Below are 40599 nucleotides of genomic sequence, written 5' to 3'. Positions count from 1 at the left end.
GAAGAGATGGATGGTCTCTCACCCCCATCCGATACAGCAGCGCCTCGTGGCGCACTCACAGTCATAGCAAACGTCCAGGCCAGCCCCGATGGCGACTACCCGTCGGTTGGTACGGTCGGCCCAGTCGATGCCACGAACCTCGGCGTGTTTGCGTTCCCGATCCTTGGACACCACCTGGGCGCCGTAGATCTCCAGATGCGGCAGTACGGCTTCGGGGATGCTGCCGCCTCGGCCGCTGGCGGTCATAAGGCGTAGCTCGTTGCTGCCGTCCTGGTCGGTGACAACCAGCGCCGAGATGCACTGCTCCTGAATCCATAGCTTCTGCCGTTCCGACCACACCCAGGGGACATGCCGCTGGGCGTCGCTGGCGCAGCGTCTCGTCCAATCTTGGCGTTCAGGTGCCAGGAGTTGATCGCGACCTCGGTTGTAGACACGCTGGAGCCGGGCGAAGGACTCTTCGAGACTTTCGTCCGGCATAGCGGACAGTTTGCCACGAGGTGAATGCGTAGGGTGACGATCAGTCATACACACATCGCCAGCAGCAAGAAGCGCCCCGGACTGAGGCATACTCGATGCTGTCCGTATGACACGCCCCTCCGCTGATGAGTCTGATGGCAAATAACCGCTCGCGTAGCAGGGCAAGACAAGCTGCCAGAACGGCTGCCGATGACACGCCCAACCCCTATCTGGGGTCCGCGATCATAGACATCGAGCCGACGGTGACAGGTGCTATCCGCACTTTTCGTCGTCCAGGAGATGCTGACCTTGCTGACGTGCAGCGGTCGGTACTGCGTGAGTTGACCGATGCTCAGGAACGCCGTCCACGGCTGCTCGCTGAGATCTCGGCGTGCGCGAGTGATGCAGATCCATTACTGCTGTACAGCCGTTTGGTGACACTTGCTGGAATGCGGCGAATCATGCCTGGCCCAACCGTTTTTGGCTTGGATGCAGTGCTCGAGTTCTATGGTGGCTTGGTGACTGCAATGCAGCCAGATGAGGTCGTCGCGCGTCTTGGATCTGACGATTCACCTCAGTCTTTGTATGAAATGGATAATTTACTGCGCGAGTATGCGATTGCTGAAAGACGCGTGGGAGATGGCCAGGTGCTGCTGAAAGGCGCTTCGGACTCACAGGCCGGCACTCGTCATCTGTTGGACTTCGAGCAACGATTTGATCGGATGCTTGGCTATCCAGCACAATTGCGGCCAATCTTCACCTCCATCACGGATCCACTTGAGGATAAATCACGTGCGGCCTTGGGCTTCTCGCTTGGGGACGCGTTGATGGCTGCCGATGCTTACGGTTCGGTACTGACTGAACGGCGCCTACGAGCAGCACAAGAGTGTGAGAACGCGTTCGGTTCCATTCCTCGGGATGTCGATCGCAACACCTTGGTGTGGCACTTGGCTTGCCGTACAGGGGCGCTGGCGACGTTCGGTTCTGCGCCGGTCGAGGAGGATCTCGTTGGTGTCATCGTTGAACGCGCGGGCCTTGCGAGCGCCGAAGTCGCACGGTTGGTGGCGGCCTTGACCACTCATCTGGGTAGCCAGCAAGAGCTGACCGGAATGCACGACACCAACACGTTGCGTCGGCGGTCGATCATTGCACTTCCGGATGGCCGCTGTCTCTGGGCTGTGCCAGACGATTTTATCCACGTCGCACTGGACTGGGCTGCAGAGGTATGCCAACGAGAACCTTTAATGATCAAAAGCTTCGATCGTGAAAGGCAGACGGCGTGCGAGCGCCTTACACAGCAGGCATTGGCCGGAATCTTCGGTGAAGACGATGTCCACGCTGCCGTCACTTACCCTGGTGATGGACGACCTGATATTGACGTTCTCGTCGCGTCACGTGGATGCAGCCTAGTAGTGGAGGCGAAGGGGGGACGATTTACAGACCCAGCACGCCGAGGAGCGCCTGAACGTGTCAAGAAGAAGAGCCAAGAGTTCGTGGACAAAGCCCTGGACCAGAATGCTCGGTCTATAGCGCATCTCCGAGCGGGCGCCGTTGACTTGAAAGACAAGAACAAACGGCGCATCTCCATTCCAAACTCGCCACACATTGCCTCCATGATCGTCACACTTGACCGTGTGGACCCCTTCGCGACGCACATGCCCGACGGAGGAAAACGGGCGGGTGTTCCTGTGGAGGGGACATGGTTGGTGAACCTTGCCGATCTGACCTTAGTAACCGATATTTTGCGTAATAGTGCCGAATTCTACGCCTATGCTGAAACGCGTGCCCAGGTCAATAGGATCGGTTCGCCAAGGGTCTTCGTGGAGGCTGACGCACTCGGCCACTGGTGCGAACATCGCATCACGCCCATACAGAACGAGCCTGGCGAGCTCGCGCTGTTGAGCATGTCCTCTCAAACAGTGAACGACTATTACACGTTCGTTCACTCTGACGGGGATCGCGAGCCACCCGCTCGTCCCACGAGTGGTGTGCCTGTGGAGGTCCTTGCGGCGCTTGACGATGTTCTTCGCGACGAGCCAACACGTTGGCACGGCTTGATCACAGATGTCTTCGCTCTGCCGTCAACCAGGTGGGACCTGGTCCGGAAGGCGATAAAGCGTTGCGCGGAACCGCAGTCTACGCGGCGGGCCAAGAAGCGAACTCGTCGAGCTTCTTCAGGCATTCAGCTGTCCCGGAATCTTCGCGTGGTGGTCCGGAGTCGCGACCTAGCGGCCGCAGAATCGCCGTCCTGTGATCTCGTAGTCACCGTTAGGTAAGTCGGAGGAGATAGCCCACAACGCTACTCAGCTCGTCTGCGGTCGTTTTGGCATTCGTGCGGAGAGAGTCGATGCTGCACGCTGATCAACCTCCGATACCCAGGCCGTGTAGATGCGAAGGGTCGTCGTACCTCCCCCGGAGTGACCAAGGCGGCCGCCGACGGTGCTGGGATCCACACCAGAGGTGATCAGCTCGGTCGTGCTGTAGTGGCGCAGCTGATGCAGGTGGCTGTCGATACCGAGGCGCTTGGCGAGTCGGTCGAAGCGTTGCGTTGCGGTGTCAGGCAGCGGGGGAGCGGAGCCGTCTACCGCGAGAGAGAATACGTACGCGTCCGGCGGCAACGTCATGTCGAGGGCCTTGGCGCGTTTCTCGGACCGCGCGCGTAGTTCGCGGAGCACCTCGATTGTCTCGGTGTCGAGCGCGATTCGACGCCGCTGATGTGTCTTGTTCAGCTTCTCAAACCTGCCCCCTTTCCTATGCGCGATGCTCGTACGGATCACGAGTACGCCGTTGTCGAGGTCGAGGTAGCTCGGCACGCGCCTCTTGCGGCCCTCAGATTTGTCCTCGGTCCACACCTCCTTTGGTCCCCAATGGATTGCGCACAACTCGCCTCGACGGGCACCGGATGTCATTGCTGTCCATACGAAAGCACCCCAGTCGGGATCCTTGAAGGAGGCGGTCACGAGCGATGCGGCGTCGGCAGTTGAGGGTGCTTCTGGGTTTGGCGGCGGCGGGGGAGGAGGTTCGGCGGTGTCCATCGGGTTAACCGTCACCCATTTCCACCTGCGTGCCTTTTGAAAGGCGCCGCTCAGAATCCAGTGGATCTGACGTACAGCCGACGCTGACATCGGTGTGCATCGATGCGGCAGGCATTTCCGTCGGCATGCTTTGCACGTCTCCGGTTGCGGAGGTTTGCAAGGGCTTCCTATGTGCTCATCACACTTGTGCTCACCACGCGTACGGTGATCCTTCAGTGCGCGACCGTTGCAGTGGACCTTGCATTTTCGCAGCGAGGCGTAGAAGGAGTCGATGATCTCGGAGTCGTTCTCGATGGCGGCCAGCGGCCTCGCGCCGATCAGTGGAGAGATGTGGTTGTCGATCAAGCCGCGATTGGTACGCCTGGTGGTTTCCTCCCAGTCGGCGACCTCGACGTACTTCTCGATCAACTGGTTGATGGTTGCCTTTGTCTTCGGCGCTCGCCCCTCCAGCACCTGGTTGACGACTCGGTTCAGCATCTTCTCTGCGATCTTCTGCGCGTCCGGTCCGGCGGAAACCGTCTCCTGGAAGTAGTGCTCACTGCCTGTAACCGGGTCGACCCCAGCGTAAACGCGAACTCTCAAGGCACCGCTGGGAAGAGTTGTGATGTTCCCGCGGGGGCGCGTTCGACGTGGCATGCACCAAGCGTAGACGGTTTCATGTCACGTTCCATGTCACGCGGCGTTGCGTGTCGCGGTGTTTGGGCTGGTGGGGCGGGTGGGGCTCGAACCCACGACCGACAGATTATGAGTCTGCTGCTCTAACCATCTGAGCTACCGCCCCTGGCCGCCTCGGTGACATCTGATCAAGCCTGTGACATCGTACGCGGCGAAGTGACGGCGAGAGGAGCGGTGTGCCGAGGGTTTGTTTTCTGCTGCGGGTGCGACCGGATCGGATGGCGGAGTACCGGGAGCGGCACGAGCGGGTGTGGCCAGAGATGGTGGCTGCTTTGTCGCGGGCTGGCTGGCAAAACTACTCGCTGTTCATTGACGATGACGGGCTCGTGGTGGGGTACGTCGAGACCGATGACTTCGAGCAGGCGCTGGCCGCGATGGAGAAGACCGAGGTCAACGGGCGCTGGCAGGCCGAGATGGGGGAGTTCTTCATCGGGCTGGACGGCCGGCGGCCAGATGAGGGCATGCACGTCCTCTCCGAGTACTTCCACCTTGACTGAGGCAGAGGGCGAGTCATGACCGAAGACCTTGAGCGCTCCACCATGCAGGTGGTGGGCAGGCGCCTTATTCCTTTCCTGATGCTCTGCTATTTCCTGTCCTATTTGGACCGTACGAACATCAGCATCGCCTCGCTGACGATGAACAAGAGCCTCGGGCTGACCGCCGCCGAGTACGGCCTGGGTGCCGGCCTGTTCTTCATCGGCTACTTTCTGTTCGAAATCCCCAGCAACCTGATCCTGCACCGGGTCGGCGCGCGACTCTGGATCGCCCGCATCATGGTGAGCTGGGGCGTGGTGGCGGTCGTGATGGCCGCGATCCAGGGCCCTGTCAGCCTTTATGTCGTACGGATTGTGCTCGGCATCGCCGAGGCCGGCTTCTTCCCCGGCATCATTCTCTATTTGACGTACTGGTTCCCGGCCAGCTACCGGGGCCGCGCGGTGGCCTTTTTCATGTCCTCGATCGCGATTTCCACCGCCGTCGGGGCGCCGCTGGGCGGATTGCTGCTTGGCCTGGACAAAATCGCTGGACTCGACGGTTGGCGGTGGCTCTTCGTGCTGGAAGGAGTGCCGACGGTGATCGTCGGCATTCTGGTGGTTTTCCTGTTGCCCAGCACGCCCAGGCGCGCCAAATGGCTGACCGACGACCAGCGGAACTGGCTCGTCACGCGGCTGGACGCCGAGGACGCGAAGACACGTGCCCGGCATCACATGACCGTCCTGCAAGCCATCGTGAAGCCGCGGGTGCTGGCGCTTTCGTTGATTTACTTCGCCACTGTGTTCGGTTTGTACGGGATCGGGTTCTGGCTGCCGCAGATCATCAAGAAGAGCCTGGGAATTTCCAGCAACCTGCAGGTGTCGTTGCTGACGGCTGTTCCGTACGCGATAGGGATTGTGGCGATGATCTTGTGGGGGCGGTATTGCGACCGCACCGGCCGATACGCGGTCGGTACGGCGGTGCCGATGCTGGTTGGTGGCGTGGCGCTCACCGCGTCGGCGTTCCTGACTGGCCTGCCCTGGCTGGGATACGCGGGCCTGTGTGTCTGCACTTTGGGCGTACTCATGTCATTTCCGGGTTTCTGGGGCCTGCCCAGCGCCTTCCTGACCGGCGCCGCGGCGGCCGCGGGCATCGCGACCGTGAACACCATCGGCAACCTGTCCGGCTTCCTCGGCCCGTACTGGGTCGGTTGGATGACGGACCTCTTCGGCTCCGCGAAATGGGGCCTCGTGACGATTGGGCTGGTCATGGTGGTGGGTGCGCTGGGCGCCTTCGCGTTGGGTAATAGGCCCCGAACGGCGCGGGTGTGATGTCCAAAGCTGGTGATCTGACCTGGCTGGTGGCGCTGGGTGCGGCGCTGTGGGGCACGGACGCGCTGCTCCGGCTGCCGTTGACGCACTCGTTGCCGGCGACGGTCATCGTGGTGGCAGAGCACGCGATCGTGGTTCTCGTACTGATCCCGTGGCTGCCGCGAGCTTTCCGTGCCTTCAAAGCGATGTCGGCGGTCGAGCGGTGGTGCGCGCTCGCGGTCGGCGCCGGCTCGTCGGCGCTCGCGACCTGGCTGTTCACGCTGGCATTCGGCGGCGGAGACCCGCTGACTCCGCTGGTTCTGCAGAAACTTCAGCCGTTGATCGCGATTCTGGCGGCCCGACTGTTCCTCGGCGAGCGGATTCGCGGCCGGTTCTGGTTTTTCGCCGTGCCGGCGCTGATCGGTACGTGGCTGATCGCTTTCGCCGATCCGCTGCACATTCAACTCAAGGGAGCTGAGGCGGCGCTGTTGGCGATTGGCGCGGCCGTGCTGTGGGCCGCCGGCACGGTCCTGGGCCGGCGGCTGAGCGTCGCGTACGCACCGACGACCGTGACCACGCTGCGGTACGCCGTCGGGCTGCCGGCGAGCCTGGTCATCGCGGTGATCGTCGGCGGTCCGTTCACGGTCGCGCTCGCCGACGTGCCCGGCCTGGCCGGGTTGGCGCTGATCCCCGGACTGTTGGCGCTGAGTCTCTACTACAGAGGCTTGCAGCGGACTCCAGCAGCGCGCGCGACGCTCGCCGAGCTGGCGTTCCCGCTCACCGCGGCGGTTATTGGTGTGGTGTTTCTGCACGCCCAGTTCACCATCAGCCAGTGGATCGGTGTCGCGCTCGTGGTGGCCGCGGTGACGGCGCTGGGCTGGCATGAGCGTACGAGCGCGCAGCCAGCGGTGGTCGCCGCCGAGCCGGTTCGCGAGCCGGCTGCCACCGGTTGAACAGGCCAAACGGGCTGTTTGCGGCATCAATCGGCGGCCTGTATGTCGGTTGTATCTGCGGTAGCCATGCTGTCCCTGCGCTGCTCGACGAGCGGAGGACTGCCATGCACGGGCAACTCAGGTTCCGGGACGCCGTGAAAGTGTCCCTCTCAGCAAGGAAACTGCTGGTCAGGGGAGCGGCCGCGGTCGCGATGATCACCGCTTTGGTGCTGGTGGGGGCCAGCCCGGCGTTCGCCGCGAGCGGCACGGTGCACACCGACACCGGTGTCGCGGTGACGGTTCGGTCCGGGCCGCACACCACCTCCAGCGCGGTGGGCAGCGCCGCGGACGGCACCGCCGTCACGATCGACTGCCAGGCCAGCGGCGACACGGTGACCGGCAAATACGGCACCACCGACATCTGGGACCACGTGCCCGCGCTCGGCGGGTACCTCACCGACTCGTACGTCTACACCGGCTCTGACGACCGGGTCGCGCCGGACTGCTCCGGCACCACGGTGAGCTGTTCGACGAGCGGCACTGGCGACCCGAACTCCTGCAGTGCGGCGGTGGCCTGGGCGAAGGCGCACGTGCACACCAATGACAATCCGGACTACTACAACTACTGCGACCGCATCAACGCCTGGGCGTACGGCTGGAGCGCGAGCGGTTCGACCACCGCTTATGTGCACTGGACGCAGATCCCGGCGTCGTACAAGCACCCCGGTGACAGCTCGGTGCCGGCCGGCGGGCTCGCCTTCTTCAGCAACGGCGGCGCCGGCCATACGATGATCTCGATCGGCGGCGGCAACTTCCTGTCCAACGACATCCATGGCGCTGGTACGTACACGCAGACCACCATCGCCGAGATCCGCAGCACCTGGGGCCAGACCTACGTGGGCTGGGCGCAACCCTGGTTCAAGGTCAACCACTAATCGTCACCCGGTTCTGTCCGCATGGCCTCCATGCGTGCGTCCGCCGCACGTATGGGGGCCATGCGGACGTCTGTGGGGTGACGGAGGGTAGCTTGTGGTCGACCGACTGTGGGTCGGTTGATCAAGTTTGAGTAAGGCGTACCCCATGAGATTCTTTCGGCTAGTGAAAACTTGCGTGCCGTGCAATCATGGGTGTCGTGGTACGCGAGGGGATGTACGTGCCTGGGCTGCGTGAGCGAAAGAAGCAGGCCACCAGGCAGGCACTGAGGGAGACCGCTCTGCGGTTGGCCGAGCAGCATGGGCTGGACGGGCTGACCGTCGAGGCCGTCTGCGCGGAGGTAGGCGTCTCGACGCGTACCTTCTTCAACTATTTCCCCTCGAAGGAAGACGCTCTGGTCGGCGACGGCCCGGCACTGCCGCCGGACGCCGTGGTGGACCGCATCTTCGCCGAACACGCCGCCGACGGACCGATCGCCGGTGCCTCAGCGGTGTTGTTGCACATGGTGGACACCGGCACCCAGCCCGATGTACGCCACAAGGCGCAGATGTTCGAGCGTTTCCCGACCCTGGTGCCAGCGTTGCTGGCGAAGTTCGCCGCTTTCGAGCGGAGCCTGGCCGAGGCGGTGGCCCGCAACATGGGCCCGGCGCCGCGGCCGGACTTCTATCCGGAGCTGGTCGCCGCTTGCGCGGTGACCGCGATGCGGGTAGCGGCGAAGCGGTGGAGTACGGGCGACCGCGAGGAGTCGCTCGCCTCGTACACACACGGGGTTTTCGAGGTATTCCGTAAGGAGCTGGCATGATCCGCGGCTTCGACATCGCATTTGTGGGAGTAACAAGGTGAGTTCGACCATCGACGCCGGTGATGCGGCAACGGGGCAGCATCGCGACCAGGCGACCGCAGGACAACCACTGGGACAACGGCAGCTGTTAGCGGTCGTCGGCGCCTTGATGCTGGTCGTCCTGCTCGCCGCCCTCGACCAGACCATCGTTTCCACCGCACTGCCCAAAATCGTCGGCGACCTGCATGGCCTGACCGACCTGCAATGGGTGATCACGGCGTATTTGCTGGCCTCCACGATCGTGCTGCCCATCTACGGCAAGCTCGGCGACCTGATCGGCCGGAAATGGCTTTTCCAGCTGGCGATCGTGATCTTCCTGGTCGGCTCGGCATTGTCCGGAGCCTCCCAGAACATTACCCAGCTGATCATTTTCCGTGCGCTGCAAGGTGTTGGTGGCGGTGGTCTGATGATCGGTGCGCAGGCGATCATCGGCGACATGGTCTCGCCGCGCGAACGCGGTAAATACCAGGGCCTGATCGGTGGCGCTTTCGGTGTCGCCTCGGTGGCCGGCCCGCTGCTCGGTGGATTCCTGACCGACCTCGGGCAGGGCACCTGGCGCTACTGCTTCTACATCAACATCCCGCTCGGCGTGATCGCGATGATCGTCACTGCGGTCGTCCTCAAACTTCCGCGCCGCAAGGCCACTTTCAAGCTCGACTATTTCGGCGCCGCGCTGCTTGCCGGCTTCAGTACTTGCATTGTGCTGATCACCAGCTGGGGTGGCACGAAATACGCCTGGGACTCGGGCCAGATCATTGGCCTTGGGATCGGCTCGGTAGTGCTGCTGGCGCTGTTCATCGTTGCTGAGGCGCTCGTCAAAGAGCCCATGCTGCCGCTGAAACTCTTCAAGAACAGCATCTTCGCGCTGACCAGCGTGATGGGTGTCGCTCTCGGTGTCTGTATGTTCGGCGCGCTCAGCTATGTCCCGACCTTCCTGCAAATGGTCGACGGCAAGAGTGCGACGGTGTCCGGCCTGCTGATGCTGCCGATGATCGTCGGCCTGCTGATCGCCTCGCTCGGCTCCGGCCAGCTGATCAGCCGGCTGGGCCACTACAAGACTTTTCCCATTGTCGGTACGGCCATTCTCGGCGTCGGGCTTTTTCTGCTGTCGCGTCTGGACCAGAGCAACACGATCCTGGAGAACAGCGTCTTTTTCTTCGTGGTCGGCATCGGCCTGGGCATGGTGATGCCCACGCTGATCCTGATGGTGCAGAATTCGGTGCCATTCCACGAACTCGGCTCGGCCACCTCGTCTTCCAACTATTTCCGGCAGATCGGTGGCTCGCTCGGCGCCTCGCTGGTGGGCACCTTGCTGGCCAGCCAACTGGCGGACAAGATCCCGCAGTACGTGCCGGCCGCCGCACTGAACGCGCTCGCCCAGTCCGGGCATCCGCTGGACACCAACAGCCTGACACCGACGCTGGTCCACGACGCGCTGCCGGCGGTCATTGGAAATGGCATCGTCAAGGCGTACAACGACGTCCTGCCACCGATTTTCCTCTATCTCGTACCGATTATCGGGGTAGCATTCGTTCTTTCGTTCTTCCTCAAGCAGATCCCGCTGCGTACCGCATCGCCGGCCGCCGGGCAGCCGGCGGGCGGCTCGACGCCGGCCGCGGTCGGCCCGCTGGCCGCCGCCGCACCGGTCGGTGCCGCGGTCGGTGGGGTGCCGCCGAACGGGCGGCACAGCGGCCCGCTGCCGGCCGAACGGCCACTGGTGGCCGTGGCGGCCGCGAATGAGCCGACCACGGTGTTACCGGTATCGGCCATGGCCCAGAATGGCGTCGTGCAGAACGGCGGTTCACCCCAGAACGGACAGCCGGCGTTCGCGGTGGCGCCGGTCGCGGTGGCGGCCGAGGCGCTGCACGCGTACCCGACCAGCGCGCCCAACGGCGGCGTACCCGTGCGTGGCTATGTCCGTGGCGGCGGGGCGGGGCAGCCGCCGATTCCCGGCGCGGTGCTCACCCTGATCGACTCCGCGGGCCGGCAGTTGGGCCGCGGCCGCAGCGGTCCGGACGGCGCCTTCGACCTGCCCACTCCCGGTCGGGGCAGCTATGTGCTGATCGCTCGGGCCGCCTCGCACCAGCCGCAGGCCACCCTGGTCTCGGTCGGTGACGTGCCGGCGCACCTGGAAGTGGTGCTGATCGGCACCAGCGGGCTGACCGGTGTCGTACGGGTGACCGGCGGCGGCCCGCTCGCCGGCGCGACCGTCACCATCGCTGATGGCCGTGGCGAGGTGGTCGCATCGCAGCTGACCGACGCCGACGGCGCGTACACGTTCTCCGAGCTGGTCGCCGCGACGTACACGGTAGCCATCAGCGCGGACCGGTTTCGTCCGGTCGCGGCCCTGGTGGAGGTGGCCGAGGGCGGCATGACCCAGCACGACGTGTCGTTCGCCGGCGCGGCCCGGCTGCGCGGCCACGCCCACGGTGGCGTGGGCCGGCAGCCGCTGGCGGACGCTCGCGTCACGCTGGTCGACGAGGCCGGCAACGTGATCGCGGCGACGATGACTGGCCCAGACGGCGGTTATGAGTTCGGGGATCTTCCGGAGGGCAACTACACAGTGGTGGCGACTGGTTACCCGCCGTCGGTCAGCATGCTCACGCTGAACGGCGGGAAGGAAACCGAACACGACGTATTGCTGAGTCATGACGAGCACTGATGAGCCTTAGGGAGAGCCGATGACGACGGAGCCGGTCGAGATGCGCTCGCACAGCCAGGCCGGTGGCGTACGAGCGACCATCCAGACCAGCGACGGCTGGGCGGTCTCGACCGCGATCCTGACCGTCACCGATTCCGCCGGCCGCCAGGTCGGGCGGGCGATGGCTGACGGCGACGGCGTGGTGGCCACCGGCCGACTGGACCCCGGCACGTACACGGCGATCCTCACCGCGCCCGGCTTCACCCCGTCCGCGCACACCGCGATGGTGACCGCGAGCGGCTCCGCCGAGCTGGGCACCCTGCGGCTGTCCCGGCTGCCCGGCGCGGACCTGCCGGCCACCGGCATCTGGACCATCGACCCGGCCCACACCAGCATTCTGGTCAGCGCCAGGCACATGGGCCTGACCAGCGTGAGTGGCCGGTTCACCGCCTTCGCCGGGACGATCCAGATCGCCGAGCCGCTGGAGCGGTCCTCGGTCACCGCGGTGATCGAGGCGGACAGCATCGACACCGCCAACAAGATGCGCGACGACCACATGCGATCCGCCGATTTCCTCGCGGTGGACCGTTTCCCGACCATCACGTACAGCGGCCTGGGGCTCACCGCCCGGGGTCCGGAGAAGTGGGCGCTGTCCGGCGACCTGACGATCAAGGACGTGACGAAGATGGTCACGCTCGAGCTGACCTACCTCGGCCTGCGGGTCGACCCGTGGGGAAACACCCGGCTCGGCGTCAAAGCCCTTGGCGAACTCCGCCGCGGCGACTTCTCCATCACGTACAACCAGGTCCTCGCCGCCGGCATCGACGCGGTGGGCACGACGTTGCGAGTGGAAATGGACATCCAGGCGGTCCAGGGCGACACCGTACCGTCGCTGTAGCCGCTCGCCGATGACAGCTGCCACCGGCGCGGAGACCGACCAACGGCCAGGGTTGCCGAAGCGGTTCAGTGCGTCGGTGGCGCTGGGTACGCTTCTGCAGCCGCTGAACTCGTCGATGATCGCGGTCGCGCTGGTGCAGATCGGGGTCGCGTTCCACGCCGGCAGCCAGACCCAGTGGCTGGTCTCCGGGCTCTACCTCGCGACCGCGGTGTCGGCGCCGACGGCCGGGAAGTTGGCCGACCTTTTCGGCGCCCGCAAGGTGTTTCTGACCGGGCTCGCGCTGGTCGCGGTCGTCTCGCTGCTCGCGCCGTTCTCGCCGAGCCTGGGCTGGCTGATCGCGGCGCGAGTGCTGCTGGGCATCGGCACCGGCGCCCAGTTCCCGGCCGGGGTGGCGATGATCCGCCGGATCGCGGACCAGCGCAAAGCATCCGCGGTTGGTGCGCTCGGCATCCTGTCGATCTTCGCGCAGACCTCCGCGGCGCTCGGGCCGAGCCTCGGTGGGGTGCTGGTTGGCGGCTTCGGGTGGGAGTCGATCTTCTTCGTCAACATCCCGATGACGCTCGCCGCGGCCATCTGCGTACTCAGGATGGTGCCGCCGGACGTGCCGCGCGAGATCGGCGGCTGGCGCCAGGTCGTACGAGAGATCGACCTGCCCGGGCTGATCATCTTCAGTGTCGCGATGACGGCCTTGATGCTGACTCTGCTGTCGCTGGCCGACCAGCCACAGTGGGCGCTGTTGGCGGTCGCCGTGCCGGCCTTCGCGGTCTTCGGGTGGTGGGAGCGCCGGGCCGCCACGCCGTTCGTGGACGTGCGTCTGCTCGTACGAAGCAAAGCCCTGTCCCTCACTTATGTGCGCACGCTTCTCACGTACACGGCGTTCTACGCGATCTTCTACGGCTTGCCGGGCTGGCTGGAGCAGGCGCGGCACCTGAACCCGACCGCGGTCGGTCTGGTGGTGCTGCCGATCGCGACCCTGGGCGCGCTGACGATCGTGGTCGCGACCCGGATCGCCCACCGGAAAGGTCCACGGCCGCTGCTGGTGGTCGGGTCCGCGGGCCTGCTGGTGGGCGGCCTGGCGCTCGCGCTGGCGGTCCACTCGGCCACCCCGATCGTGGTGTTGGTGCTGATCAGCGCGGTGTTGGGGGTGCCGAACGGGTTCAACAGCCTGGGCAACCAGCTGTCTGTTTACCGGGCGGCGCCGGCGGAGGCGACTGGGTCGGCGTCCGGGCTGTTCCGTACGTCCCAGTACGTCGGTGCCAACTTCGCCGCGGTCGCCATCGCGCTGGTGTTTGCCGGACCGGCGAGCGATCCAGGGTTGCACCGGATGGGCGCGTTGGTCGCCATCATCGGCGCGATCCTGCTGATCGACGCTGTCCTTATGAGACGGCGGCCCTGACCTTCACATAACAGGCGGCACTGTCGTACCATCAGCATCACAGGTATCTGGTCTGCCAGCGGGTCGTAGATCGCAGGGGAAGGCGCATCTCGACCAACCGGGAGGTCACCGTGCCTGCTCGTGGCGTGTTGTACGTCCACTCGTCGCCGTCGGCTGTGTGCCCGCACGTCGAGTGGGCGATCTCGCGCGTCCTTGGCGTGCCCGTACGTCTGGAGTGGACGGCTCAGCCGGCTGACCCCAGTACGCAACGGGCCGAGTGCCAATGGAGCGCACGGACCGGCACTGCCGGCACTCTTGCTACTGCGCTGCGCCAGTGGCCGATGATCCGTTTCGAGGTCACCGAGGAACCGACGCCTGGCGTGGATGGCGAACGGATCGCGTACGTCCCGGGTCGGGGCATCTTCCGGGCGACGATGAGCGCGACCGGCGACATCTTGGTAGGCGAGGACCGTCTGCGCGCACTTATGGCCACCGCGACGACTCCCGACGCGTTATCGCACGGCCTGGAGAAGCTGCTCGGCACGTCGTGGGACATCGACTTGGAGCCTTATCGCCATGCCGGTGACGGCGCCCCCGTCACCTGGCTTACCCAGAGCGTCAGCTAAGCGCTCGCTCGTGGGCAACGCGCAGGGCATCGGAGGCGGGGACTTCCACGTCCGGGATCACGCCGATGCCCTCCCAGTTGGTGCCCGAAACGGGGCTCACCCCGCGAGCGGTCGGGACGGTCGCCTCCAGGTGCGGGTGCAGCCGGAAGCCGACCCGGGGATGGGCGCCGCCGCCGGTACGCTCGCCGATGAGCGTCGCCCGGCCGTGTTGCTGTAGGTCGTACGACAGCTCCTCGCCGCCGGAGAAGGTGGTCGAGCTGGTCAGGACGAAGATCGGCTTGGTCCCGCCGAAACGGGCGCCGGGCACGTAAGGCGCGCTCCAGAACTGCGTGGTCCGGTCACCCTCGCGCTCGTACATGGTGATCAGGTGCGTCGACTCGTCGAACAGGTAGCCGCAGATCAGCGCCACCGTCTCCGGGTCGCCGCCGCGCAGGTCGCGTACGTCCAGGATCAGCGCGTCCGCTGACGCGACCAGTTGCATCGCCGCGGTGATCGCCGGGCCGGCGATGGTCGGCGGGAACAGGACCGGGCGCAGGGCGAGGTGCGCGACATTGCCGTCCAGTAGCCCGACCCGGCCGATGCCGTTCATCGTCACCGCCGCCTCGCGGGCCATCAGGTTCATTCCCATCTCGTCCGATGGCAGATCGGGGATTTCGTCCTCGTGGAACTTGAGCCGCAGGTGGCGATCCTGGTTGATCGACTGCAGATCCTTGGTGACCGCCGTGGACAGCTCCAGCGGGGTGCTCACGTCGTACGTACGCGATGCCAGTAAGTCGTGGATTTTCTGGCCGATGTCCGGAAAGACGTAATACTCGGCGACCAGTCGGGCGGTTTCGGCGACGATGTCGGTGCTCTTCATGGGGCCCAGTGCAGCATGCCGGTTGACAAAGTGTCAAGAACTGCAGACACTTGATGAGTGGACGAAGTAATGGAGATCACCACGCCCGAGCAGTTCAAGGCGCTCGGGCACTCGTTCCGGCAGCGACTGCTGTTCGCGCTCGGACAGCAACCGGCGACCATCAGTCAGCTCGCGAAGATTTTGTCGGCCCGCAAGGGAAACGTCGATCATCATCTGAAGGTGCTGCGGGATGCCGGCCTGGTGCGGATCGCTGAGACGCGGACGGTCAGGGGCGGCACCGAGCACTACTACCAGCGCAGTTCGCGGCGAATCCGAGTGCTCAGCCCGGAAGCCACCTCAACCGCGGCGATGTTGGCCGCGTTCGCTCAGGAACTGAGCATCGCTCCGGTCGAACCGCTGCTCAACCTGCGACACCTTCGGCTGACGGCCGCGCAGGCGGAGCGTTTGCGGAACGCGCTTGAGGGGCTGGTGGACACGGCCGAAGACGCCGGGGACGGTGAGCCTCGGTATGGAGTGCTCGTGAGCCTTTACCAGCAGCCGTAACCGTCGATGGGTGGGTCGTCGCGACCGTACGCCTCGCCAGGATCCACTGAAGTACCTGCTACGGCGTGGATTGTCGTAGTCGTCCGCAGCCCCCAACACGCAGCGTCACCCAGTCGCGGGCTTGTAGCTACTGGTAGCGAGATTCGTTGTTGATCTTGTTTACTTTGCCTACCCAAAACGGACATTGGACTGAATTATCCTTTTTGGGTAGGCGAAGTGAACAAGATCAACAAAATGTAGCGATGCAACAGCCGCCGAGCGAACCCTCCAGCACCTTTAGTCCCAAAAACCTCAGGACTTGCCAAAATTTTCGTCTACGCGCGTCCTCAAACCCACCCCCACCCGATTTTGGTGGGGGCCAATTTCATCAAGGGGTACGACAGTTTCGAGCCGTAGCGGGTATTTCCGTGGTGTCCCTCTTTGCGAGGGGTGTTAGCTGTCGATGGCGCTCATCACGTGTTTGATGCGGGTGTAGTCCTCCAAGCCGTACATGGACAGGTCCTTGCCGTAGCCGGAGTGCCGGAAGCCGCCGTGTGGCATCTCGCTGACCAGCGGGATGTGCGTGTTGATCCAGACACAGCCAAAAGCGAGCCGTTTGGCCATCCGCATCGCCCGGCCGTGGTCGTGCGTCCAGACGCTGGACGCGAGGCCGTATTCGACGCCGTTGGCCCAGCGTACGGCTTCATCTTCGTCGTTGAAGCGCTGGACCGTAATAACCGGACCAAAAATCTCGGACTGGATCGCCTCGTCGTCCTGGCGCAGCCCGGAAAGCACGGTTGGTTCGTAGAAATACCCGGCGGTGCCGACGCGGTGGCCGCCGGCGGTCAGGGTCGCGTGGTCGGGGAGCCGGTCCACGAAACCGGATACTCGCGCCAATTGGTTGGCGTTGTTGAGCGGACCATAAAGCACGTCTTCGTCGCTGGGCGGGCCGGTACGGGTCGACCGCGCCTGCTCGGCGAGGGCCGCGACGAACTCGTCATGCACGCCTGGGGCAGCCAAAACTCGGGTGGCCGCGGTGCAGTCCTGGCCGGCGTTGAAATAGCCGGCGGTCGCGATGCCTTCGGCGGCGGCCGCGATGTCGGCGTCGTCGAAAATCACCACGGGCGCCTTGCCGCCCAACTCCAGATGTGCTCGCTTGAGGTCTTTCGCGGCGGAGACGGCGACTTCGATGCCGGCGCGTACGGACCCGGTGATCGCGACCAGTTGCGGAGTAGGGTGCGAAACCAGCGCGCGGCCGGTGTCCCGGTCGCCGGTGATGACATTCAGTACGCCGGCGGGGAAAAATTCGGAAGCCACCTCGGCCAGCAGCAGGGTGCTCGCCGGCGTGGTGTCGCTCGGCTTGAGGACGATCGTGTTGCCGGCGGCCAAAGCCGGCGCGATTTTCCAGATCGCCATCAAAAGCGGATAGTTCCATGGCGTCACCTGGGCGACTACCCCGATTGGTTCGCGCCGGATGAAAGACGTGTGGCCGGCCAGGTATTCGCCCGCGGCACGGCCTTCCAGTACGCGAGCCGCTCCGGCGAAAAAGCGCAGAGCGTCCACCGCCGGCGGGATTTCCTCCGACAGCGTCAAAGCGCGCGGCTTGCCGGTGTTCTGGACCTCGGTGTCCACGAAGTCAGAAGCTCGCTTTTCCAGTGCGTCGGCCAACTTCAGCAGCGCTAGCTGCCGTTCGGCGGGGGTGGTCTCGCCCCAGGTCTGGAAGGCGTTGTCGGCGGCCTTCATCGCGCGGTCGACGTCCTCGGTGTCGGACACCGGTGCCGACCCGTACGCCGCACCGGTGGACGGGTCGATCACCTCGGCCCGGTGACCGGCCGCACTGTCCACGTACTCGCCGTTGACGAAGTTCCGCAGCTGCATGGTGCTCCTTAGATTCGGCCGCCGGCGGACTCGCCGCCGACCCGGGTGGCCAGCCACACCGGCAGCACCGAGAGGATCACCAGCGCGGCGGCCACCACGTTGATCACCGGCGCCTGGTTGGGCCGGAAGAGGTTGGAGAAAATCCAGATCGGCAGCGTGGTCACGCCCGGTCCGGCGGTGAAGGTCGTGACGATGATCTCGTCGAAGGACAGCGCGAAAGCGAGCAGCCCACCGGAGAGCAAAGCCGTACGGATCAAGGGAAAAGTCACGAATCGGAAGGTTTGGAAGACATCCGCTCCGAGATCCATCGACGCCTCCTCCAGTGATCCGCCCAGCCGGCGCAACCGCGCCAGCACGTTGTTGTAGACGATGACAATGCAGAAGGTAGCGTGCCCGACGATGACCGTGAAAAGGCTCAGCGAGATCCCGAACGGCTGCAGTACGGCCCGAAAGGCGTTGTTGAGGGCTATTCCGGTCACCACGCCCGGCAGCGCCAGCGGCAGGATGACCAGCAGTGAGATGGTGTCCCGGCCGAAGAACTTGAAGCGCTGGACGGCGAAAGCGGCCATCGTGCCGAGCACCAACGCCACCGCGGTCGCGCCGATGCCGGCCTCGACGCTGGTGAGCAGCGCCTGCAGCATGCCGGCGTTGTCGATCGTACGAGCCCACCAGTCCAAGGTGAAACCGCTCGGCGGCCAGCCGAAAGTCCGCGACGAGTTGAACGAGTTCACCACGACCACCAGCAACGGCACGTAAATCACCGCGAGGCCGAGCATCATCGCGACGAACAAAAGGATGCGGGCGCGCCTGGACAGGATCATCTGCGGCTCCTACAGGTTGTCCAGCGCGCCGGACCGGCGGACGGCCGCGAGGTAGATGACCATCACGGCGACCGGAAACAGCCCGGCCGCCGCCGCGAAGGGCAGGTTGTCCGCGGTCACCACGTTGTCGTAAATGACGTTCGCGAACAGTTGCGACTTGCCGCCGACGATCTTCACCGTGATGTAGTCGCCCAGAGTCAACGAAAAGGTGAAAATCGAACCGGCCACCACGGCCGGGAACAGCAGCGGCAGAATGACGGAGCGAAAGGTTCGCCACGCGCTCGCGCCGAGGTCGCTGGATGCCTCGATGAGCGAGTTCGGAATGCGCTCCAGACCCGCATAGACCGGCAGGATCATGTACGGCAGCCACAAATACGCCAGGGTCACGGTGGTGGCGGTCAGGCCGTAATAGGACTGACTTCCACCACCGATCATCCAGTCCAGCACGCCGGAGCCGCCGAGCATCACCCGCCACGCGTACGCCTTCACCAGGTAACTGGCCCACAACGGGGTCAGCACCGCGGCCACCAGGAATCGCTGCGCCCGCGGCGAGGCCACCTTCGCCATGAAGAAGGCCAACGGCAGCGCGATGATCGCGTCGATCACGGTGACTCCGGCGGCCACCCCGAGACTGCGGGCGGCGACCGCCAGATACGTCGGGTCGGAGAACAACGAACCGAAGTTTCCCAGCGAAAATCCCGGAACCGGGTTGCCGGTGAAGGCGTCCACGGTCCAGAAGGCGGTCAGGAACATCGCCGCGAGCGAGCCGAGATAGGCGATCACCAGCCACAGCAACGGCAACGACAGCAGCGAGCCGAGCCGCAGCAGCGGTTTTCGGTAGAGGACCCGGGAAAGCGTGGCCGTCCTCACCCCTTGATGTCCGTCCAGGCCTGGGTCCACTTGGTGTAGTCGGCGCACTTGGTGTCCGTACGACCGTCCAGGCAGGCCACGGTCGGGGTCGTCCAGTACCAGATCTTGTCCGAGTACGGCTTGTCCGCCGCGTGGAAGGTGGCGCATTCGGCGGCCATGCCCGCCTCCGCGCAGGCCTTGGACTGTGCTGGCGCCTCACCGAAATACGTCGCGACCTGAGCGTTCACCGAGGGCGAGACGATCCAGTCCAGCCACTTGTACGCGCAGGTCGGGTGCGGTGCCTTGGCCGCCACCATCCAGGTGTCCGACCAGCCGGTGGAGCCCTCGGCCGGCAGGATCGCGTTCACCTTCACCTTCTTGTCGGACGTGATCAGGTTGTTGATGACCTGCCAGGTGGTGCCGAGCACCGAGCCGCCGGACTCGAACGACTGCACCGATTTCGTGTAGTCCGACCAGTATTCGCCGACGTTCGCCTTCTGCTGCTTGAGAAGCGCGACCGCGGCGGCGAACTGCTTGTCGTCCAGCGCGTACGGATTCTTGATCCCGAGGCTTTTGTTGGTGTTCATCAGGTAAAGCGCCGCGTCGGCGATATAGATGGGGGAGTCGTACGCGGTGACTTTGCCCTTGTACGGGGAATTCGCCGCGAACACCGAGCTCCACGAGGTCGGCGCCGGCTTCACCACGTCGGTGTTGTATTGCAGCAGGTTCGCGCCCCAGCCGTGCGGGACGCCGTACGCGGTGCCACCGACCGAGTTCCACGCGCGGTTCTTCAGGAACGGGAAGATGGTCGCGTAATTGGGCACCAGTGCGGTGTTCACCGGTGCGACCGTGCCGCTGTAGACGAGTCGTAGGCTCGCGTCGCCGGACGCCGACACCACGTCATATTGGTTGGTTTTCATCAACGTGACCATTTCGTCGGACGTGCCGGCGACCTTCACGTTGACCTTGCAGCCGGTCGCCTTGGTGAACGGGTGCACCCAGTCGACCTTCGGGTCGTTCGAGCCGTCCTCCGCATAGCCGGCCCAGGCGATCACATTGACGCTGCCCTCGGGCTTGCCCAGCTTGTCGAGGGCTGCGATTTTCGGTGGTGCGCCGGAGGTTCCCGAGGTGCCGGACGACCCGCAGCCGGCGCTGGCCAGGGCCAGCCCGAGACAGGTCACCAGGATGGCGAGCTTGCGGCGATTCATTTTTCTTCCCCCTCGGTGGAAACGGACTCTGTTGCTCCAACACGTAAGGCGTGCTCGGCTTTCCAGGCCAGCCGGATCTGGTCGCCGGTCGCGGCTGGCTGGCGGGCCGCGGTGTTCGGGGTGACCACGATCATGTCGATCCCGCTGTCCAGACGTACGACCAAGCGAATTTGTGAGCCGACGTAAGCGACATCCGTGACGACACCAGAGGCGCCGCGTTCGTCCGCAGCCACCGTCGAGGAGATCTGGATCCGTTCCGGTCGCAGGCTCACGGTGGCGTCAACGCCATGCACGGCAACGGAATCCGCGCCGGTGGTCAGGTTGGCGGTGCCGACGAAACCGGCCACGAAATCGGTGGCGGGTCGCTCGTACACCTGCACCGGGGTGCCGACCTGCTCGATCCGGCCGTCCGCCAGTACGGCGATCCGGTCGCTCATGGTCAGCGCCTCCTCCTGGTCGTGCGTCACGAAAACGAACGTGATTCCGACCTCGCGCTGGATCTTTTTCAGTTCGATCTGCATTTCCTGCCGCAGCTTGAGGTCCAGCGCGCCCAGCGGCTCGTCCAGCAGCAGGACTTTGGGGCGGTTGACCAAAGCGCGCGCGAGGGCGATCCGCTGTCGTTGCCCACCGGACAGCTGCGCCGGCTTACGGCTCGCCACCTGCGGCAGCCGTACGGTCTCCAAAGCCTGCTCGGCGCGCTGGATGCGTTCCGCTTTGCGAACGCCCTTGACCTTCAGTCCGTACTCGACGTTGGCGAGCACGCTCATATGCGGAAAGAGTGCGTAGTCCTGGAAAACCGTGTTCACGTCCCGGTCGAAGGGCGCCGTCCGGCTGACATCCTTGCCGTCCAACAGAATCTGCCCGGAGGTGGGCAGCTCGAAGCCGGCGATCAACCGCAACACGGTGGTTTTCCCGGAACCCGACGGCCCGAGCAACGAGAAGAACTCGCCGTCCGCGATGTCCAGGTCGACGCCCCGGACCGCCTCGGTGCGGTCGAAAGTCTTGCGTAGCCCTCGCAACGTGATGGACGGTTCTGGCATAGACCACTCCAGGGTCGGGACTGTCCACAATGGCCGGTGGCAGCGGTGGTACGAGCGAGTGCCATGCGGCTCTGGCGGCCGGGCCAGCGACGACCTGCCCGCCCACGACGGTGCCGCCGGATGAGCGCGCCGCGGCCAGTCGGGTCAGCACTCGCCGGTCATCCGGCGGGCGTCGGTGCTGGCGGCCCGGTCGAACGCGCCGGGCCGCAACTGCGCGGCCGCCCGACAGGCCACGCGTGCGGGGACCTGCCGCATTCCGCCTCCCACAGCCAGCCCATGTGCTGGGCACGCTAGAGAATCCCGACATACCGGGTAAATGTTCACCTGCACCATGATTGCCGAGTCGCGTTGTGCATCCGTACAGTTAGCGGCCATGGCGCTGACCGTTCGGGACGTGTTGGCCGAGCCGGACCTGGGCATCGGCCTGGTCAGCGGTGAGCCGGACGCGCTGACCAGGCCGGTCCGCTGGGTGGCCGTCACCGAGCTGGCCGACCCGCGGCCGTTCCTGACCGGCGGTGAGCTGGTGCTGACCACCGGCCTGCGACAACGCGGCGCGGCGAGCCAGCGGGAGTTCGTCCGGCGGCTGGCCGAGCGGGACATCGCCGCGCTCGGTTTCGGCGTCGGGCTGAGCCATCCGCAGGTCCCGGCCGGCACCCTGGAGGCGGCCCGCGCGGCCGGCATGGTGGTGTTGGCGGTGCCGTACGAAACACCGTTCATCGCCGTCGACCGGTTCGTCGCCGATCGGGTGCTGGGGGAGCATTTTGGCCGGGTGCAACGGCTTCTGGACAACCATGACGTGCTGGCCCGGGCGCTGCTGTCCGGGCAGGGGATGGGTGCGCTGGTCGCCGCGCTGCGGCAGATGATCGACGCGCCGGTGATGGTCGCCGACCAGCAGGGCACCGTGCTTGCGTCGGCGCCAGCCAAGGCCGCCTGGCCGGTCGAGCAGCTCGGCCGGCTGAGCCGTACGGCCGCGACGCAGGACCTCACCGTCTACCCGGTCGAGGTCGAGAACTTCGTGGTGGCCTATTTATGTACGCGGCGCTCCGCGGACGTACTGCCCTACGCGGTGTCGTTGGTCGGCCTGGAGGTGGCCCGCCGCCAGGCGGTGCTGTCCGGCCAGCGCCAGCTCGCCGGGCAGGTGCTCGCCGATGTGGTACGAGGGACCGTGACGGCCGCCGACGCCGACCGGCGGCTGGGCACTTATGGCATCCAGGCGGCGGGCAGTCACGCGATCGTGCTGGCGATCCCCGAGGAGCAGCCGCGCGGCTCCGAGCTGATCCGCCGGCTCACGTACAGTCCCCTGCCGCTGCCCGAGGTCGTCACCGCCGTGGTGGACGGCAGCCTGGTGGCGGTGCTGCCGGCCGGCCAGCCCGCGGACGAGGCCGCCCACCTGCTGCATGGCCAGGTTCGTCAGCTCGGCGGGCAGGCCCGGATCGGGATCGGCGGCTGGTACGCCGGCGTGAGCGGCCTGCGGTGGAGCTATTACGAGGCGCGGGAGGCCGCGAGCCGCGGGCTTGGCGTCAACGAACGGGCTCCGATGAGCCTCTCCGGCCTGATCCTGGCCAGCGAAGACGTGCCGCTGCGCGACCTGGCCGCGGATGTGTTGCGGCCGCTGGTCGACTTCGACGCGGCTCACGATGGCGCCCTGATCGTCACGTTGCGGGCGTTTCTGGACGCGAACGGCTCGGTGGGTACGGTCGCGCAGCGGCTGATCCTGCATCGCAACACGGTCCGCTATCGGATCGCCCAGATCGAGAAGCTGACCGACCGCTCGCTCGCCGACACCGCCGACCGGGTGCAGTTCTGGCTGGCCCTGACCGCGGCCCGCCTCACGGAGTAACCCCTTGTCGGGAGGGTGCCCTGTTTGTCGCCCCCAGAGCGTCACCTTCGCGAGGATCCCGCCCAACCGGCGGCGGCGGTCGTACGTCTTAAGACCCGATGACTAACCGACAATCTGGACCCCCGCGCGCCCCGGCTGGGTGGCTGTCCCACACTGGTCCGATGCGAAGAAGTGTGCTGGTCACAGCGGTGTTGTTGGTCGGCGCGCTGGTGGTCGCCGGCTGCGGGCAGAAACCGGGTGGCGCACCGGGCCCGTCCGTCAGTCCGTCCGTCGCGTTGCCCGCCGATCCGGACGCGCGTGCCGCCGCGATCGCGTCCCGGCTGTCCGATGTGGACGCGGTCGGGCAACTGCTGGTGCCGTTCGTCTACGGGCAGGACGCGACCAGTGTTTCGGCCAGCACGGCCAAGGAAAACAACGCGAAGTACGGGGTAGCCACCCCGGCCGCGGTGATCGCGAAATACCGGCTGGGCGGGTTGATGCTGGTCCGGCAGGCCAGCGACGACCCGACCGCGGACACCAACCCGACCTCCAACGTCACCTCGCCAGCACAGATCCTGCGGCTGACTACCGGCCTGCAGACGGCCGCCACGAAGCTGCCCGCCGGCGTACCGCTGCTGATCGGCACGGACCAGGAACACGGCTCGGTCACCAGGATCCGGGACGGCGTCACGCTGCTGCCGGCTCAGATGGCGTTCGGCGCGGCCGGCCAGCCGGCCCTGACCGAAGCGGCCGCTGCGGTGTCCGGTCAGGAGTTGCGCGCGCTCGGCCTGAACGCCGACTTCGCGCCGGACGCGGATGTGACCGAGGGCGCCGACAACACCGTCATCGGCTCGCGTTCTTTCGGCAGCGACCCCACCCTCGTCGGCGAACAGGTTGCCGCGGCCGTACGAGGTTATTCCGCTGCCGGGATCGCCTCGACTCTCAAACATTTCCCGGGCCACGGACACACCAATGTGGACAGTCACGAGGGTCTGCCGATTTTGCGGCAGAGCAAGGCTTCCCTGATGGCCAACGATGTCGCGCCCTTCCAGGCGGGCATCGCGGCGGGGGCGCCGATGATCATGTCGGGTCACCTGGACGCGGAGGCGATCGATCCGGGCACGCCAGCCACCCTCAGCCACAAGGTGCTGACAGATCTTCTGCGTAACCAGTTGGGTTTCAAGGGCGTCATCATCACCGACTCCATGACGATGCCACCGGTGACGAAGAAATACGGCGAGGGTGAGGCGGCCGTGCTGGCCATCCTGGCTGGCAATGACATGTTGTTGACCCCGGAAAACCTCGGGGTCGCGCAGCAGGCGCTGCTGGCCGCGATCAAGTCCGGCCGGCTGCCACGGGCCCAGGTGAACGCGTCGGTGACCCGGATCATCGCCCTGAAACTCAAGGAAGGCGCCACCGCGCAGCCAGCGCTGTCCACTGTGGACATCGCGGCTCACCAGGCGCCGGTGGACCGGGCAGCCGCCGCTGGCATCACCCTCTACAAGGGCAACTGCTCAGGTCCACTGGTATCCGGACCGGTCGCCATCTCCGGTGGATCGTCGCAGGCTCGCGACGCGCTGGGCAAGGCACTGGAAAGCGACGGCATCACCACGTCGGCCACCGGCACGAGCCGGATTTTCCTGACTGGGTACGGGGACACCAAGGCGGACCTGCAAGCCGCCGACGTCACGGTCGCGACGGATTCCCCGTACTTGCTGGGATCCGCTCGCTCCAAGACCTTGCTGGCCACCTACGGCACCGCGCCGGCCTCGATGCGGGCGCTCGCGGCCGTGCTGGCCGGCAAGGCGAAAGCCCCCGGCCAGTCCCCGGTCAAGGTCACCGGCCTGCCCGCCACCGCCTGCTGATCACCGTTGGGTGTCCTTTGTGGACGGTGTCGAGTCGATCAACCGGAACAGGCTGTCGCGGATGGACAGGCGTTCGGCGCGGTCCAGGGTCAGGGTGCCCAGTGCCTGGTTGAGCCAGAGGCCGTCGAGGGTGAGCTGGACGACCAGCGCGGTGCCGGCGTCCGCGCCCTGCGCGAGCGCGGCCCCTATCGTACGAGTGTTGGCGGCGCGGGCACCGTCGAGAATGGCCGGATTGTCGTCGGCGGCAAGTAACAGCACCCGCAGCAACGCGGACATCCGGTCCGCGTCCGCGCCCTCGGCCAGCACGCCCCACTCGACGTAGCGCCGGAGCCAGTCCCCGTCGCCGGCATGCTCGGCGATCGTGCGGCCCACCTCGTCGTGCAGGTATTCCACGACGGCGCCGAGCAGGCTGACCTTTGTCTTGAAATGGTAGAAAAAGCCGCCCTTGCTGATGCCGGCCTCGGCCGCCACCAAGTCGACACTCAGCCGACTGACGCCGTCGCGGGTGATGACTCGTACGGCGGCGTCCAGGATCTTCGCGCGGGCGTTCTCGTACTGACGGGGGGCCACGGTCGCATACTACACCGACTGGTCGGTATACTCTCGGTCGGCGTCCAGAACGGCGCTGAAGGCACGTTGCACGTGGCTGCGCCAACCGCCGTTCATGATCCGCCGGGACAGCTGGTGGGTAGCGTTGTCCGGGTCGAAGCCGCGGTGTTCCAGCAGCACCCGGGTGCCGCGGCCGTCCGGCGTCAGGTCCCAGGTCACCGTGCTGTCCAGCGTGTTGACGCCCTGCCCGCCCCGCCAGCTGATGCTCAGCCGTCGCAGCGGCACCAGCTCCAGGACCTCGCAGGCGATGTCGCCGGAGAACTCGACCTGGTCGACCGGGCGCGTCTTCATGGTGAACTTGTGCCCCACTCGGGGCTCGAAGTCGTTGGGCATCAGCCAGCGTGCCATCAGCTCCGGGACGGTGAGGACCCGCCAGACCCGTTCGACCGGGTGTGGAAAGAACTGGTCTACCTGGATCGTGGTCAGGTCCTCGCTCATGTGTCGTCCTCGTTTTCCGCTATCTCATCCAAAACCGAGCCCATCGCGGTCAGCCGGTCGCGCCAGAAGCGTTCGTACGGGCTGAGCCACTCCTGTAACTCGTGCAGCGGCCCCGCATCCACGCCGTAGTAGCGAAACCGGCCGTCCCGGCGCTCTTCGACCAGGCCGCAGTCCCGCAACACCTTCAGGTGCTCGGAAACGCTGGGACGTGCCATGTCGAACCGGGCCGCGATGTCGGCCACCGTCCGCGGACCCCGCAGGAGCAGATCCAGCACGTCTCGCCGAGTGGGGTTCGCCAGTGCCCCGAACACCCGGTCGGTGACCGAGTCCTTGGCCCGCTGCGGCATGCGAACCCCTTTCGCTTGAGGGGTCCGATATTAAGTAGGAAGTGTCCTACCTGTCAAGAAGAAGGTCGCCGTGACGGCTTCGACCGGAGGGAGTCGGCGAAGCCGTCACGGCGAGTGTGGAGTCGCTTAATCGCGAAGTCCCCGCGAAAAGAGTATCGGCGGCCCGCCGAGAACGGAATAATTTTGGACGTACTGGTGACATTTGTCAGCCAGGAAGCCAATCTCGACCGTCCTTTGTGGACAGTTGACGGGTCGGTTACAGCGGAATGTTCCCGTGCGCGCCGCGGCCGGCCGGCGCGGCGGCGAGCGCCTCGGCGAGCCGTCGGCGGGTGGCGGTCGGCTGTACGACCGCGTCCACGACACCGATCTCGATGGCTTGTTCGACGCCGCCGGCGGCCCGCTCCTGCTCGGCAATCAGCTTCGTACGCAACGCTTCCCGCTCTCGCATCGGTGTCGCGGCGAGCTTCTTGCGGTGCAGGATCCCGACCGCGGCCGGGGCGCCCATCACCGCGACTTCCACGTCAGGCCAGGCGAAAACGGCGGTCGCGCCGAGCGAACGCGAGTTCATCGCGATGTACGCGCCGCCGTAAGCCTTACGGGTCACCAAAGTCACCCGCGGCACGACGGCTTCGGAGAAGGCGTGCAGAAGTTTGGCGCCGCGGCGCACGACCCCGTCCCATTCCTGGCCGACGCCAGGCAGATAGCCGGGCACGTCCACGAGGACGACGAGCGGAATGCCGAGGGCGTCACACATGCGTACGAACCGGGCCGCCTTCTCCGCGGAGGTGGCGTCCAGGCAGCCGCCCAGCCGCAGCGGGTTGTTGGCGACTACCCCGACAGTACGTTTGGCGAGCCGGCCCAGACCTGTCACGATGTTCGGCGCCCACTTGCTGTGCAGCTCGATCATCGGCTCGTCCAGCACCGCGTTGGCCAGCGGTTTCACGTCGTACGCAAGATGGGACCGGGCCGGCAGCAGGGCCCGTAAATCGGCGCCGTCGACCGGCAGGTCGACCGGCGAGAAGCGGCCCGGACGGGCCAGCAGGGCGGTGAGCTCACGTGCCTTGTCGTTGGCCGCGGCCTCGGTTTCGGTGACGATGTGGACGACCCCGCTGCGCCGGCCGTGCGCCTCGGGGCCGCCGAGGTGCTCCATATCGACCTGCTCGCCGGTGACGCTCTTGACGACTTCGGGGCCGGTCACGAAAACCCGGCCCGCCGGGCCCATGATCACGATGTCGGTCAGCGCCGGCCCGTACGCGGCGCCGCCGGCCGCCGGGCCGAGCACTACGGAGATCTGCGGGACCCGGCCGGACGCGCGGATCATCGCGGCGAAGACCTCCCCGACCGCGTCGAGGGCATGGACCCCCTCGTGCAGCCGGGCGCCGCCGGAATGCCAGAGGCCGATGATCGGGACCCGCTCGCGGACCGCGAGGTCGATGGCGTCCACGATGTGCCGGCACCCCTCGGTGCCCATCGCGCCGCCCATTTTGGTGCCGTCGGTCGCGTACGCCACGACCGGGTTCCCGTCGATCAGGCCGCGCGCCGACGTGGCACCGGAAGCGTCCCGGCCGGACACCTCGACCATGGTGCCGGGATCGAACAGCGCGGCGAGCCGCACGTCCGGATCCCGGAAATCGACCTGGGCGGCCGACACCATGGTCATCGTTACGGCTCTCCTCTTACGGCTTGGTGAAAGCGAGCGCCACGTTGTGGCCGCCGAAGCCGAATGAGTTGTTGAGCGCCGCGTCGATGGTGAGCTTGCGCGGCTCGACCCGTACGACATCGAGCGAGAGCGCGTCGTCGGGGTCCTCGAGGTTCGCCGTCGCCGGGATCACCCCGTGGTGGATCGACAGGATGGTCGCGATCGACTCGACCGCGCCGGCACCGCCCAGCAGGTGGCCGAGCATTGACTTGGGCGCGGTGAGCACCACGTCGGCGCCAACCGCGGACCGGATCGACAACGTCTCGGGCATGTCGCCGACCGGCGTACTGGTCGCGTGCGCGTTCACATGCGAGATGTCCGAGCCCTTCAGCCCAGCGTCTTCGATGGCCTGCGCCATCGCGCGGGCCTGGCCTTCGCCGGACGGGTCAGGCTTGACGATGTCGTAGCCGTCGGCCGTCACACCGGCGCCAGCCAGCCGCGCGTAGATCCGCGCGCCGCGGGCGACCGCGAAGTCTTCACGTTCGAGTACGAGTGCGCCGGCGCCCTCACCGAGGACGAAGCCGTCGCGGCCCTTGTCGAACGGGCGGGACGCGCGTTCGGGCTCGTCGTTGCGGGTCGACATGGCCTGCATCTGGGCGAAGCCGGCCAGTGGCAGCGGGTGGATGACGGCCTCGGCGCCACCGGCGACGATCACGTCGTACCGGCCCGAGCGCAGCAGGTCGAGCGCGAGCGCGATCGACTCGGAGCTGGACGCGCAGGCGCTCACGGTGGAGGACACCCGGCCCTTGGCGCCGAGCTCCAGACCGACCCACGCGGCCGGACCGTTGGGCATCAGCATCGGGATGGTCCGCGGGGACACCGCCCGTACGCCCTTGGTCTCCAGGATGTCGTCCTGTTCGAGCATGCTCAGCGCGCCACCGATGCCGGTGCCGAACGCGACCGCGAGCCTGATCGGATCGACCTCGGGAGCGCCGGCGTCAGCCCACGCTTCCTGGGCGGCCACCACCGCTACCTGCTCGGAGCGATCCATCCGGCGCGCCTTCACCCTGGCCAGCTTCTCGATCGGCTCCTGCGCCAGCGAGGCGGCGATCCGGACCGGCAGCTGGGCGGCCCAGTCCTGGGTGAGCGGGCGTACGCCCGACCTCCCGGCGAGCAGGCCTTCCCAGGTGGTGGCGACGTCGCCACCGAGCGGGGTGGTGGCACCCAGCCCGGTGACGACGACTCCGATGGAGGGCACAGCCATCAGGCCTGAGCCTTGTCGATGTAGCTGACCGCGTCGCCGACCGTACGCAGGTTCTGCACGTCGTCGTCGGGGATCTTGATGTTGAACTTCTCCTCGGCGGCCACAACGACCTCGACCATGGAGAGCGAGTCGACGTCGAGGTCGTCGATGAACGCCTTGTCGTCCTGCACGTCGTCGGGGGCGACGTCGGCGATCTCCTCGAGGATCTCGGCGAGGCCGGTGCGGATCTCGTCACGCGATGCCACTTGGTGGTTCCTTTCGTGTGGTGCTGGATATTTGGGGTAGATGGCCCGGTCAAGGACTGAGAACGACCTGGCCGGCGTAGGTGAGCCCGCCGCCGAAGCCCAGCAGCAGAACCGGAGCGCCGGACGGTATCTCACCACGCTCGATCATTTTGGACAGGGCCATCGGGATCGACGCGGCGGAGGTGTTGCCCGATTCGACAATGTCCCGGGCGATCACCGCGTTGGCCGCCCCGAGCTTGCGGGCGACGGACTCGATGATCCGCAGGTTTGCCTGATGGGGCACGAAGGCGGCCAGTTCACTTGGCTGGACTCCGGCCCGCTCACAGATCTCCTTGGCGATCGGCGCGAGTCCCGTCGTCGCCCACCGAAAGACCGACTGGCCCTCCTGGTAGATGTGGTTGCGCTCGGTCATCCCGATCATCGTGCTGGGCTCGCTGCCCCAGGAAACCGGTCCGATCCCGGGCGTGTCGCTGGCGGTCACCACCGCCGCTCCAGCGCCGTCGGCGAAGATGATGCACGTCGACCGGTCCTCCCAGTCGATCACGTCGGAGAGCTTCTCCGAGCCGATCACCAGAACGTTGCGGGAGGCGCCGGCTCGGATGGCGTGGTCGGCGGCGGCCAGCGCGTACGAGAATCCCGAGCACGCCGTGTTGATATCGATCGCGGCCGGCTTGATGCCCAGCTCGATCGCGACCCGGGCGGAGGCGTTCGGGATGGGGATCAGGTCGGTGCAGCTGGCGACGATCAGCGTGTCGATGTCGGTCGGCGCGAGTCCGGCAGCGGCGAGCGCTTTCTGGGCGGCCGCCACCCCCATGCTGACCACGGTCTCTTCGGGGCCGGCGATCCGGCGGCTGACGATGCCGACCCGGTCCCGGATCCACGCGTCGTTGGTGTCCACTCGCTGCGACAGCTCGTCATTGGTCACCACCCGGGCCGGCTGGTAGTGGCCCAGGGCGACGATCCGCCCGTACGACTGCGTTTGCACAACCTGCATTCGTGTCACGCTCCTGCGGTGTTCGAGCTGGTGGAGCCGCGGTGCCGGGCCGCGAGGTCCACGGCGGCGGGCAGGTCGGCGGGGGTGTTGACGGTGACGATCTCGATGCCCTTGAGCACCCGCTTGGCGATGCCGGCGAGCGTGCCGGCCGGCGGCAGCTCGATCATCGCGGTGACGCCCAGCTCGGCGAGGGTGGCCATGCAGAGGTCCCAGCGCACCGGCGAGGTGACCTGTCGGACGAGCCGGGTCACCATCTCGGCGCCAGTCGCGACGGCTTTCCCGTCCGCGTTGGACAACAGCAGCCGGCTCGGGTCGGCGGGGGTGATGCCGCCGGCGAGCGCCTCCAGGGCCTCGCGGGCCGGCGCCATGTAGTGCGTGTGGAACGCGCCGGCGACGGCCAGCGAGCGTACGCGCGCACGCTCCGGCGGGGCCGCGGCGAGCTTCTCCAGGCCGTTCAGGGAGCCGGCGGCGACGATCTGACCGGCGCCGTTGCGGTTGGCGGCGGTCAGGCCGGCGGCCTCGATGGCGGCCAGCACGTCCGCCTCCTCGCCGCCCAGCAGCGCGGTCATCCCGGTCGGTTCGGCCTCGCAGGCGGCGGCCATCTGGCGACCTCGTACGCCGGCCAGGGCGACCGCCGTCTCGGTGGACAGGACGCCGGCCATCGCCGCCGCGCCCAGCTCACCGACGCTGTGGCCGGCGACTACCGCGGCATCGCCGACCGGCAGCGCGGCGGCGGCGACCAGCGCGGCCGCGGTGAGCAGCGGCTGGGTGGTCGCGGTGTCCTTGATCGCGTCGGCGTCCGCCTCGGTGCCCAGGTGGACGAGGTCGAGCCCGCTCAGCGCGGACATCCAGCGCAGCCGCGCGGTCGCGCGCTGGGCGCCGTCCCAACCGGACAGCCAGGGGAGCAGGAAACCGGGCTTCTGGGCCCCTTGTCCGGGCGCGACGATGGCAAGCACCCCTTAACACTGCGGGTCAACGCCCGTTCAGCTCCATGCTGAGCGGGACCAAAGGCTGGGACGCAGTTTGTAGGTGTCCTACAAGTCGGGCTCGTCGAGGCGGCCGAAAGCCAGCGCGAGTCGGAGACTGAATGCATCCCGAGGCACTGTGGGACTAAGACCACACACCTCGCCGATCCGGCGCAGCCGGTAACGAACCGTATTCGAGTGTACGAACAGGACGCGGCTCGCCGCCTCCAGCGCGCCGCCGGTGTCCAAGTACGCCGTGAGGGTGTCGATCAGCCCGCCACCGGCCGCTTCCAGTTCGGCGTACACGCTGGTCAGCTCGCGTCTGGCCGCCTCGTCGCCGGACAGCACCCGCTCGGGCAGCAGGTCCGCCGCGGCCACCGGTCGGGGCGCGGTCGGCCACGCCGGAATGGCCCGGATGCCCGCGAGCGCCGCTCTCGCCGAGGCCGGCGCGCCACCGAGGTCTTGTACGGGATGGCCAACCACGACCGGTCCGTCGCCGAATTCGCCGAGCAGCGCGCTGGCCGCCTTGAGGACGTTCTCGGAGACGCTCGAACCGCCGAACACCACAACCAGCCGTCCGCCGTGCACGCCGGCGAGGATCTCGATGCCGGCGTTGCGGCCGGCCCGCGTCACCGAGTCCAGGACCTCGTCGGCGTCGGCCTCGGGCGTACCGCCGATCGCGACCGCGACCGGCGCGATGTCCGTCCAGCCGAGCGCGGCGGCCCGGCTGTTGAGCAGGTCGGCGCTCTCGTCGCCGCCCCGCAGCAGGGTGTCGACCAGCAGGGCCTGCAACCGGGCGTCCCACGCGCCGCGCGTCTCGGCGACTCGCGCGTACACCTGCGCGGCGGCGAAGGCGACCTCGCGGCTGAAGACGAGCACGGCCTCTTTGAGCGCGCGTTCCTCGCCGGCCGCCGCGATCCACGGGACCTGCTCCTCGACGACCTCGACAGTGACCTTGACCATGGCCACCACCTGCTGCAACGTGACTGCGCGCGCGAGATAGCGGGGCGCCGCGCCAAAGACCAGCCCGGTCGCCTCCAGCGGGTCCTCGTCGGGCCGGCGGAGCCACTCGGTCAGCGCAGCTACTCCGGCCTGCGCGACCAGCGTGATCCAGGACCGCTGGTCGGCCGGCAGCGACCGGAACCACGGCAGCGTCTCGTCCATCCGGGCGACACTCTGGGTCGCGAGCGCGCCAGAGGACCGCTCGAGCTTGCGGATGGTCGCTTCCAGCGGGTGTGGCGGCGGGCGTTCGGGCACGACCCATACCCTGCCACCTATGGGACTGTGGTTCGAGGAACTAGAGGTAGGCAGGGTTGTTCATCACGCCATCAGGCGGACGGTGACCGAGACGGACAACGTGTTGTTCTCGACGCTGACGATGAACCCGCAGCCGTTGCACCTGGACGCCGAGTTCTCCGCCGGTACGGAGTTCGGCCAACGCCTGGTGAACAGCATGTTCACCGTCGGGCTGGTGGTCGGCATCGCGGTACCGGAGCTGACGCTGGGCACCACGGTGGCGAACCTAGGCTTCGGGAAGATCGACTTCCCGGCGCCGGTCTTCCACGGCGACACGCTGCGAGTCGAGACCGAGGTCGTCGAGGCCCGGGCGTCCCAGTCGCGGCCGGACGCCGGGATCGTCACTTTTGAACACCGCTCGTACAACCAGCGGGACGAGTTGGTCTGCCGGGCGCGGCGGGCCGCTCTGATGCACCGCAGGCCCGCCTCGTGAGAATGCGCAGCCTGTTCTTCGTACCTGGTGGCCGCGCCGACATGATCGCCAAGGTGCCGCGTTTCGCCCCGGACGTGGCCGTTGTCGATCTCGAGGACGCCGTACCGGTCGCGGACAAGGAGTCGGCGCGGGCGGTGGCGGTCCAGGCTTTGTCCACTTTGGACACTTCAGTGCCGATGCTGGTACGGGTCAACGCAACTGACACGCCGTGGTTTCTTGATGACGTGGCGGCTGTCGCTCCGCTTGGGCTGGCCGGTCTGGTGTTGCCGAAGCTGGAACGTCCTGCTGACTTGGAAATGCTCCGATCGGCGCTTTCGTCGGCTGGATGGGAGCCGTCGGTTGTGGTCGCTGGGTTGGAAACCGCTCTCGGTGTTGCCGATGCCCGGGTTTTGATTGCTCCGCCGGTTACTGCTGTGTTTTTTGGTGCCGAGGACTATTCGGTCGATATGGCTGGGCGGCGTACGGCTGGCGGGTTGGAGGTCTTGTACGCCCGCAGCCAGGTTGTGTTGGCCGCTCGGCTCGCCGGGGTGCCGGCTGTTGATCAGATTGTCGCGTCCGTACGTGACTCGGATGCCTTCCTGGCTGACGCTGCGGTGGGGCGGGATCTCGGGTATGCGGGGAAACTGTGTATCCATCCAAGCCAGGTTTCTCTCGCCCATTCTGTTTTTACGCCTTCTGAGGCGGATGTTGCGCATGCTCGCGCTGTCCTGGAGGCGCATCGGGCTGCTGCGGTTGGTGGCTCCGGTGCCGCTGTTGTTGACGGCCAGATGATCGATGAACCGCACGTACGCTTGGCGACGGCGACGCTTCAGGCCGCGGGGGAGTAGCGCGGGCTCGAAGGTCAAGACCTTGCCCTTCGGGCGGAGCCTCAAGGATGACTGGGTTTGGCGAGGCGTGTTGCGTAGGTGGGTAGTTGGCGTCTGGTTCGTTCTCCCTGTCGGCGCCTGAGGGCTAGCACGTTTCTGGGCCGGGCGGCGGAGCTTGGGTGCGTGGTGGCGTTGTGTTTGCCGCCACCCGGCCCAGAAACGTGCCAGGGCTGTGCCCGCCGACGGGGAGAACGAACCAGTCGCCACTTTTGTCAGAGCCTCGGTGTTCGCTCGATTTCGGGGGCGCTTTTTCGTGGGGCTGGAGTGACTCGTGTGACTTCGGGGCGAGATTGTCCAGATGGTGGGACGCGTCTCCCGGCCTGTGGCATTTTATCTGGTCAGGTACATTCCATGGTTACCAGAGTGGCTAATGTGACCAATTCCTACGGCCGGTCACCGGATTTGGGTACATGTCCGCCCACCTATGTCCGATTGTAACTTTGCTGCCCTCCTGAATTGATCCAGAAGGCCAACAGCGTCCCAATCGGACATACCCACGGCAGGTATCCGCGCTCAAACCAGTGACGGAGCGTAAGGTGCGGAAAGCCGCCGAGTTGGGGTGCCTGGGGTTGCTTTTGAACAAGCAGACCAGCCACCCACCTACGCACCAATAGACCGCAGATCCAGTTCTTCCTTGAGGCTCCGCCCGAAGGGCAGGTCTTGACCTTGACCTTTCGCGCACGCAAGCCAGTCTGCAAGAGGTGTCGAGTTTTTGCGTAGAGGACGGTAGGCTCGATGACGTGACGAGGCTTTCGGCGGTGGCGAAGTATGCGGGCGTGTCGGAGGCGACGGTTAGTCGGGTGCTGAACGGCAAGCCTGGGGTCGCCCAGGTGACGCGGGAGTCGGTGCTGACGGCGCTGGATGTGTTCGGGTTCGTACGGCCGCAGCCGTTGCGTCGGGAGGGCGGACGGCTGATCGGCTTGGTGTTGCCTGACCTGCAGAATCCGATTTTTCCGGCGTTTGCCGAGGTTGTCGGGGTGGCGCTGATCCAGCGAGGGCTCGTGCCGGTGCTGTGCACCCGTACGTCCGACAGTGTGTCCGAGGCGAACTACATCGAGATGCTGCTTGCCCAACGTGTTGGCGGCATCATTTTTGTCGGCAGCAGCTACGCCGACGCCGGTGCCGAGCAGGGCCGCCAGCTCACCGCACGAAAGTTGCCGATCGTGCTGGTCAACGCTGCAGACGAGAACCTGGACGTGCCGCGGGTGAGTGTCGACGACGCCGGTGCCGCGCGGCAGGCGTTTGAGCACTTGGCGGGTCTGGGGCACCGGAACATCGGGTTGATTCTCGGCCCGACCGGGCACCTTCCCTCGGTCCGCAAGCTGGCCGGTTTTGTCGAGTTCTGCCAGGCCAGCGGCGTGCCGGCGGACAACGGGCTGGTTGATCACACGGCGTTCACGGTGGAGGGCGGGCGTGGCGCGGCGAACCGGCTGATCGCGGCGGGCGCGACCGCGCTGGTGTGTGCCAGTGACGCGCTTGCGCTCGGGGCGATCCGGGCCGCGCGCCGGCGCGGCCACGACGTGCCTCGGGACATTTCGGTCATCGGGTTTGACGATTCGATGTTCATGGCGGTCACCGATCCGCCGCTGACGACCCTGCGCCAGCCCGTCCGGGCGATCGCGGCGGCCGCCGTGACGTCGCTGATGTCGCAGCTCAACGGGGACGTGGTCAACCGCAACGAGGTGTTGTTCGAGGCGGAGCTGGTGGTCCGCGGAACGATCGGACCTTGCCGGTTGCGTCCCGAAGTTGCATAGTTACGCAAGCTTCTGACGATCGATTCTCAAATTTTTGCGTTGGAACGATAGACGTAGCCTCGATTGCTGTCCTATCCTGCTCGCACACCGCGGTCGTAACCTCCCAGCGATCTGGACGCAATACGCAGTCAACAAACGCCGACACGTAGCGCCGGCGGACTCCCTGGTCACTTGTTGCCCTGGCGTGTGCGCATGAAGGGGACCGGAGTCCATGAAAAACGGCATACAACGCAAAATCGCGGTCGTACTGGCAGGTGCCGCGATCACCCTGACAGGGGCCTGCGACGCCGGCCAGCCGGCCGCGGACGGGATCGTGACGATCACCGTCAACGGCCTTCCGCCGAGCACCGACCCGCTCAACCGCGCGAACTTCCAGGCCGACCTCAAGACATTCCAGGCCCAGCACCGCGATATCAGGATCATCGCGCACGAAGGTTTCATGGATCCCCAGACGTTCGCTGCGAAGCTCGCTGGTGGGCAGCTGGAGGACGTCTTTTACGTCTATTTCACCGACACCCAGTCTGTGATCGCCAAGCACCAGGCCAGCGACATCACGTCGGAGTTGGCCGGCATACCGGCGGTCAAGGACATAAAACCGCAGCTGATGAAGGTCTTTTCGGACTCTGCCGGCAAAGTTTACGGCCTGCCTTCGGCCAATTACTCTCTCGGACTGATTTACAACCGTATGTTGTTCAGCAAGGCTGGTCTTGATCCGAACAAGCCGCCGACCAGTTGGGCGGACGTACGCGCCGACGCCAAGCGGATCTCGGCGCTCGGCGGCGGGGTGAACGGATATGGCGACTACAGTAAGTCAAACACCGGCGGCTGGCATTTCACCGCTGAGCTCTATTCAGTGGGCGGTGAGCTCGCGGTCCAACAGGGCGGAGTATGGAAAGCGGCGTTCAACAATGACAGAGGCCGTCAGGTTCTCCAACAACTGCACGACATGCGTTTTACCGACAACAGCATGGGGGAGCGCCAGCTGCTGCAGTATGCCGACCTCCTGCAGGCGATGGCGGCGGGAAAACTCGGGATGTACGTGGGATCGGCCGACAACATTCCCACCATTGTCGACCAATACAAGGGAACGTACACAAATTACGGGTTGGGTTCCATTCCCGGCGGTCAGGCCACCCTCGGCGGTGGTGATGGCTACATGTTCAAGGCGGGCCTCAGTCCTGCGCAGATCAAGGCTGGCCTCGCCTGGCTGAGTTTCAAGACGGTAAACCCGGACCGCATCGCTTCGGACAACCAGAAAGCGGCTGCGAAGGGGCGGCCGGTCGGGCTGCCTGAACCGAACATCTGGACCGGAGCGTCCGAACGTAAACTCCTGGACGCCACCAAAAAGTACGCCACTGTGCCAACCCAGAACTTCGCGCCCTTTGTGGCCGGCAACGCCACCGTGACCCTCCGGCTGGAACCGCCAGATGCGCAGCAGGTCTACGCCGTGCTCGACACCGCGATGCAGAAGGTGCTCACCGATCCGAATGCGGACATCACCCAACTTCTGAATACCGCCGAAACGCAGGTCAACCAGATTCTCGCCACCGTCAAGTGACCGGCGGCCGGCAGTGCAGAGGAGGTCGAAATGGTGTTACAGGCACCGGACATCGTTGAGAAACCGGTGACAGCTCGCATGACGACCGTTCCGCGCGGTTCCGTTCGCAACCGTACGCGGCTGCGTCGCAAGCTCGCCGACAACGCGCAGGCGTACGTCTTCCTCGCCGCCGGCCTGCTGTGCTTTGCTTTGTTCTCCTGGTATCCGCTGGTCAAAGGCATTGTTCTGAGCTTTCAGCAGGACAATTTCGTGACCGCTCCCAGCTGGGTCGGCCTGGACAACTATCGGGCCGTCCTGGCCGACCCGCTGTTCGCCACGGCGTGGATCAACACGCTGGAGTTCACCGGCCTCGCCTTGCTGTTCGGCTATGCGGTGCCTTTTGTGGTGGCCCTGGTCATCAACGAGTTCCGGCACGCCAAGGGGCTCTTCCGGATCGCCGTCTACCTGCCGGCGATGCTCCCGCCCATTGTCAGCGTGCTGCTCTGGAGATATTTCTACGACCCGGGATCGGGTCTGTTCAACGCGATTCTCTCGTTCGTGCACCTGCCGCCCGGGGGCTGGACCCAGTCGCCGCGAATGGCGATGATCTGCCTGGTCCTGGTCTCCACGTGGTCCAACATGGGTGGTGCCACGATCATGTACCTGGCGGGCTTGGCGAATATTCCCGCCGAGCTTTACGACGCCGTCGAGCTCGATGGTGCGTCGATCTGGCAGCGGATCAGGCACGTGACGATCCCGCAGATGCGGTTTGTGCTACTTGTCCTGCTGCTCCTGCAGATCGTTTCCACCATGCAGGTCTTCATCGAGCCGTACCAGCTCACCGGCACGACCAATCCGGCCACCATCACCGTGATGATCCTGATCTACCGGTACGCCTTCACGGTCAACAACGACTTCGGCATGGCGGCCGCGATGAGCGTGCTGCTTTTCCTCGTACTGGCCGGATTCTCCGCCCTCTACCTGCGCCTGACGAGTCGGCCGGAGTAAGGAGCCCGATATGAGTACGACCGCCCGTACGCTGATCTCTGACGCCGACCTGCGCCGACGTCACGGAAAACTGGTCTATCGCCTCGGTTTTGCCGGAATGGCGATTCTATTCGTGCTGATTTTTGTGTTCCCGCTTTACTGGATGTTCGTCAGCGCGGTCAAGACACCGGTCGAACTGGCCCAGCCCACCCCGACCCTGATCCCGCATGAGTGGCATTTTGAGACTTTCCTCGTCGCGTGGCAAAAACTGGAGATCGGTCACTTCATGCTGAACACCGCCCTCTACGCGGTCGGCGGCTGGCTGATCCAGTTGACCGTCGACGTGGCGGCGGCGTACGCGTTGTCCAAGCTGCGTCCGTTGTTCGGAAACGTGATTCTCGCTGCCATGCTCGCGTCGTTGATGCTGCCGGCGGCAGCCCTGCTGGTGCCGGCGTACCTGACGGTCGCCAACGTGCCGATCATCGGCGTGAACCTGCTCAACACGCCATGGGCGCTGTGGCTGCCGGCAGCCGCGAATGCCTTCAACGTCTACATTCTCAAACGTTTTTTCGACCAGATCCCCAACGACCTGCTGGACTCGGCCAGTATCGACGGCGCCGGCCGGTTCCGGATGCTCTGGAACATCGTCCTGCCGCTTTCCCGGCCGGTTCTCGCGGTGGTCTCGATTTTTGCGATCATCGCGTCCTGGAAGGATTTCCTCTGGCCGCTGCTGGTGCTGCAGGATCCTCAGTCGCAGACCATCAGCGTCGCGCTCAGCCGGCTCTCGTTTGCCAGCTATGTCACCCAGAACGAGATGTTCGCCGGTCTCGCGCTCGCCAGTATCCCGCTGATCGTCGTCTTCCTGATCTTCCAGCGCAGCATTCTCAGCGGACTGTCGGCCGGCGCGCTCAAGGGATAAAAACCGTCCCATCACAGGCAAGGAGTCAGCAATGAAGCCCCATCGCTCAACTCCAGCTCTGCTCGTCGCCGGCTTGGCGGCTGTCGTCGCCCTTGCGGGCGCAGTCCAGCCATCCGCGGCGGCAGCTGCCACCACCACGTACGAAGCCGAATCGGCCAGCCTGTCCGGCGGTGCGGCCGTGGCCACCGACCACACCGGCTACACCGGCAGCGGTTTCGTCGGTGGCTACACCGATACGAACAAAGGCAACGCCACCACCAGTTTCGCCGTCAGTTCGTCATCCGCCTCGATGGCCTCGGTGGCACTCCGGTACGCGAACGGCACCGGCGTGAACATGACGCTCTCGCTTTATGTGAACGGCACAAAACAGCAGCAGATCAGCCTGTCCTCGCCGGGGGATTGGAACACCTGGGGCACCGAAACCGAGTCGGTCTCCCTCAACGGCGGCAATAACACGATCGCGTACAAATTCGACAGCACCGACTCGGGAAATGTCAACCTGGACAATCTCACTGTCACCCCGACCACTCCACCTGGCACGGGCCCGACGTACGACCTGGAGACCGCTTTTGTCTCTGGGGGACCGTCGGTCGCGGCAACCACCGGCGGATTCACCGGAACCGGGTATGTCACCGGTTTTACCGGGGTCGGCGCACGGGCGATCGAAACCGTGAACGCGCCGGCGGCCGGCGCGTACACCGCGACCCTGCGTTTTGCGAACGGCACCGGTGCCACCAAGACGCTCAGTGTCTATCTCAACGGCCTCAAAACCGGCCAGCTGTCCCTGCCTGCTGGCAGTGGTTGGCTGACTGTCGACCAAAACGTGTCCTTGCGAGCCGGTCTCAACCTGATCGGCTATCAGTACGATTCGGGCGACAGCGGCAATGTCTCGCTCGACAACGTCACCGTCGCCGGGTCAGCGGCGCTGGCCAATCGCGGCGCGACCGTGCCATACACCGAGTACGAAGCCGAGTCCGGCAGCACAAACGCCTCGGTCATCGGACCGGACCGTACCTATCTCACCCTTGCCTCGGAGTCCTCTGGCCGGCGTGCCGTCCAGCTCAGCAGCACCGGTCAGTACGTGCAGTTCACTCTCACCAAACCGACGAACTCGATAGTGTTGCGCTATGCCATTCCGGATAACGCGGCTGGTACTGGCATCACCGCCCCACTCGCGCTTTACGCCAACGGAAACAAAATTCAGGACCTGAGCCTGAGCTCGACGTACAGTTGGGTCTACGGCGCCTATCCG

At 65.9% G+C, this 40599-nt stretch carries 37 protein-coding genes and 1 tRNA gene (1 of these 38 running past the window's edge); 20 read left to right on the top strand and 18 right to left on the bottom strand.

Translation table 11 applies throughout. The features are described 5' to 3' along the window. Positions 1-18: 18 nt before the first annotated feature. Positions 19-339 carry a hypothetical protein gene (locus ABD301_RS08150; protein ID WP_163566562.1) on the bottom strand — a complete coding sequence of 107 codons (321 nt, stop codon included), beginning with the start codon at positions 337-339 and terminating at the stop codon, positions 19-21. Positions 340-602: 263 nt separating this feature from the next. On the opposite strand from ABD301_RS08150, the gene ABD301_RS08145 reads away from it, so the two are divergent. Beyond that, the gene (locus ABD301_RS08145; protein ID WP_344308582.1) at positions 603-2732 is read left to right on the top strand and encodes a hypothetical protein; all 2130 of its coding nucleotides are present in this window, start codon (positions 603-605) and stop codon (positions 2730-2732) included. Positions 2733-2759: 27 nt separating this feature from the next. Here ABD301_RS08145 and ABD301_RS08140 read toward each other — a convergent pair whose 3' ends face one another. Beyond that, positions 2760-4127 (bottom strand): tyrosine-type recombinase/integrase, encoded by a 1368-nt coding sequence (locus tag ABD301_RS08140; protein WP_344308580.1) that lies wholly within the window; start codon positions 4125-4127, stop codon positions 2760-2762. 68 nt (positions 4128-4195) lie between these two features. Then, positions 4196-4272: transfer RNA gene (locus ABD301_RS08135), tRNA-Ile, on the bottom strand. A gap of 70 nt (positions 4273-4342) precedes the next feature. Here ABD301_RS08135 and ABD301_RS08130 point away from each other — a divergent pair. The 9 genes from ABD301_RS08130 to ABD301_RS08090 all read left to right on the top strand — a co-directional run bounded on the left by ABD301_RS08130 (position 4343) and on the right by ABD301_RS08090 (position 14193). Further along, positions 4343-4663, top strand: coding sequence for an L-rhamnose mutarotase (locus ABD301_RS08130; RefSeq protein ID WP_344308578.1), 321 nt, complete (start codon positions 4343-4345; stop codon positions 4661-4663). Between the two features lie 15 nt (positions 4664-4678). Beyond that, positions 4679-5968 (top strand): MFS transporter, encoded by a 1290-nt coding sequence (locus ABD301_RS08125; protein ID WP_344308576.1) that lies wholly within the window; start codon positions 4679-4681, stop codon positions 5966-5968. Next, on the top strand, positions 5968-6900 hold the full coding sequence (locus ABD301_RS08120; protein WP_344308574.1) for a DMT family transporter: 933 nt from the start codon (positions 5968-5970) through the stop codon (positions 6898-6900). Before ABD301_RS08125 ends, ABD301_RS08120 begins: the two co-directional genes overlap by 1 nt. 104 nt (positions 6901-7004) lie before the next feature. Further along, positions 7005-7814 carry a hypothetical protein gene (locus ABD301_RS08115; RefSeq protein ID WP_279578873.1) on the top strand — a complete coding sequence of 270 codons (810 nt, stop codon included), beginning with the start codon at positions 7005-7007 and terminating at the stop codon, positions 7812-7814. A gap of 188 nt (positions 7815-8002) precedes the next feature. Beyond that, positions 8003-8614 carry an acyl-CoA-like ligand-binding transcription factor gene (locus ABD301_RS08110; protein WP_163566565.1) on the top strand — a complete coding sequence of 204 codons (612 nt, stop codon included), beginning with the start codon at positions 8003-8005 and terminating at the stop codon, positions 8612-8614. Positions 8615-8651: 37 nt separating this feature from the next. Next, positions 8652-11315 (top strand): MFS transporter, encoded by a 2664-nt coding sequence (locus ABD301_RS08105; protein ID WP_344308571.1) that lies wholly within the window; start codon positions 8652-8654, stop codon positions 11313-11315. Between the two features lie 19 nt (positions 11316-11334). Beyond that, the gene (locus tag ABD301_RS08100; protein ID WP_163566569.1) at positions 11335-12192 is read left to right on the top strand and encodes a YceI family protein; all 858 of its coding nucleotides are present in this window, start codon (positions 11335-11337) and stop codon (positions 12190-12192) included. A 10-nt stretch (positions 12193-12202) separates the two neighbouring features. Continuing rightward, complete coding sequence (locus ABD301_RS08095) at positions 12203-13588, top strand: MFS transporter (protein WP_344308569.1); 1386 nt, start codon at positions 12203-12205, stop codon at positions 13586-13588. Positions 13589-13698: 110 nt separating this feature from the next. Continuing rightward, the gene (locus ABD301_RS08090) at positions 13699-14193 is read left to right on the top strand and encodes a DUF3145 domain-containing protein (protein ID WP_163566572.1); all 495 of its coding nucleotides are present in this window, start codon (positions 13699-13701) and stop codon (positions 14191-14193) included. Here the strand turns inward: ABD301_RS08090 and ABD301_RS08085 are convergent. After that, positions 14186-15052: a S41 family peptidase gene (locus tag ABD301_RS08085; protein ID WP_344308567.1), complete on the bottom strand. Its 867-nt coding sequence runs from the start codon at positions 15050-15052 to the stop codon at positions 14186-14188. The two genes, ABD301_RS08090 and ABD301_RS08085, sit on opposite strands and share 8 nt — an antisense overlap. A gap of 57 nt (positions 15053-15109) precedes the next feature. Between ABD301_RS08085 and ABD301_RS08080 the strand changes: the two genes are divergently transcribed. Beyond that, positions 15110-15595 carry an ArsR/SmtB family transcription factor gene (locus ABD301_RS08080; protein WP_279578880.1) on the top strand — a complete coding sequence of 162 codons (486 nt, stop codon included), beginning with the start codon at positions 15110-15112 and terminating at the stop codon, positions 15593-15595. A 432-nt stretch (positions 15596-16027) separates the two neighbouring features. Here the strand turns inward: ABD301_RS08080 and ABD301_RS08075 are convergent, their stop codons facing one another. Genes ABD301_RS08075 through ABD301_RS08055 form a run of 5 tightly spaced genes read right to left on the bottom strand, consistent with a single transcriptional unit; the run spans position 16028 to position 21370 of the window. Continuing rightward, positions 16028-17452, bottom strand: coding sequence for a gamma-aminobutyraldehyde dehydrogenase (locus ABD301_RS08075; RefSeq protein ID WP_344308563.1), 1425 nt, complete (start codon positions 17450-17452; stop codon positions 16028-16030). 8 nt (positions 17453-17460) lie between these two features. Then, entirely contained in the window at positions 17461-18273 is an 813-nt protein-coding gene (locus ABD301_RS08070; protein WP_163566574.1) for an ABC transporter permease, read from the bottom strand. Between the two features lie 9 nt (positions 18274-18282). Then, on the bottom strand, positions 18283-19143 hold the full coding sequence (locus ABD301_RS08065) for an ABC transporter permease (protein ID WP_344308561.1): 861 nt from the start codon (positions 19141-19143) through the stop codon (positions 18283-18285). After that, on the bottom strand, positions 19140-20330 hold the full coding sequence (locus tag ABD301_RS08060; protein WP_163566706.1) for an ABC transporter substrate-binding protein: 1191 nt from the start codon (positions 20328-20330) through the stop codon (positions 19140-19142). Before ABD301_RS08060 ends, ABD301_RS08065 begins: the two co-directional genes overlap by 4 nt. Next, entirely contained in the window at positions 20327-21370 is a 1044-nt protein-coding gene (locus tag ABD301_RS08055; RefSeq protein WP_344308559.1) for an ABC transporter ATP-binding protein, read from the bottom strand. The genes ABD301_RS08060 and ABD301_RS08055 overlap by 4 nt, the downstream gene beginning before the upstream one ends. A 373-nt stretch (positions 21371-21743) precedes the next feature. On the opposite strand from ABD301_RS08055, the gene ABD301_RS08050 reads away from it, so the two are divergent. Continuing rightward, positions 21744-23210 carry a PucR family transcriptional regulator gene (locus ABD301_RS08050; protein WP_344308557.1) on the top strand — a complete coding sequence of 489 codons (1467 nt, stop codon included), beginning with the start codon at positions 21744-21746 and terminating at the stop codon, positions 23208-23210. A gap of 161 nt (positions 23211-23371) precedes the next feature. Then, complete coding sequence (locus tag ABD301_RS08045) at positions 23372-25054, top strand: glycoside hydrolase family 3 protein (RefSeq protein WP_344308555.1); 1683 nt, start codon at positions 23372-23374, stop codon at positions 25052-25054. Here the strand turns inward: ABD301_RS08045 and ABD301_RS08040 are convergent, their stop codons facing one another. From ABD301_RS08040 to ABD301_RS08000, 9 genes are all read right to left on the bottom strand, one after another. Further along, positions 25055-25624: a TetR/AcrR family transcriptional regulator gene (locus ABD301_RS08040; RefSeq protein WP_344308553.1), complete on the bottom strand. Its 570-nt coding sequence runs from the start codon at positions 25622-25624 to the stop codon at positions 25055-25057. It lies immediately after the preceding gene. A gap of 9 nt (positions 25625-25633) precedes the next feature. Further along, positions 25634-26101 carry an SRPBCC family protein gene (locus tag ABD301_RS08035; protein ID WP_344308551.1) on the bottom strand — a complete coding sequence of 156 codons (468 nt, stop codon included), beginning with the start codon at positions 26099-26101 and terminating at the stop codon, positions 25634-25636. Further along, positions 26098-26448, bottom strand: coding sequence for an ArsR/SmtB family transcription factor (locus ABD301_RS08030; protein ID WP_344308549.1), 351 nt, complete (start codon positions 26446-26448; stop codon positions 26098-26100). The genes ABD301_RS08035 and ABD301_RS08030 overlap by 4 nt, the downstream gene beginning before the upstream one ends. Positions 26449-26704: 256 nt before the next feature. Further along, positions 26705-28108 (bottom strand): acyl-CoA carboxylase subunit beta, encoded by a 1404-nt coding sequence (locus ABD301_RS08025; RefSeq protein WP_344308547.1) that lies wholly within the window; start codon positions 28106-28108, stop codon positions 26705-26707. Positions 28109-28124: 16 nt separating this feature from the next. Then, positions 28125-29351 (bottom strand): beta-ketoacyl-[acyl-carrier-protein] synthase family protein, encoded by a 1227-nt coding sequence (locus tag ABD301_RS08020; RefSeq protein WP_344308545.1) that lies wholly within the window; start codon positions 29349-29351, stop codon positions 28125-28127. Continuing rightward, positions 29351-29596: an acyl carrier protein gene (locus ABD301_RS08015; RefSeq protein ID WP_163566578.1), complete on the bottom strand. Its 246-nt coding sequence runs from the start codon at positions 29594-29596 to the stop codon at positions 29351-29353. Before ABD301_RS08015 ends, ABD301_RS08020 begins: the two co-directional genes overlap by 1 nt. A 49-nt stretch (positions 29597-29645) precedes the next feature. After that, complete coding sequence (locus ABD301_RS08010; protein ID WP_344308542.1) at positions 29646-30590, bottom strand: beta-ketoacyl-ACP synthase III; 945 nt, start codon at positions 30588-30590, stop codon at positions 29646-29648. A 5-nt stretch (positions 30591-30595) separates the two neighbouring features. Further along, positions 30596-31546 (bottom strand): ACP S-malonyltransferase, encoded by a 951-nt coding sequence (locus ABD301_RS08005; protein ID WP_344308540.1) that lies wholly within the window; start codon positions 31544-31546, stop codon positions 30596-30598. A gap of 78 nt (positions 31547-31624) precedes the next feature. After that, positions 31625-32812, bottom strand: coding sequence for a PucR family transcriptional regulator (locus ABD301_RS08000; protein ID WP_344308539.1), 1188 nt, complete (start codon positions 32810-32812; stop codon positions 31625-31627). A 19-nt stretch (positions 32813-32831) separates the two neighbouring features. On the opposite strand from ABD301_RS08000, the gene ABD301_RS07995 reads away from it, so the two are divergent. The 7 genes from ABD301_RS07995 to ABD301_RS07965 form a co-directional block, all read left to right on the top strand. Further along, entirely contained in the window at positions 32832-33284 is a 453-nt protein-coding gene (locus ABD301_RS07995) for a MaoC family dehydratase (protein WP_344308538.1), read from the top strand. 2 nt (positions 33285-33286) lie between these two features. Further along, the gene (locus ABD301_RS07990) at positions 33287-34111 is read left to right on the top strand and encodes an HpcH/HpaI aldolase/citrate lyase family protein (RefSeq protein ID WP_344308537.1); all 825 of its coding nucleotides are present in this window, start codon (positions 33287-33289) and stop codon (positions 34109-34111) included. 779 nt (positions 34112-34890) lie between these two features. After that, positions 34891-35904 carry a LacI family DNA-binding transcriptional regulator gene (locus ABD301_RS07985; protein ID WP_344308535.1) on the top strand — a complete coding sequence of 338 codons (1014 nt, stop codon included), beginning with the start codon at positions 34891-34893 and terminating at the stop codon, positions 35902-35904. A gap of 211 nt (positions 35905-36115) precedes the next feature. Next, positions 36116-37462: an ABC transporter substrate-binding protein gene (locus tag ABD301_RS07980; RefSeq protein WP_344308533.1), complete on the top strand. Its 1347-nt coding sequence runs from the start codon at positions 36116-36118 to the stop codon at positions 37460-37462. A gap of 30 nt (positions 37463-37492) precedes the next feature. Further along, entirely contained in the window at positions 37493-38449 is a 957-nt protein-coding gene (locus ABD301_RS07975) for a carbohydrate ABC transporter permease (protein WP_344308531.1), read from the top strand. A 10-nt stretch (positions 38450-38459) separates the two neighbouring features. Next, positions 38460-39347, top strand: coding sequence for a carbohydrate ABC transporter permease (locus tag ABD301_RS07970; RefSeq protein ID WP_163566582.1), 888 nt, complete (start codon positions 38460-38462; stop codon positions 39345-39347). 31 nt (positions 39348-39378) lie between these two features. Continuing rightward, positions 39379-40599, top strand: partial view of a CBM35 domain-containing protein gene (locus tag ABD301_RS07965; RefSeq protein WP_163566583.1) — the beginning only. Its footprint extends 1269 nt past the window's final position; the window shows 1221 of its 2490 coding nt (coding positions 1-1221); it begins with the start codon at positions 39379-39381; the stop codon falls past the right edge of the window.

It is taken from the genome of Fodinicola feengrottensis (assembly GCF_039530045.1).
GTDB classification, from domain to species: domain Bacteria; phylum Actinomycetota; class Actinomycetes; order Mycobacteriales; family HKI-0501; genus Fodinicola; species Fodinicola feengrottensis.
The sequence above is the reverse complement of the archived record's forward strand: the minus strand, read 5'-3'. Positions and strand labels throughout refer to the sequence as shown.

Excerpts from the sequence above, each read along its gene's own strand:
- ABD301_RS08145 (WP_344308582.1), top strand. The coding sequence starts at position 603 with ATGAGTCTGATGGCAAATAACCGCTCGCGTAGCAGGGCAAGACAAGCT.
- ABD301_RS08140 (WP_344308580.1), bottom strand. The coding sequence starts at position 4,127 with ATGCCACGTCGAACGCGCCCCCGCGGGAACATCACAACTCTTCCCAGC.
- ABD301_RS08125 (WP_344308576.1), top strand. The coding sequence starts at position 4,679 with ATGACCGAAGACCTTGAGCGCTCCACCATGCAGGTGGTGGGCAGGCGC.
- ABD301_RS08120 (WP_344308574.1), top strand. The coding sequence starts at position 5,968 with ATGTCCAAAGCTGGTGATCTGACCTGGCTGGTGGCGCTGGGTGCGGCG.
- ABD301_RS08115 (WP_279578873.1), top strand. The coding sequence starts at position 7,005 with ATGCACGGGCAACTCAGGTTCCGGGACGCCGTGAAAGTGTCCCTCTCA.
- ABD301_RS08110 (WP_163566565.1), top strand. The coding sequence starts at position 8,003 with ATGGGTGTCGTGGTACGCGAGGGGATGTACGTGCCTGGGCTGCGTGAG.
- ABD301_RS08100 (WP_163566569.1), top strand. The coding sequence starts at position 11,335 with ATGACGACGGAGCCGGTCGAGATGCGCTCGCACAGCCAGGCCGGTGGC.
- ABD301_RS08095 (WP_344308569.1), top strand. The coding sequence starts at position 12,203 with ATGACAGCTGCCACCGGCGCGGAGACCGACCAACGGCCAGGGTTGCCG.
- ABD301_RS08085 (WP_344308567.1), bottom strand. The coding sequence starts at position 15,052 with ATGAAGAGCACCGACATCGTCGCCGAAACCGCCCGACTGGTCGCCGAG.
- ABD301_RS08075 (WP_344308563.1), bottom strand. The coding sequence starts at position 17,452 with ATGCAGCTGCGGAACTTCGTCAACGGCGAGTACGTGGACAGTGCGGCC.
- ABD301_RS08070 (WP_163566574.1), bottom strand. The coding sequence starts at position 18,273 with ATGATCCTGTCCAGGCGCGCCCGCATCCTTTTGTTCGTCGCGATGATG.
- ABD301_RS08060 (WP_163566706.1), bottom strand. The coding sequence starts at position 20,330 with ATGAATCGCCGCAAGCTCGCCATCCTGGTGACCTGTCTCGGGCTGGCC.
- ABD301_RS08055 (WP_344308559.1), bottom strand. The coding sequence starts at position 21,370 with ATGCCAGAACCGTCCATCACGTTGCGAGGGCTACGCAAGACTTTCGAC.
- ABD301_RS08050 (WP_344308557.1), top strand. The coding sequence starts at position 21,744 with ATGGCGCTGACCGTTCGGGACGTGTTGGCCGAGCCGGACCTGGGCATC.
- ABD301_RS08045 (WP_344308555.1), top strand. The coding sequence starts at position 23,372 with ATGCGAAGAAGTGTGCTGGTCACAGCGGTGTTGTTGGTCGGCGCGCTG.
- ABD301_RS08035 (WP_344308551.1), bottom strand. The coding sequence starts at position 26,101 with ATGAGCGAGGACCTGACCACGATCCAGGTAGACCAGTTCTTTCCACAC.
- ABD301_RS08030 (WP_344308549.1), bottom strand. The coding sequence starts at position 26,448 with ATGCCGCAGCGGGCCAAGGACTCGGTCACCGACCGGGTGTTCGGGGCA.
- ABD301_RS08025 (WP_344308547.1), bottom strand. The coding sequence starts at position 28,108 with ATGACCATGGTGTCGGCCGCCCAGGTCGATTTCCGGGATCCGGACGTG.
- ABD301_RS08020 (WP_344308545.1), bottom strand. The coding sequence starts at position 29,351 with ATGGCTGTGCCCTCCATCGGAGTCGTCGTCACCGGGCTGGGTGCCACC.
- ABD301_RS08010 (WP_344308542.1), bottom strand. The coding sequence starts at position 30,590 with ATGCAGGTTGTGCAAACGCAGTCGTACGGGCGGATCGTCGCCCTGGGC.
- ABD301_RS07995 (WP_344308538.1), top strand. The coding sequence starts at position 32,832 with ATGGGACTGTGGTTCGAGGAACTAGAGGTAGGCAGGGTTGTTCATCAC.
- ABD301_RS07990 (WP_344308537.1), top strand. The coding sequence starts at position 33,287 with ATGCGCAGCCTGTTCTTCGTACCTGGTGGCCGCGCCGACATGATCGCC.
- ABD301_RS07980 (WP_344308533.1), top strand. The coding sequence starts at position 36,116 with ATGAAAAACGGCATACAACGCAAAATCGCGGTCGTACTGGCAGGTGCC.
- ABD301_RS07975 (WP_344308531.1), top strand. The coding sequence starts at position 37,493 with ATGGTGTTACAGGCACCGGACATCGTTGAGAAACCGGTGACAGCTCGC.
- ABD301_RS07970 (WP_163566582.1), top strand. The coding sequence starts at position 38,460 with ATGAGTACGACCGCCCGTACGCTGATCTCTGACGCCGACCTGCGCCGA.